The organism is Mixta calida, assembly GCF_002953215.1.
In the GTDB taxonomy this organism is placed as follows: domain Bacteria; phylum Pseudomonadota; class Gammaproteobacteria; order Enterobacterales; family Enterobacteriaceae; genus Mixta; species Mixta calida.
In genome coordinates, this window is sequence record NZ_CP026378.1 from 3,879,067 (window position 1) to 3,936,737 (window position 57,671).

Genomic DNA, 57,671 nt, shown 5'->3' on the forward strand with positions numbered 1-57,671 from the left:
TTTCGCCGCGCGCGGCGCTACACGCCCCGCCGCTGACGGAACTCTTTATGTGGGATGAAGCGAAATTTTTGCGTATCACCGAAGGCTCGGCCATTCGACGCATCGGCCATTTGCGCTGGCTGCGCAACGTGGCGGTGGCGCTGGGCAACGCGCCCTGGGATGAGGAGAATATCGCCGTGCTGAACCGTCGCCTGGGCGAAAACGCCATGCTGGATGAACATATCGAATGGGCGATAGCGCAACAAAAACTGCGCCGGGCGGAAAACGCCATTGAGGTGCAGCGTCCACAGCAAAAACGGCTGGTGCGTGCTGTGGAGAAAGGTTTGCCGCGTGATGCCTGACCTGCTTAGAAAATCACCTGTCGTTACCCTGCTAATTTTTCCACACGCTGTGCATAAAAATAAAAAAGCGTTGTCATTCAAGTGACACACGAAGCGCAAGAGACAAAGATAACAAATTGAAATATCATCATATTTATATATTTCAATAATTTACACCGATAATGTAAGCAAATAATAACTGCTAAGCGCAGCGGGAAAGAATCGCAGCCTGTGGATAAGTCTGTTTAAACTGATTTGGCTTAATGCGTCGTCGGCGCGTCTGGCGGGCGTTGCCGCTGTGGATAATTACGATATGGTAATGAAATTTGGAGCGGGAAACGAGACTCGAACTCGCGACCCCGACCTTGGCAAGGTCGTGCTCTACCAACTGAGCTATTCCCGCAATGACGTAGGCAAATCGAAGAATTTGGAGCGGGAAACGAGACTCGAACTCGCGACCCCGACCTTGGCAAGGTCGTGCTCTACCAACTGAGCTATTCCCGCAGGGGTATTACCGGTTACCGCAAAAATTTGGAGCGGGAAACGAGACTCGAACTCGCGACCCCGACCTTGGCAAGGTCGTGCTCTACCAACTGAGCTATTCCCGCAGGGGCGTTACCGGGTACTGCATAAATTTTGGAGCGGGAAACGAGACTCGAACTCGCGACCCCGACCTTGGCAAGGTCGTGCTCTACCAACTGAGCTATTCCCGCAATCGTAGCCGATTAAAATTCTTCATCGGTACGGGGAGCGCATTATACGAGAAAACTTTTGCCCTGCAAGCCCTTGAGGGCAAAAATTTGCGCTTTCGATGCGTTTGCTGATTTAAGCGGCGGAATGGCGTTTTTTTAGCCGATCCGCCCGTCTGCTACAGCTGCAAAAAATGGGTACGGTAGTAAGCCAGCTCCGCTACCGACTCGCGGATATCATCCAGCGCCTGGTGCGTGCCCGCTTTTTTAAAGCCTGCCAGGATATCCGGCTTCCAGCGACGCGCCAGCTCTTTCAGCGTGCTGACGTCCAGATAGCGATAGTGGAAATAGCTCTCCAGCTCCGGCATATATTTAAACAGGAAGCGGCGGTCCTGGCCGATGCTGTTGCCGCAAATCGGCGACGCGTTAGCGGGCACCCACTGTTTTAAGAATTCCAGCGTCGCCAGCTCGGCGGCGCGATCGTCATACTGACTTGCCTTCACCCGCTCCACCAGGCCGCTGTTGGTATGGGTACGCACGTTCCATTCATCCATCAGCGCCAGCTGTTCAGCGGATTGATGCACCGCCAGCACCGGGCCTTCCGCCAGAATATTCAGGTTAGCGTCCGTTACCAGCGTCGCAATTTCAATAATGCGATCGCGTTCTGGATCGAGGCCGGTCATTTCCAGATCGATCCAGATAAGATTGTTTTCATTTCCCATGTTTTATCCCGCCGTTGGCTCGGTTGTGTTTCCGGCTGAATCGCCAGGACGCGTCGCATAATGCCTGGTTGCGTCGCTCGCCGTAATTCAGCCCAGGGTGTATCATAGACGTTTTGCCCAACGAGGCGAAACCGTCCGAGTGCATGTGAGGAAGAGTGAGTAAAAATAAACTGTCTAAAGGCCAGCAGCGTCGCGTTAACGCTAACCACGAACGCCGTCTCAAACAGCGTGCGGATAAGCCTGAACCGGATGACAGCCTGTTTGGCGAAGCGCAGGACGGCATCGTCATCAGCCGCTTCGGCATGCATGCGGACGTAGAAGACAGCGCAGGTCAGGTTCACCGCTGCAATATTCGCCGCACTATTCGCTCGCTGGTGACCGGCGATCGCGTGCTCTGGCGTCCCGGCGTTGAAGGCGGCGCCACGGTAAAAGGCATCGTCGAAGCGGTGCATGAGCGCCATTCGGTGCTGACGCGCCCCGACTTCTACGACGGCGTGAAGCCGGTCGCGGCGAACATCGACCAGATCATCATCGTCTCCGCCATCGTGCCGGAGCTGTCGTTGAATATTATCGACCGCTATCTGGTCGCGAGCGAAACGCTCGGCATCGAGCCGCTGCTGGTGCTGAATAAAACCGACCTGCTGGATGACGCAGGCCGCGCCTTTGTTGATAAGCAGATGGATATCTATCGCCATATCGGCTATCGCGTGCTGATGGTCTCCAGCTACGAAAAAGCGGGCCTGGCCGATTTGGAAGCGGCATTGACCGGCCGCATCAGCATTTTCGCCGGGCAATCGGGCGTCGGAAAATCGAGCCTGCTCAACGCGCTGCTGGGCCTGGATCTGAGCGATAAAACCATCCTCACCAACGACGTTTCCGACGTCTCCGGGCTGGGCCAGCACACCACCACCGCCGCGCGCCTCTATCACTTCCCGCATGGCGGCGACGTGATAGATTCGCCCGGCGTGCGCGAGTTTGGCCTCTGGCACCTGGAGCCGGAACAAATCACCCGGGGATTTGTCGAATTTCGTGCGTTTTTAGGCGGCTGCAAGTTCCGCGACTGCAAACATGACAACGATCCCGGCTGCGCGATCCGCGAGGCGGTGGAAAATGGGCTTATCGACGAAACGCGCTTCGAAAACTACCACCGCATACTGGAGAGCATGGCGCAGGTAAAAACGCGTAAAAACTTCGGTAATGACGAAGATTAATACAGCAAATATGGCATTATCGGCGCGTTAGCCTAAACAGGCTGTCGCTGCTACAATTCGCCCCCTTTTTCTTCAACGTCGTGTGATTAAGCCAGGAGGCTAACGTGTTGGATTCTATTAAACTCGGCCTGAATCATCTGCTCCCTAAAAAGTGGCTCACCGAGCTGGCTGGCTGGGCCGCCAGCAAACGCGCCGGCTGGCTGACCAAAGCAGTGATCGATATTTTCGTCTGGTTCTATCGCGTCGATATGTCCGAAGCGCAGAAGTCAGACACCGCCAGCTACCGCACCTTTAACGATTTCTTCGTGCGTCCGCTGCGCGACGAAGCGCGTCCGATCGACGCCGATCCGAACCTGCTGGTGCTGCCGGCGGATGGCGCCATCAGCCAGCTGGGCCATATCGAGGGCGACACGATTTTTCAGGCGAAAGGCCACTACTATTCACTGGAAGCGCTGCTGGCGGGCGATCGTCAGATGGCGGCGCAGTTCCGCGACGGCGAATTCGCCACGACCTATCTGGCGCCGCGCGACTATCACCGCGTGCATATGCCGTGCAACGGCATCCTGCGCGAAATGATTTACGTGCCGGGCGATCTCTACTCCGTTAACCCGCTGACCGCGCGCAATATCCCGAACCTGTTTGCCCGTAATGAACGCGTTATCTGCTATTTCGATACCGAATTCGGCCCAATGGCGCAGATCCTGGTGGGCGCGACCATCGTCGGCAGCATCGAAACCGCCTGGTCCGGCACCGTTACGCCGCCGCGCGAAGGGGTCATCAAACGCTGGAGCTTTCCGGGCGCCGACGCCGAAGGCGCCGTGGTGCTGCTGAAAGGTCAGGAGATGGGCCGCTTCAAGCTGGGCTCGACCGTCATTAACCTGTTCGCGCCGGGACGCATTAAGCTGGCGGAAAGCCTGGAAGCGGAAAGCAAAACCCGTCTCGGTCAGCCAATGGCTATGGCGCTGCAACGCACCGATGCGGAAACCGTTTTACACCACGATTAAGATATCACCGTGCGCCTGATCCTCTCTTTTATTCTCGCCTGCGTATTCACCCTGCCCGCCTTCGCCGCCAGCGCGCCTGACGCGGCGCAGGTTCGTCAGGAGCTGGAGCAGGCGAAATCCGCCAAAGCGTCGCCGGCTCAGGCTGAGCTGGTGCAAACGCTGGAATCCGCGCTGGGCTTTATCAACGCCCGCAACGAGTCGCTGGAGCGGGCGAAACAGTATCAGCAGGTGATCGATGATTTTCCTAAGCTGGCGCGCGAGCTGCGCCAGCAGATCGCCAGCCTCAACGACAGCCAGCGGACATTGCGCAGCGGCATGACCAGCGCCGAGCTGGATCAGGAGATCCTGCAGGTCAGCAGTCAGCTGCTGGAAGAGGGACGCCAGGCGCAGCAGGAGCAGGATCGCGCCCGCGAGATCAGCGATTCGCTGGGTCAACTGCCACAGCAGCAGAGCGAGGCGCGTCGCGCGCTGAGCGAAAGCGAACGCACGTTACATGGGCAAGCCGTCGCCTCCGGCGCGCTGACCCATGCGCAGAACTACGCGCGTCAGGCGGAGTCGGCGGCGCTGAAGGCGCGCGTTGACGAGCTGGAACTGGCGCAGCTTTCTGCCAACAACCGTCAGGAACTGGCGCGGATGCGCGCCGAAGTGCATCAGAAAAAAGCGGAGCAGCTGGATGACTATCTGCAGGCGCTGCGCAACCAGCTTAACAGCCTGCGTCAGCGCGAAGCGGAGCAGGCGCTGGCGCGCACCGAGCAGCTGGCGGAAAACAGCGGCGATCTGCCCGCGGCGATCGCCGAACAGTTTCACGTCAACCGGGAGCTGTCCGCCGCGCTGAACCAACAGGCGCAGCGTCTCGATCTTATCGCCTCGCAGCAGCGTCAGGCCACCAATCAAACCATTCAGGTTCGTCAGGCGCTCAGCACCATTCGTGAACAGTCGCAGTGGCTCGGCGCCTCCAATTTGCTGGGCGAGGCGCTGCGTGCGCAGGTGGCGCGCCTGCCGGAAATGCCTAAGTCGCAGCAGCTGGACAGCGAAATGGGCCAGCTGCGCGTGCAGCGTCTGCACTATGAAGATCTGCTTAATCAGCAGCAGCACCTGCGTCAGCTGAAGCAGGAAAACGGCGCGCCGCTGACCAGCGAACAGAACCGCATTCTCGACGCACAGATAAAAACCCAGCGGGAGCTGCTCGGTTCGCTGATTTCCGGCTGCGATACCCTGATTCTGGAGGTCACTAAGCTGAAAGTGGCCAACAGCCAGCTGGAAGACGCGCTGGGCGAAATCAAAGAGGCCACGCACCGCTACCTTTTCTGGACCGCCGACGTCAATCCGCTGAGCCTGAGCTATCCGCTGGAGGTGGCGCGCGATCTGAACCGGCTGCTGTCGCTCGATACGCTGGGCCAGCTCGGCGGCGCGCTGATGATGATGGTCACCAGCCGCGACACGGTGCTGCCGATTCTGGGCGCACTTCTGCTGGTCGGCTTCAGCGTTAGTTCGCGCCGTCACTACAATGCGTTTCTGGCGCGCGCCGCCGGACGCGTCGGTAAGGTGACGCAGGACCATTTCACTCTGACGTTGCGCACCGTTTTCTGGTCGATTCTGGTCGCCCTGCCCTTGCCGGTGTTGTGGGGGGCGCTCGGCTTTGGGTTGCAGCACGCCTGGCCTTACCCGGTCGCGGTGGCGATCGGCGACGGCGTGACCGCCACGCTGCCGCTGCTCTGGGTGTTTATGATCAGCGCCGCCTTCGCCCGACCCAACGGGCTGTTTGTGATTCACTTCCGCTGGCCGCAGCTGCGAGTGGCGCGCGCCATGCGCTACTACTCGCTCTCCATCGGCTTTATCGTGCCGCTGATTATGCTACTCATCACCTTCGCCAACCTGGAGGATCGACAGTTTTCCGCTACCCTGGGACGGCTCTGCTTTATTCTGATCTGCGGCGCGCTGAGCCTGGTGACCGTCAGCCTGAAGCGCGCCGGCATCCCGCTTTATCTCGATAATGAAGGCAGCGGCGACAACGTGATCAACCGCATCCTGTGGAATGTGATGATCTGTATTCCTCTGGCGGCGGCGCTCGCCTCCTGCACCGGCTACCTGGCGACCGCGCAGGCGCTGCTGGCGCGTCTGGAGACCTCGGTCGCCATCTGGTTCCTGCTGCTGGTGATTTATCACATTATTCGCCGCTGGATGCTGATCCAGCGCCGCCGCATCGCCTTCGATCGCGCACGTCAGCGTCGCGCCGATATGCTGGCGCATCGCGCGCGCGGCGAAGAAGAATCGGCCGCGCAGACGGCGGACGGCGTGGATGTCGAGGAGCCGGTGATCGATCTTGACGCCATCAGCGCGCAGTCGCTGCGCCTGGTGCGCTCGATTCTGACGCTGATCGCCCTGCTCTCGGTGATTGTGCTGTGGTCGGAAATTCATTCCGCCTTCGCCTTTCTGGAGAATATCAAGCTGTGGAATGCCAGCAGTACGGTGCAGGGCGTGGAAAGCCTGCATCCGATTACCCTTGGCTCGGTGCTGATCGCTATCCTGATCTTCTTTATCACCACCCAGCTGGTGCGCAATATGCCCGCCCTGCTGGAGCTGGCGCTGTTGCAGCATCTCAGCCTGACGCCCGGCACCGGCTACGCCATTACGACCCTGACCAAATATCTGCTGCTGCTGATTGGCGGCCTGATGGGTTTCTCGATGATCGGCATCGAATGGTCGAAACTGCAATGGCTGGTGGCGGCGCTCGGCGTGGGGCTGGGATTTGGTCTCCAGGAGATTTTCGCCAACTTTATCTCTGGCCTGATCATTCTGTTTGAGAAGCCGATCCGTATCGGCGATACGGTCACCATTCGCGATCTGACCGGCAGCATTACGCGCATCAATACGCGCGCCACCACCATCACCGACTGGGATCGCAAAGAAATCATCGTGCCGAACAAGGCGTTTATCACCGAGCAGTTCGTGAACTGGTCGCTCTCCGACTCCGTGACGCGCGTGGTGCTGACCGTGCCTGCGCCGGCTGGCATCGACAGCGAGCAGGTGACCGCGCTGCTGCGCCACGCCTGCGAACGCTGTAGCTATGTGCTGGATACTCCGCCGCCGGAAGTGTTCCTGGTCGATTTGCAGCAGGGCATTCAGCTGTTCGAGCTGCGCATTCACGCTGCGGAGATGGGTCATCGTATGCCGCTGCGTCACGAGCTGCACCAGCTCATTCTGCAAGGCTTCCGCGAACATAATATTGAAATGCCGTTCCCGCCGTTCCAGGTGCGTATGGAGACCGCGGCGAAACGGACGCCCGCCAGCAACGGCGCGCCGACCACGCGCACCTTTAAGTCAGGCGGACTTTAGGGAGATAAAACGACAACGCGCGCCGACGGCACAGCGCGACGGGGCGCCTCAGACAGAGCGCGGCGATCGCCTGCAAAGGCGATCGCATCGCGTTAGCAGCGATCGACCGGAAAGGCGATTACCTCGCTAAGAGACTCCGCCTTTAACGCCAGCATAATCAGACGATCCACGCCCAGCGCGACGCCGGAGCAGGCAGGCATGCCGTGTTCCAGCGCGGCGAGCAGGTTGGTGTCGATCGGCTGCTGCGGCAGCCCGCGCGCGGCGCGGCGGCGGTTATCCTGCTCAAAGCGCTGACGCTGTTCGCGCGCGTCGGTCAGCTCGCGGAAGCCGTTCGCCAGTTCAATGCCTTTAAAGTAAACTTCAAAGCGCTCCGCCACGCGGTGATCTTCGGTGCTGATCTCAGCCAGCGCCGCCTGCGTCGCCGGGAAGTGGTAAATAAAGGCCGGTTTCTCCTGGCCGATCTTCGGCTCCACGCCCAGCATAAACAGCAGCTGCAACAGCGTATCACGATCTTCTTCCGCGTTGGCCAGATCGCCCACGCCCAGCTTCTCCGCCACGTCGCGCAGCTGCGCTTTGTCAGCGGAAAGCGGGTCCACTTCCAGGTGGCGAATAAACGCCTGCTGATAAGAGAGGGATTCCGCTGGCTGGCACTCCAGTACCTGCTGCAACAGATCGTCCACCTCATTCATCAGGCGATACATATCGTAGTGCGGACGATACCACTCCAGCATGGTGAATTCCGGGTTATGGTGACGCCCCGCCTCTTCATTGCGGAAGCTGCGACCCATCTGATAGATCGGTCCGCTGCCCGCCGCCAGCAGGCGTTTCATATGATATTCCGGGCTGGTCATCAGCCATAAATCCAAACCCTGCGAAGCGCCGGGGCCGACAAAGCGCGTCTGGAAGGTCACCAGATGAACATCGGTTACCGTAGCCTGACTCATCGCCGGGGTTTCCACCTCCAGTACGCCGCGATCGGCGAAGAAACGACGAATCTCCGCCAGAATCTTCGCGCGTTTCAACAGGTTAGAGATGGGTGCGCTCGGCTGCCAGCTTGCCGTTTCGCTCATTGGGTTTACTCCTCAGTCAAACAGGGGGATGCAGTCTACTCGTAACCTCGCCGGCAGACAAATCTCCGCTGATAAAACCGCCGATTTTGCCGTAGCGAGACCCCGGCTTCGCTGATGCCTCCTCTTATCCATCGCAGGTAGCACAGGGATTTTTAATGAATGTTTTATTAAGTTTTCCCGGTCGCTGCCGATGGTGCAAAACGCGTTGCGCGAAAACTGGCCTGGTTTCTCATGCCAGCGAAAGCGGCGTCGTAAGCCGTTCTGTTGCTAAGAAAATAGCATCAGCCGCTAACGAAAAAGTAAAGCCCCGACATTCCCAGGATATTGCGCTGGGATGAATAATATTTATAGACAATTGTATTGTTCTGGTTCAGGCAAAGGGATACGGATAATGTTATCAGTGAAGAATATGAAAGTTGGCTTTCGACTCGGTGCAGCTTTTAGTTTAGTTATACTGCTGCTTATTATTGTGAGCGTCACAGCAGTCATTAAGATAAGTAATATCAACACTGCGGTAGGAAATATCGTTAACGATCGCTACATCAAAGTCAGGCTGGCGTTTGACGTGCGCGACGGCGTTAACGATCAGATTAAATATCTGCGCGGCATGGTGATTGATACGCCTCGTCCCGAAATGAATCAAAAGCGCTTTGGTCAGCTTGAGCAGGCAACGCAGCAAACCAATGAAGCGATTGAAAAAATCGCCCGACTGCAAACGACCGCTGTCGGCCAGAAAAAAATTAAGGCGGTAAAAGCGGCGGCGCAGGATTTTGCCGCAGCCAGCCAGCAGCTGCTTGCGCTGATTCGTGAGGGCAACATCGACGCCGCAGCCGACTATGCGCTGCGCAAAATGACCCCGGCGCAAAACGCCTTCCTGAATATCGTGGAGAAGTTCGCGGATTCCCAATCCCAGCAGCTACAGGGAGAAGGCGCGCATGCGGTGGCGGATGCGACGACGGCCATCAACATCACGCTGATTTTCTCCGCGCTGGCGATTGCCGCTGCGGTAATCCTTGGCTATTTCCTGACCCGTTCGATTGTGCAGCCGCTGCGCGCCGCCGTCAGCATTGCGGAAAACGTGGCATCCGGCGATCTGCGTACGGTTATCAAGGTCAGTTCATCGGATGAAACGGGCCAGCTGATGCAGGCGCTGAAAACGATGAATGACAATCTGCTGAAAATCGTCACCGAAGTGCGCGCCGGCACCGATATGATCGCTCACGCCTCCAGCGAAATCTCCGCCGGCAATATGGATCTCTCCTCGCGTACCGAGCAGCAGGCCAGCTCACTGGAAGAGACCGCCTCTGCGATGGAGCAAATGACCTCTACCGTTAAGCAAAACGCCGATAACGCTCGTCAGGCTAACCAGCTGGCAGAGCTGGCGTCAAAAGTCGCGGTGCAGAGCGGCAATGCGGTGAAACAGGTGGTCAATACGATGGAGACCATCAGCAGCTCGTCGCGCAAAATCGTCGATATTATCAGCGTGATCGACGGCATCGCCTTCCAGACCAATATTCTGGCGTTGAACGCGGCGGTCGAGGCGGCGCGCGCTGGCGAACAGGGACGCGGCTTCGCGGTGGTCGCATCGGAAGTGCGCAGCCTGGCCCAGCGTTCCGCTTCTGCGGCCAAAGAGATCGCGCAGCTGATCGAAGATTCCGTCAATAAAGTCGATGAAGGCGGCAAACAGGTGGCGAACGCAGGCAGCACCATGAATGAAGTGCTGACCAGCGTGAAAAGCGTGACGGAAATCATGGGTGAGATCTCCATCGCCAGTACCGAGCAAAGCACGGGTATTGATGAGATTAACGCCGCCATCACCCAGATGGATCAGGTGACTCAACAGAACGCCGCGCTGGTTAATCAGTCGGCGGCGGCGGCGCAGGCGATGCAGGAGCAGGCCGCTCAGCTGGCACAGGCGATGCGGGTATTTAAAGTCAACGAGGCCGCCTGAGGCATGTTCGCCTTCTGCCCGCTTGTACGGCGGCAGAAGGCGCCTTATCGGTGTCGTTTAATGACATCGCTTTTATCGGTTTAAAACATCGAACATATCAAAATCGGCTGATGCGCCCTGCCCTACACTGGCTAACTCTAAAGAGTTACTTCGCGTTCGCAGGGAGGTTTAAGTGCAAAGCATACAGGCCGATTTAGTGATTGTCGGCGCAGGCGGCGCCGGTCTGCGGGCGGCTATCGCCGCCGCTGAAGCCCATCCAGCGTTATCCATCGCCCTTGTGTCAAAAGTCTATCCCATGCGCAGCCACACCGTAGCTGCCGAAGGCGGTTCCGCCGCCGTTACCCAACAACATGACAGTTTCGACGCTCACTTTCACGACACCGTCGCTGGCGGCGACTGGCTGTGCGAGCAAGATGTGGTGGACTACTTTGTGCGCCACTGCCCGGAAGAAATGATTCAGCTGGAACAGTGGGGCTGCCCGTGGAGTCGTAAGGCGGACGGCAGCATCAACGTGCGCCGCTTCGGCGGCATGAAGATTGAGCGCACCTGGTTCGCCGCTGATAAAACCGGCTTCCATATGCTGCACACGCTGTTTCAAACCTCGTTGAAGTACCCGCAAATACGCCGCTTTGACGAGCATTTTGTACTGGATCTGCTGGTAGACGACGGCCGCGTCGGCGGACTGGTGGCGCTGAATATGATGGAGGGCACGCTGGTGACGCTGCGCGCGGGCGCCGTGGTGCTGGCGACCGGCGGCGCCGGTCGCGTCTACCGCTATAATACCAACGGCAGCATCGTCACCGGCGACGGCATGGGCATGGCGCTGCGCCACGGCGTTCCGCTGCGCGATATGGAATTCGTGCAGTACCACCCGACCGGTCTGCCCGGCTCCGGCATTCTGATGACGGAAGGCTGTCGGGGCGAAGGAGGCATTCTGGTGAATAAGGATGGCTATCGCTATCTGCAAGATTACGGGCTTGGCCCGGAAACGCCGCCCGGATCGCCGAAAAACAAATATATGGAACTGGGCCCGCGCGACAAAGTTTCGCAGGCGTTCTGGCACGAATGGCGCGCCGGACGCACCATCGCCACGCCGCGCGGCGACGTGGTTCATCTCGATTTGCGGCATCTCGGCGCGAAAAAGCTGCATGAACGGCTGCCTTTTATCTGCGAGCTGAGCAAGGCCTATGTCGGCGTCGATCCGGTTACCGATCCCATTCCGGTGCGCCCTACCGCGCACTACACGATGGGCGGCATCGAAACCGACGCGCGCGGCGAAACGCGCATTCAGGGGCTGTTCGCCGCCGGCGAGTGCGCCTCTATCGGTCTGCACGGCGCCAATCGTCTGGGATCGAACTCGCTGGCGGAGCTGGTGGTGTTCGGCCGTCTCGCTGGCGAACAGGCGGCGGAGCGGGCGCTGGCAAGCCGCCCCGGCAACGAGCGCGCGCTGCAGGCGCAGGCGCAGGCGCAGGCGCAGGATATCGAACAACGTCTGCTGGCGCGCATCAACCAACCGGGGGACGAGCGCTGGTCAACGCTGCGTGACGAGATGGGCCGCAGCATGGAAGAAGGCTGCGGGATTTATCGCACCCCGGAACTGATGCAGCAAACCATCGATACGCTGGCGTCGCTGAAGCAACGTTTTCAGCGACTGCACATCAGCGACAGCAGCAGCGTTTTCAATACCGAGCTGCTCTACAGCCTGGAACTGGAACACAGCCTGAACGTGGCCGAATGCATGGCGCACGCCGCCCTGCACCGCAAAGAGTCGCGCGGCGCGCATCAGCGGCTGGATGAAGGCTGTCGACAGCGCGACGATACGCATTATCTTCATCACACCCTGACGTTCTTCACTCCCGACGGCGCGCCGCGCATCGAAACTTCGCCGGTGAAGATCACTCGTCTGCCGCCGGCGCAGCGGCTCTATGGCGCAGAGGCGGAGGCTGCGTCAGCTCAGGAGGCGTTCCATGAATAAATCTTCGACCCTTATCCTTACGCTGCAACGCTATAACCCGGAGAGAGACAGCGCCCCGCATGATGAACTGTTCCCGGTGCCATGGGATGAACAGACGTCGCTGCTGGATGCGCTGGGTTATATCAAAGATAACCTCGCCCACGATCTTGCCTGGCGCTGGTCGTGTCGCATGGCGATTTGCGGCTCCTGCGGCGTGATGGTTAACGGCATCCCCAAACTCGCCTGTAAAACCTTCCTGCGCGATTATCCCGACGGCCTGCGCATCGCGCCGCTGGCGAACTTTCCGGTGGAGCGCGATCTGGTGGTGGATATGAGCCGCTTTATTGAAAGCCTGGAGGCGATCAAGCCTTATATTATCGGCAATCCGCGCGTGCCGGCGCAGGGCGCGAATCCGCAAACCCCGACGCAGATGGCGCGCTATCACCAGTTCGCTGGCTGCATTAACTGCGGCCTCTGCTATGCCGCCTGCCCGCAGTTTGGCCTGAACCCGGCGTTTATCGGTCCGGCCGCCATCGCCCTGGCCCATCGCTACAACCTCGACAGCCGCGATCGCGGCAAAGCGGAACGCATGCCGCTGTTAAACGGCGACAACGGCGTCTGGCCCTGCACCTTCGTCGGCTTCTGTTCAGAGGTCTGCCCGAAGCATGTCGATCCGGCCGCGGCAATCCAACAGGGCAAAGTGGCGAGCGCGAAGGATTACCTTCTCGCCCGGCTGAAACCGCACTAAGGAGCTTTTGATGATAAGTAAACGCAAACCCTGGTCGCCACCGGTTAACGCAGGCTGGTGGCGTCATCTGGCTTTTTACCGCTTTTATATGCTGCGTGAAGGCACGGCGCTGCCGGCGCTGTGGTTCAGCCTGGAGCTGATTTTTGCGCTTTATGCGCTCAAAGGCGGCGCGGATCAGTGGGACGCCTTTATCAGCTTCCTGCGCCATCCGATAGTGCTGTTATTAAACCTGGTCACGCTGGCGGCGGCGCTGCTGCACAGTAAAACCTGGTTTGAACTGGCGCCGAAGGCCGCCATCGTGATGGTGAAAGGGGAAAAGCTGAAGCCGCAGCCCATCATTATCGCTCTGTGGATCGTGATGCTGCTGGCGACGTTCGGTTCGCTGTGGCTGGCGCTACAAGCCTGAGGAGGAAAGAATGCAACAACCACAACGATCGGATGAACCGCTGTTTTGGGGGCTGTTTGGCGCAGGCGGCATGTGGGCGGCGCTGTTTTCGCCGGTGGCGGTGCTGTTGGTCGGCGTGCTGCTGCCGCTGAGCTGGTGGCCCGCCGACGCGTTCAGCTACGAACGTATTCTGGCTTTTGCCTCGACGTTAATCGGGCGTGGGGTGATTTTGCTGACGATTGTTCTGCCGGTGTGGTGCGCGCTGCATCGTCTGCATCATGGCGCGCACGATCTTAAGTTGGCGATTCCCGCCAGCAAATGGTGGTTTTACGGCGCCGCCGTTATTCTGACGGTCATCGCGGCCATAGGCGTCGTCACGCTCTAGCTTAGCCTTTCAGCAAAGAGAGCATCAACTGCGGCTGCTGGTTCGCCTGCACCAGCACCGCATTACTGGCCTGCTGCAGAATCTGCTGCTTCGTCAGGTTAGAGGCTTCCAGCGCATAATCCGCGTCCATAATGCGGCTGCGCGCCGCCGTAGTGGCGACAGTCTGCTGCGACAGCGACGCTTTTGTCGATTCCAGGCTGTTAATGGTGCTGCCATACTCGCCACGGTAGCCGCTGACGGTTTGCAGCGCCTTATCCAGCGCGCCCAGCGCTTTTTCCGCTTCCTCTTTTGGGTTGAGGCGGCTCGCCGCCAGCCCTAATGAGGCGCTGTCGGAAGGCGTCGGCTCAATCGTTTTCACCTGCAGCGTATCGCCAAAGTTAGCGCTGGTTACCACCTGCATCGGGCTACTCGCCTTCGCGTCATCAGGCGTATAGGTTGGCGTTGGCATATTCCCCCAGGTCATACGCGCGCCGAATGAACCATTGCCTACCACGATCACCACCAGATCCTCGGTGACGTTATTGATCGTCACACGCTCCTGCGTATTGGCGCTGGCGACGCTGCCGTCGTTAAACCCGCCGGTGCTGGCGTCTTCATAACGGTCGCCGTCGCCGCTGTAGGTGATGGACATGCCGTTATAGTTTTGCGTCGCGCTGCCGTTCACGTCATAGGTGCTGCCGCCCTGCACCAGCTGCGAATCATCATAGCTGGCGCCCGGCAGAAAGCCGTTCGCCTCGGTCAGGACGCTGCTGTTGGCCTGCGCGGCGCTCGTTATGCCTTTACTTACCCAGGTCGAATCGGGATCGCTGCCCTGCAGCGGCGTGCCGACCAGATGTTTACCGTCACGGGTAAAGATCTGAATATCGTCGTCATAAGAATAGGAATCGATGCGCATGACCACGTTAGTGGCGCCCGCCGGAATATAGGCCATCGAGACAACGCCGGAACTAAAACCGTAATTGTTGCCCGGCACCGGAAATTTGCTGGTGGCCGGCGAGACGTTTCCCAGCTTTACCGGCAGTTCCGGCACGGCAGACGCCAGCGGATATTTACCGAAAATTTCGGTCGTGCCGGCAATCTGATCGATAGTCTCGCTAATCTGCTGGAATTCATCCTGGAGGCTTTGGCGGTCACTGTCCGATAAGGCGTCGTTCACCGAACGGATCGCCAGCTCCTTACCACGGATCAGCAGATTTGAAATGGTATCCAGCCCGCCGTCAGCGGTTTCCGACAGGCTGATGCCGTCATCCAGGCCACGGGCAATCACCGTGTCGGCGCCGATATTAGCGGTCATACGGTTGGAAATCGCCTGACCGGCGGCGTCATCTTTCGCGCTGTTAATGCGCAAACCGGATGAGAGACGTGCAATGGTCTGGCTCAGCGATGGGGCGTCCTTTGCCTGATTTTTCAGCACGTTGGCTGATAACAGATTGGTATAAATGGTCGCCATGATAAGTATTTCTTCATTGACTGGAGTCTGAGTAGGAAGGTTATCGGCGCAGCGCTAACCAGCTTTAGCGCCTTTACAATCACTGACGTCAGGCCCGGCAAGGCTTTGCGCGGCTAAGCAGGTTTCTGCCTCCCGCCAACACAGGCCGGTTTTCTCGTCCTATACTTAAGCTGTTAAAACTTATCAGGAAAGCATTATGTCACTATGGAAAACCTTTATCGCCAGCGTGGGCGCCCTGCTCTCGGTGGCCTGCAGCACGACGCCGCCGAAAAATGTCACGGTGGTGGAAAACTTTGACGCCGATCGCTATCTCGGCCAGTGGTACGAAATTGCCCGACTGAACCACCGCTTTGAGCGCGGTCTCGATCATGTCACCGCAACCTACAGCAAGCGCGATGACGGCGGGCTGAAAGTGGTTAACCGCGGCTACGACGCGCAGAAGCAGCGCTGGAAAGAGAGCATCGGCAAAGCTTACTTTACCGGCTCGCCGCAGCGCGCAGCGCTGAAAGTTTCATTCTTTGGGCCTTTCTACGGCGGCTATAACGTGATCGCGCTCGACAGCGATTATCGCTACGCGCTGATCTGCGGGCCGAACCACGATTACCTTTGGATTCTGTCGCGCACGCCGCAGCTGGATGAATCGGTCAAACAAAAGCTGACGGAACAGGCGCGTCAGGCCGGTTTCCCGGTTAATAAATTGATTTGGGTGAAACAGGACGGCGCAACGCCGCAGCAGGCTGGGAACTAATGCGGAAAGGTAAAAATGTCGGTACGGAACGCAGGTTCCGCACCGTACATATTATTGCGCGCCGCGTTGAATCGCCTGACCGCCCGCTTCAACGTCCTCGCCTACGCCGCGCGTGGTGTTGCAGGCAGACAGCAGAGTAGAAAGAATCAAAGCGGAAAAAATTGCGACAATACTTTTCTTTGACATAGCCATTTCCTTTTTGGTTGCAGTTGAAAGTACAGCAACTAAAGCATAGCCCTAAATTAACAGCTTGCTCGTCGTAACATCAGGAAATGGCGTTCTTTCAGAAAGGAAGATAAATCAGTTTGCTGCGCGGGAGATGGCGCCGCCCAGGTGTGAAACATCTTCACCAAAGCCGCGAAAAGTGTTGCAGGCGCTGAGCGCCATGGTCGTCAGCAACGCGACAGCGATGAATTTTACGATGCGCTTCATTATTTCAATGTTCTCAGTAAAAAAGCGCACCCAGAAGATGCGCCTGATTGCTGCTTATTTTACGCGAGAGACATATTCGCCAGAGCGGGTGTCAACTTTGATCACTTCGCCGATCTGCACGAACAACGGCACTTTAACCACTGCGCCGGTAGACAGCGTCGCCGGTTTGCCGCCGGTGCCCGCCGTATCGCCTTTCAGACCCGGATCGGTATCAACGATTTCCAGCTCAACGAAGTTCGGCGGCGTGACGGCGATCGGGCTGCCGTTCCACAGCGTGACGATGCACTCAGCCTGATCCAGCAGCCATTTCGCGTTGTCGCCAACGGCTTTCGAATCAGCGGCCAGCTGCTCGAAGGTTTCATTATTCATGAAGTGCCAGAACTCACCGTCGTTGTAGAGGTAAGTCAGGTTCATATCCACAACGTCTGCGCCTTCGGCGGAATCGGTGGATTTAAAGGTTTTTTCGATCAGTTTGCCGGTCAGCAGACGACGCATCTTAACGCGTGCGAACGCCTGTCCTTTGCCCGGTTTTACAAACTCGCTGGCTTCGATGGCGTAAGGTTCGCCTTCGAACATGATTTTGAGACCGTTGCGAAAATCGTTGCTAGAATAAGTCGCCATAAAGGCCCTCTACAATTTAATACTGGTACTTAGCCAAAAAAATGGCACACATTGTAACCCTAAATACCCCATCCAGAGAAGATTGGTTGCAACAACTTGCAGACGTCATCACTGAACCCCATGAATTACTGCGGTTTTTAGCGCTGGAACAGCATCCTGAGCTGGCCGCTGGCGAGCCTGCGCGCAAGCTTTTCGCCCTGCGCGTGCCGCGCGCGTTCGCCCAGCGCATGAAAAAAGGCGATCCGCGCGATCCGCTGCTGCTGCAGGTGATCACCGATCGTCAGGAGTTTATCGACGCGCCGGGTTACAGCGCCGATCCGCTGGATGAGCAAAACAGCGTCGTGCCAGGCCTGCTGCATAAATATAAAAACCGCGCGCTGCTGCTGGTCAAAGGCGGCTGTGCGGTCAACTGCCGCTACTGTTTCCGCCGTCATTTCCCCTATCAGGATAACCAGGGCAACAAGCGCAACTGGCAGCGAGCGCTGGACTATATTCGCGAACACCGCGAGCTGGATGAGATCATTTTTTCCGGCGGCGATCCGCTGATGGCGAAAGATCATGAGCTCGACTGGCTGATCGGCGAGCTGGAGGCGATCCCGCACCTGAAGCGCCTGCGTATCCACAGCCGCCTGCCGGTGGTGATCCCGGCGCGCATCACCGAAACGCTCTGCCAGCGCCTCGGCAATTCGCGGTTACAGGTGCTGATGGTGACCCATATCAATCATGCGCAGGAGATCGACCTGGCGCTGCGTCACGGCGTAGCGATGCTGAAGCGCGCAGGCGTCACGATGCTGAACCAGAGCGTGCTGCTGCGCGGCGTGAATGATAATGCGCCTGCGCTGGCCGAGCTCAGCAACGCGCTGTTTGACGCCGGTATTCTCCCCTACTACCTGCACGTGCTGGATAAGGTGCAAGGGGCCGCGCACTTTTACGTCTCCGATGAAGAGGCGCGAGCGATTATGCGCCAGCTGCTGCCGCTGGTTTCCGGTTATCTGGTGCCGAAGCTGGCGCGTGAAATCGGCGGCGAGCCAAGCAAAACGCCGCTCGATTTGCAGCTACGGCAGTCCTGAGGCGCCGTCCGGCAAGGGAAAGCTTGCCGGACGGTTGGCTGACGTTAAATATCCTGTAACGACGTTAACCCCGGCCTGTTACACCGACTCTCTGAGTTGGAGAGGGATGATATTCGGCTTCGACCATTGTCCGCAGTGGTGCATGGATTTCTCTGGGCTGAAACAGTGCCCGCCCTTGTCTCCCGCCGTAGTCAAACAGGTAAAACCTAAGCCGCTAAAACTGAATTCAGCTTTAATGGTTTCGGTTTTACCCGCTAAACCGTTTTCATTTCTTTAAAATAGTAATCAATCTATTACGCATCGCCCATTCATCGACGGAAAATATAGTTAATTTGATGCGTTGTTATTGCGTGAGCACTATTTTCCCAGAGGATAATTAACAAGGTAACGGAAAATTCATAACTATACAGAAAAGAAAATTTAATCTTTTTAGCCGCCCATCTTGTTGAAAATCACGTTACCATTGCCATTAAAATAACTCGCATTCGACCCGGTGTAATAATAATGGATGTTTATGCCCGCTATTCTTATTGTTGACGACCATCCTGCTATTTGTTTCGCGCTTAAATCCTCGCTGGAAGCGGAGGACGATCTTAGCGTAACCACGACCACCGATGGCGGAAAAGTCATGTCGCTTATTCGTGAACATCAGCCGGACTTAATTATTCTTGATATTGCCTTATTAAAACTGGATGGCCTTGATTTGCTGGCGCGCATCAAACATTACTGTCCCACCATCCGGGTATTAATCCTGTCCGGGCTGCCAGCGGAAATTTACGCTTCGCGCAGCCGCAAAGCTGGCGCAGACGGTTTTCTTAGCAAGCAGCATTTGTTAACCGCCATCAGCGCGGTGGTGCGGCTATTACTGGATGGCTACAACTGCTTCCCCGGCGGCAGCTTTATTGACGAAAACGCCCACTCGACGACGGAAATTGACAGCACCCAGCTGTTAGCGCGGATGTCCGATCGGGAAATTACCGTGCTGCGTTATCTGGCGGAAGGGAAATCGAATAAAGAAATTGGCGAGCTGCTGCAACTCAGTAATAAAACCATCAGCACTTATAAAGCGCGGCTGCTGGAAAAGAGCGGCGCCGATTCATTGACGGATCTCCTCAACCAATTTAAAAACATCCCATCATGACGCCATTTTTACGTATTGCCCTCCTGCTGTGGTTAATGGTCTTTACCGCAACCGGCGCGCCAGCGATGGAAAAGCCGGTTCATGCGCTACAGCTGCTGGCGCACAGCCAGGCGATATTATCGGATCTGACCTTAAGCAGCACGCAATGGCGCTGGTTACGTAAACATCATCACCTGACTATCGCAACCTGGACGCCGAACGTGCCGCCCTACTTTATGAACGCCGGGCGTCACGATTACACAGGCATAACCGCTGATTATCTTGGCCTGCTGGCGGCCAATTTAAATATTACGCTGGAAATCCAGCAGTATGCCGATCGGGAAGCGGCTTTTCAGGCGGTAGAAAGCGGCGAAGCCGATCTTATCGCCTGGGCTGGCGACGAAGCGCACCATGCCGGTTTCCTGTTAAGCAAGCCCTACACCATGAATACGCCTGCCGAAGTGGTGAACTTTAGCGCCCATCCAGTTCCTCAGGAGGCGGTGCGCCTGGCGATCGACCCGGCTTACAGCGGGTCGCAGGCGATTATGCGCCGCTGGCCGCAGACGCAGTTGATACCCTTTATTTCCGCGCGTCATGCGCTGGAGGCGCTCGCCTTTCACCAAATTGATATTTTTATTGGCGACGCAACAGCCACGCAATATTTAATTAATGAATCTAACCTGAGCGATTTAAATATCCGGCGGCTGCGTCATAACGAATCGATGGGTTTTTCCTTCGCCGCCCGTCCTGATAATGAGCAGCTTATTGCGATTATTAATCAGGTGCTGGCGGCAATCCCGGCGAATATCAATGAGGATATTATACGCCGCTGGAACGGCGGCTTTATGCCGATACTGCACGATCGCCATCTTTACTTCACCTCGCTTGAGCAGAAATGGATTGAAGATAATCCCGAAATCCGCGTTTCCGTGCTGCGCGACAGCGCGCCGCTGAGCATTTATGACAGTAAAAAAAATTTGCATGGCGTTACGGCGGATATTTTAAAGGCGATCGGTCTGCGCACCGGCCTCAGGTTTGTTATTCAGCCGTATGACAATATTGAGGAGATGGTCGCCGCCGTTAAGAACGGCCACAGCGATATAGTGGCCAGCCTGAATCTGGATAGCGCCAGCCAGGCTAATCTGTTAACCACCCGCAGCTGGCTGTTCAACTCATGGGTTATGGTGGAACGCCATCCTTCTCTTTCGCTGCCCGCCACGCAGCGGGTGATGATGTTAAAGGGCGACAACGTCGATTTCAGCGCCGAGCCCAGTCTGCAAAAAATGCGTCTCCTCTATGCCGATACGTTGCCGGAAGGGCTGGAGGCGGTCGCAAAAGGCAAGGCAGACGTCATGATCCTGCCGTTGATCAACGCGAATTTTTACGTCTCGCGTTTATATGCTGACAAATTGCGCATTATTAAAAGTCTGGAGAGCGATCCAGCGCGTTTTACGCTGGCGGTTTCCGCCAGTAACTATCCGCTGGCCACGATTCTTGATAAAGCCCTGCTGAATATCGCCCCGGAAGATTTGCAGCTAACGGTGCGAAAATGGCACAGCAACACCAATCTGCCTGCCGGCAGCCAGGAGGCGCTTAAAACAACGCCTAACCAAACCGTTTTCTGGTCTGCGATTGCTGCTGCTGGCGCGCTGCTTGTGCTGCTGATGGTGCTGCTGTGGCGTTACCGACAGCGGCGCCTGCCCATTCAGCAGCACCTGTTGGATGCGATTCCCGTCCCGCTGTTTATGACCGATCTCAACGGCCTTCTTACCTGCGCGAACAGCGCCTTTGCCGAGGCGCTGGATATCGATATTAACGCGCATCGTGGCGACGCGGTGCAGGCATTAATGGCGCGCGGCGGGCTGTATGAGGAAGGCGCCCTGAAAGAAGGCGTAACCCTCTGGCAAACCCTGCTGCAAAACAATGCGCTGGGCTATGGCTACGTCGGCGGCTGGCAGGATATGCGAGAACATCAGCAAATTTTAAAGCAGCTGCGGCAGGCCAAGCATTCCGCAGAGAAAGCCAGCCGGGTAAAAACCACGTTTCTCGCGTCGATCAGCCATGAACTGCGTACGCCGCTCAGCGCGATTATCGGCATCCTTGAACTACTGCTGCGGCGTAAACAGCTTAACGCCAGCGATCGTGACTCATTACATATCGCCTATGACACAGCCGAATCCTTGTTGATGCTGGTCGGCGACATTATCGATGTGGCGCGCATCGAGACGGAAAGGCTGGTATTACGGCCTGAACGCGCGTCGATCCGTCCGCTGCTGGAATCGATCGTGACGATGATGGATGGTCTGGCGCGGCAAAAATCGCTGTGTTTTTCCTGTGAAATCGACGCCGACATCAATGGCGATGTGCTGGTCGATCCGGTGCGGTTTAAGCAAATCCTGATCAATATTCTTGGCAATGCGGTCAAATTCACTACGCAGGGCCGTGTGGTTTTTCAGGCGCTGCTGGAGAAAGAGGAAGCGTCCGCGCTAAATCTCCTGCTGATTGTTCAGGACAGCGGACCGGGCATTGATACCGAGACGCAGGCGCGGCTGTTTAAGCCCTTCGAGCAGGGAGAGCATTCGCACATCCAGCAGGGCAGCGGCCTTGGTCTTTATATCTGTCGCACGCTGATCATCATGATGGCTGGCGAGCTGACGCTGGACAGCCAGCCGGGCATGGGCACCGAGGTGACGGTTCGCCTGCGTCTGCCGCGCATGTCGCCTCAGCCGATGCCGACCATGTCGCCTGCGCCGCAGGCGTCGCCCGCCGCCGCGCGACGCATTCTGGTGGTGGACGATCACGGCGCCAGCCGCCATGTGTTGATCCAGCAGCTGCACTATCTGGGTCATGAGGCGATCGGGGCGGCGAACGGTCAACAGGCGCTCTCTCTGCTGGCCGTACAGCAGCCGGATGTGGTCATTACCGACTGCAACATGCCGGGAATGGATGGCTTTACGCTGGCCCGCGCCATCCGACGTGACTATCCAGAACTTATTATTTGGGGAGCGACGGCCAATAAGCAACAGTCGGTACGCGAAGCTTGCTTAAATGCCGGCATGAACGACTGTTTGTTTAAGCCGATGCCCCTGCAAACGCTGGAAAAATTACTTAGCGCCCTGCCGCCGAACAGCGACGCAGCGTGTCGACCAGCATGGAAATTCCCGCCGGGCCTCAATACGTCGCAGAAACGACGCTATTTTCTTGAGCTGCAGCTGGAGATGTTTGACGAAGCGCTGGCTGATATCCGCGAGGGTCAGCAAACCGGGCGCGATTTATCAGATGTCCTGCATAAGTTACGCGGCGGCCTGCTTCTGCTGGGCGCGGATGAATTGATCGATGCCTGTCAGCGGCTGGAAAAGCATCCCGATGCCGGGCAGCTGCAACAGTTTACTCAACAGCTGACGCAGCTTTCCCGCCATCTCGCGTTGGTTTACGCCGGGACTACAGACCTGTCGTCCCATCCTACAACAGGGTGAGGAAGCCTGCGTATTGCTATGAACGGACCAGACCTTTAACCTGACGCCACTTACGGATAAGTCCGCAAGCATTAAAAAATTTTTCTATACAAGGAGTTACCATGAAAAAGTTAACAGTTCTCGCCGCCGTATTAATGACTGGCATGATCAACATGGCTCATGCGCGAGTCGAAGATTGCGCCACCAAACGTGCCGCACTGGAAAAAGAAATCAGCATCGCTCAGCATTACGGCAACACGGCGAAGGTCAACAGTCTGAAGCATGCGCTGGCAGAAGTTAAAGCACACTGCACCGACGCGACCGTATTGGCCAAAGCACAAAAAGAAGTCACCAAGCTGGAGAAAAAACTGGCTGAAAAACAGAGTGATATCCGTGAGGTTCAGGCTGACCTGCGTGAAGCCCAGGCGCGTGGTAAAAAAGACAAAATCGCAAAATATCAGCGTAAGCTGAGCGAGAAAAAGGCTGATTTACAGGAAATTCAGCAGAAGCTGAACCAGGCGCGCGCTGACCTGGCTGCGCTGCAAAAATAACTTTTTCTTTGCAACAAACGGAAGCGAAACGCTTCCGTTTTTTATGGCTTCGTTTTCTGTCCCTGATGAAATTTTGGTTACTGAACTTTTTACTCTTAAGCTTTGCTTGCTGCTATTCCGCCAGCGCTGCTCAACCGCTCTGGGTGATAGTCAATAACAACTATAAAGGGCAGATATCTCTGGAAACAGATAATGACTGGCCCTGTCTGCAACAGGATTTGCTGGAAGAATGGGGCGTCAAATTAAAGGCACTGCCTGTAAACGGTTGGACCGCGCATGGCTGCCTTTCCAGGGCCAGCTTCGAACTGTTGCATATCCAATCCTGGTATCAACCCTCTGCGGCGCTCCTGACCCTTCTTATCCCGAAAGCCCTCATCAATCCACGACAAAGCGGCGTCAGTACCAGCCGCTGGGATGAAGGCATCAATGCATTTTTTACCAACTATCGCGCCAGCTATGCCAACAACCAAAGCGATAGCCCCTATGCGGATACCGGCGATAGCTTTAACCTCGAACTGGATAACGGCATTAACTACGGCCCATGGCGCCTGCGCTATCAGAATACCTTCTGGCGCGACGTGGAAGGCAAACATGGCGTTTACAGCCGTAAAGCCAGCCTCTATCGCAGCATCAATAGCTGGCGATCGCAGTTTCTGGCAGGCGACAGCGATACAACGGATACCTTATTCGACGCCCTTCCGTTCCGCGGCATCACGCTGGTAACGGACGAGTCGATGTTCCCCGATAGCTGGCGACCTTTCTCGCCCTGGATCAACGGCTATGCCAGAAGCCATGCGGAAGTCACCATCAGTCAGAACGGTATGACGGTATATCGACTCCACGTGCCGCCTGGCCCCTTCGTTATCCGGGACTTTTATCCGCCGGACAACAACGGCACCCTACAGTTAACGGTAAAAGAGAGCGACGGAAGCGAATCAAGCCGCTATCTCCCCTGGTCGGCCATGCCCGCACTGGTGCATAAAGACAATTACAGCTATGAGCTGGTCGCCGGACGCTATCGTCCCCAGTACAACGGCGATACGGATAAGCCCGCTTTTTTACAGGCCAGCCTGGCGCAGGGCGTCTCCTCTACCCTGACGCTTTACAGCGGAATGCAGTACGCCGATCGCTATGTCAGCTATATAGCTGGCGCAGGCTTAAACTTTCATGAGCTGGGATCGTTTTCCACCGATGCGACCTGGGCGCGCTATACCTCTTACGCGGAGAATTATCGGGGAAGCGTCTGGCGACTGCGTTACACCCGAACCTTTTTCAGCAGCGGAACTCACTTTAGCGCCCTGTTACGCTATTATCCTCAGGGCCAACATTATCGCTCACTGGAGGAGAAAATCACCCAACCTTCCAGCAACGATGACTGGCTGTTTGATGACAGCAAAAACCGTCTTCTGACCCAGCAGTACTGGCTTAACCACTATATTGCCGAAGATAAAAGCCTGAGCCTGCAGTACACGCAGCAAACCTGGCGACGCCTGTCCGGGCACCGCCGCGATATGTCACTGAGCTATCAGGCCAACGTCGGAGATTGGGATATCAGCCTGTGGCTGGGACGCTCGCGCCAACCGGACAGCCGCAGCGAAACCACGCTGGGCCTCACGCTCAGCCTGGCGCTGCCGAGCATACCCGGCTTCGGCTCGCCCAGTCTGGACTATAGCCATAATCTTGCCAGCCATTCTCCGCCCAGCCAGGAGATCGGCCTGAGCGGCTTCGCGTTATCGGATTACAGCCTGAGTTACGATCTGTCAACGACGCACAATCCCCATGCCGACGAGCAATATAATGCCTCACTTGGCTATCACTATAACGCTGGCGAGAGTACCGTCAGCGTTTATCGGGAAGGCGGTTCACGCGAACGGCGTATTGACGTTCACGGCGCGGTGCTGGTACACAGCAACGGCATTACGCTCGGACAGGAGATGAGCGATACCATGGCATTGATCGTGGTGCCCGATTCGCCCGGTATCGGCAATTATCAACAGTTTGGCGTGACCACCAACGCGAAGGGCGAAGCGCTGGTGGGTTATCTGGTTCCCTGGCGCGTTAACCGTCTGACGTTGGATAGCGGCAATATGCCGGAAGGTTTGACGCTGCCAATGACGGAACGCGGCGTCGTGCCCACGAAAGGCGCCATTGTGAAAGCGATATTCTTGCCTGCGGAGAAAAGCCAGGCGACGGAAAAAGCGGATACAGAGGAAAAGGCACCGGAATAACGTCGTCGATTATTGGACCTATTCCGGGCGCTGCGCGTCAGGGGCACTTATAAACCTGGCCGGTCATCTTGCTGTCGAGCGGCGCGAAGCTTGACCAGATATTCTGCGTCGGGCTGGTGGCGCCGTAAATCACGTTGCCGCCCATTTCTGCCGCACGGTTGCGCAGATCGTTGGCCGCGCCGCGCAGGGAGCTGTTTTCGCCGCCGGCGCCGCTCAGCCAGTTGCTTTGGCTGCCGGTGATCTCGCCCAGTAACTGACACGTCTGAGCCGGTTGCTGATCGGTAAAGGTGACGCGCTGCCCGGCCGCACTCAGATCTTTAGAGGTGCTACACCCCGCCAGCAGCAGCGCTGCCGCAGAAAGCCCCAGCAAGACATTAATCCGCATATTATTCCTCATTTATTATCGTCAGTATCCGGCAGAAGCGTATCAGAAAAGGCTGCGTTTTCTTAAACATCCCTTGCCACAAAACGTTCAGTTTATACCTGCGCGTTTACTTATACCTTTTTCAGCGCCAAAAGAAAAACCCCCCGCCATTTCTGACGAGGGGTTTTCAGACTTAGCAGGTCAGGGGGCGATTACATCATGCCGCCCATACCGCCCATGCCGCCCATACCACCAGCAGCGCCTAAGTCGCCTTTGTCGTCTTTCGGCAGGTCGGTCACCATACATTCGGTGGTGATCATCAGGCCGGCAACGGACGCAGCGTACTGCAGAGCAGAACGGGTCACTTTGGTCGGGTCCAGGATACCGAAGTCGATCATGTTGCCGTACTCTTCGGTCGCCGCGTTGTAACCATAGTTACCGTCGCCCGCTTTCACCATGTTAGCGACAACGGACGGCTCTTCACCGGCGTTAGCCACGATCTGACGCAGCGGCGCTTCCATTGCGCGCAGCGCAACTTTAATACCGACGTTCTGATCTTCGTTCTGGCCTTTCAGCTCGGCGATTTTCGCCGCTACGCGCACCAGCGCCACGCCGCCGCCGGCAACCACGCCTTCTTCCACCGCAGCACGGGTTGCGTGCAGGGCGTCTTCAACGCGCGCTTTTTTCTCTTTCATTTCAACTTCAGTCGCCGCGCCCACTTTCAGAACGGCTACGCCGCCTGCCAGTTTAGCCACGCGCTCCTGCAGTTTTTCTTTGTCGTAGTCGGAAGTCGCTTCTTCGATCTGCTGACGGATCTGAGCAACGCGGCCCTGGATAGCGTTTTCTTCGCCCACGCCATCGATGATGGTGGTGGTGTCTTTGTTGATGACAACGCGTTTTGCCTGACCCAGATCTTCCAGGGTGGCTTTTTCCAGTTCCATACCGATCTCTTCAGAGATCACGGTACCGCCGGTCAGGATAGCGATATCCTGCAGCATGGCTTTACGACGGTCGCCGAAGCCCGGCGCTTTCACCGCAGCCACTTTCACGATGCCGCGCATGGTGTTGACCACCAGGGTCGCCAGCGCTTCGCCTTCCACGTCTTCAGCGACGATCAGCAGCGGCTTGCTCGCTTTCGCGACGGCTTCCAGAACCGGCAGCAGCTCGCGGATGTTGGAGACTTTTTTATCAACCAGCAGGATGAACGGGCTGTCCAGCTCTACTGCGCCGGTTTCCGGCTTGTTGATGAAGTAAGGGGAGAGGTAGCCGCGGTCGAACTGCATACCTTCAACTACGTCCAGTTCGTCCTGCAGGCCAGTGCCTTCTTCAACGGTGATAACGCCTTCTTTGCCCACTTTCTCCATCGCCTGAGCGATCAGGGTGCCAACAGATTCGTCGGAGTTCGCGGAGATGGTGCCGACCTGAGCGATAGCTTTAGAGTCAGAGCACGGTACGGACAGGTTTTTCAGCTCTTCAACGGCGGCGATCACTGCTTTATCGATACCGCGTTTCAGATCCATCGGGTTCATACCGGCGGCAACGGCTTTCAGGCCTTCGTTGACGATAGACTGCGCCAGTACGGTCGCGGTGGTGGTGCCGTCGCCTGCTGCGTCGTTCGCTTTAGAGGCCACTTCTTTCACCATCTGCGCACCCATGTTTTCGAACTTGTCATCCAGTTCGATTTCACGTGCAACGGAGACGCCATCTTTAGTGATGGTCGGCGCACCGAAAGATTTATCCAGAACCACGTTACGACCTTTCGGGCCCAGGGTAACTTTAACTGCGTCTGCCAGGATGTTCACGCCGCGCAGCATTTTTACGCGAGCGTCATTACCGAATTTTACGTCTTTAGCTGCCATTTGAAATTTCCCTTAAATTCGTATGTTCGATGGATTTCGCGTAATCAGGCTTCAACGATTGCCAGAATGTCGCTTTCAGAGATAATCAGAACTTCTTCGTTGTCGATCTTCTCGGTTTTAGCGCCGTAACCTTCGCTGAAAATCACAACGTCGCCCACTTTCACATCCAGCGGCTTCACGCTGCCGTTTTCCAGGATGCGACCATTGCCCACAGCCAACACTTCACCGCGCGTAGATTTACCTGCTGCGGAGCCGGTCAGAACGATGCCGCCAGCAGATTTGGATTCAACTTCTTTACGCTTGACGATAACGCGATCGTGCAATGGACGAATTTTCATTTGATAGCTCTCCTTTGAGAAGTCCAATCAGTCATTTTGGGATGAATGCCGGGCTTATGCGGCTTCCGGCCTCGTGGCTCAAGAGATAGGGACAGCGGCAAGCGCTTTCAAGGGGCAAAAATAAAAAAATTTTTTTGTCCGGGATCGATGGCGCCGATTCGCTTAACAGATTGAAGAAAAAAGGGTGACGGCGCCAGGCCCTCACCCTTAGGTAGAAAAGATTAACGATCGTGGCGATCGTCGTCATGGCCGAGACGATCGTTTTCTTTACGCTCGTACTCGCCTTCCATGGTGTAGCCGCTGTCTGGCCCGGCGCCGGGACCGCGCCAGACGCGCAGGTGCGGCATCAGCTTCAGCGTCAGGTGCTTCTGCACTGGCGGCAACAGCAGCAGCAGGCCAAGCAGGTCGGTAAAGAAGCCCGGCAACAGCAGCAGGAAGCCGGCGATAATCAGCGACACGCTTTTGATCATCTCCGCCGCCGGGCTTTCGCCCTGCGCCAGCTTCTGCTGCATCAGCATAAAGTTCTTCACGCCCTGGTTTTTCACCAGCGACACGCCGATGCAGGAGGTGAAAATCACCAGCACCATCGTCAACAGCACGCCCAGCACGTGCGCCACCTGAATAAACAGCGTGATCTCAATCCAGGCGAGTAAAAACAGTATTAATAACGGTAACCAGCGCACCGTATTCTCCTTTAGTCGGGCCGCCGCGCCTGCTGCGCAGCGGCGGTATGCTGTACGGGATGCTACCCGAACGCGTCCTGGCTCGCGGCGCGTTTTACGCCGCGTAACGCCCGGCGGCGCGGATAAGTTACAGAGATGGGTGCCCGCGCGCTATTTTTCAACCATCGCGGCGGATTTTCCCCCTTTTCGATCCTTTTGGGATTATGATCACATCATGGAGCGAGTAATGCGCCGTTATCTGTCCGAATTGCGATCTTTGGTCAGAAATTTCCACCGCTTCAGCCTATGATCGGGCAGCCGGACTGACGGTAGTCAACATTTCGGCACTGGCTTTATACGACACTATAAACACATCAGCTGTAACGATGTCACCGGTAGCTCTAACAAGAAGGTTCCCATGGTAAATAACATTCGTATCGAAGAAGACCTGTTAGGCATGCGCGAAGTTCCGGCGGATGCTTATTACGGCGTTCATACTCTGCGTGCGATTGAAAATTTCTGTATCAGCAGCCACAAGATCAGCGATATTCCTGAGTTTGTGCGCGGCATGGTAATGGTGAAGAAAGCGGCAGCGTTAGCCAACAAAGAGCTGCAAACGATCCCGCGCAACGTCGCCAACGCCATTATTCAGGCGTGCGACGAGGTGCTGAACAACGGCCGATGCATGGATCAGTTTCCGGTTGACGTCTATCAGGGCGGCGCAGGCACCTCGGTGAATATGAACACCAACGAAGTGCTGGCCAATATCGGCCTTGAGCTGATGGGGCATCAGAAAGGGGAATATCAGTACCTGAACCCCAACGATCATGTCAATAAATGCCAGTCCACCAACGATGCTTATCCCACCGGCTTCCGCATCGCGGTCTACGCCTCGATCCTGAAGCTGCTGGATGCCATCGCACAGCTGGGCGACGGCTTCGAGCGTAAAGCGGTGGAGTTCGGCACTATCCTGAAAATGGGCCGCACCCAGTTGCAGGACGCGGTGCCGATGACGCTCGGCCAGGAGTTCCACGCCTTTAATGTGCTGCTGAGCGAAGAGATTAAAAACATTACCCGCACCGCCGAGCTGCTGCTGGAGGTGAACCTGGGCGCGACGGCGATCGGCACGCGGCTGAATACGCCGGACGGCTATCAGCAACTGGCGGTGCAGAAGCTGGCAGAAGTCAGCAACCTGCCGGTGACGCCAGCGGAAGATCTGATCGAAGCGACCTCCGACTGCGGCGCCTATGTGATGGTGCACTCCGCGCTGAAGCGTCTGGCGGTGAAGCTGTCGAAGATCTGCAACGACCTGCGCCTGCTCTCCTCCGGCCCGCGCGCCGGTCTGAACGAAATCAACCTGCCGGAACTGCAGGCAGGCTCCTCGATTATGCCCGCTAAGGTCAACCCAGTGGTGCCGGAAGTGGTCAATCAGGTCTGCTTTAAAGTGATCGGCAATGACACCACCGTCACGATGGCTTCCGAAGCGGGCCAGCTGCAACTGAACGTGATGGAGCCGGTTATCGGCCAGGCGATGTTCGAATCGATCCAGATTCTGACCAACGCCTGCTATAACCTGCTGGAAAAATGCGTCAACGGCATTACCGCCAATAAAGCGGTGTGCGAAGCCTACGTCTTTAACTCTATCGGCATCGTGACCTATCTTAATCCTTACATCGGGCACCATAACGGCGATATCGTCGGCAAAATCTGCGCGGAGACCGGTAAGAGCGTGCGGGAGGTGGTGCTGGAGCGCGGCCTGCTTACCGAAGCGGAGCTGGATGATATCTTCTCCGTGCCGAACCTGATGCGCCCGGTTTACAAAGCAAAACGTTACACCGATGAAAGCGAAAACTAAGCCAGAGCATTAATTCATTCAAGGCACGTCTGTTCTTCCGAACGACGTGCCTTTTTCATTATGGCGAATTACAAATTATTAACTGCTTTTTAGCATTCTTTTAAGGAGTCAAATTATGGTGGGGATAGAGCTGATTATCGTCCTGCTGGCGATCTATTTGGGCGCCAGACTGGGCGGCATCGGCATCGGCTTTGCGGGCGGACTGGGCGTGCTGGTGCTGACGCTGGTGTGCCAGATGAAACCGGGCGCCATTCCTTTCGACGTGATTGAAATCATTATGGCGGTCATCGCCGCCATCGCCGCGATGCAGGTAGCGGGCGGCATGGATTACCTGGTCAGCCTGGCTGAGCGTCTGCTGCGCAAACATCCCCGCTACGTCACCTTTCTTGCGCCGCTGGTCACCTACTGCATGACTATCTTCGCCGGCACCGGCCATACTGCGTTTTCCACGCTGCCGGTGATTGCGGAAGTGGCGAAAGAGCAAGGCGTCCGTCCGTCGCGCCCGCTCTCCATCGCCGTGGTCGCGTCGCAGATCGCCATCACCGCCTCGCCCATCTCCGCCGCGGTGGTTTTCTTCGCTGGCATTCTGGAGCCGCGCGGCATTAGCTATCTGGCGCTGCTGGCGGTAGCGATCCCGTCCACCATGGCGGCGATTTTCGTCGCGGCGCTGGTCACTAACTTTCTGGGCAAAGAGCTGAAGGATGATCCGGTTTACCAGGCGCGCCTGGCGAAAGGCGAAGTGACGCTACGCGGCTCCAGCGTGTTTGAAGAAAAGCCCGGCGCGAAACGTGCGGTGCTGCTGTTTCTGATCGGCATTGTAGCGGTGATGCTCTACGCGACGGCGATCAGCGATAATGTTGGCCTGATCCAGAACCCGGTGCTGCCGCGCAACGAAGCGATCGTGGTGTTTATGTTGACTATCGCCACGCTGATCTGCCTGACCTGCAAAGTGAATACCGGCGAGATCCTGAGCGCCAGCACCTTTAAATCGGGGATGAGCGCCTGTATCTGCGTGATGGGCGTCGCCTGGCTGGGCGATACCTTTGTGAAAGGGCACATCAACGACATTCAGACGCTGGCTGGCGAGCTGTTGAACCACTATCCGTGGATGCTGGCGCTGGTGCTGTTTTTCGCCTCCACCCTGCTCTATTCGCAGGCGGCGACCGCTAAGGCGCTGTTGCCGGCGGCGCTGATGCTGGGCGTCTCGCCGGTAACCGCCGTCGCCTCGTTCGCAGCGGTCTCCGCGCTGTTCGTGCTGCCAACCTATCCCACCCTGCTGGCGGCGGTGGAGATGGACGACACCGGCTCGACGCGCATCGGCAAATTCGTGTTTAACCACTCCTTTCTGATCCCCGGCACGCTGGCCATTGTGCTGTCGGTGGCGTTTGGCTTCCTGTTCGGCAGTTTAGTGCTGTAACGGAGGCGGCTAACCCGGCTCAAGCCGGGTTACGCCTGCTTACCACCCGTTAAATCCATCTATACCGCCTCGTGCTATGATTGCCCTTTTCAATACAAGGAGCAGGCCATGACTTTATCTACCGCCGTCATCGTTCTTTGCACCGCGCCCGATGAGCAACAGGCTGAACAGCTGGCCGACAAGGCGCTCAGCGCGCGCCTGGCCGCCTGCGTTACCGTGCTGCCCGGCGCCACCTCTTATTATGTCTGGCAGGGCCAGCGCGAAACGGCCAGTGAAGTGCAAATGCTGTTGAAAAGCGACGTTACCCACCAGCAGGCGTTGATCGATCTGCTGAAAGCGGAACACCCTTACGATACGCCCGAACTGCTGGTGCTGCCGGTACAACATGGAGAGAGTGATTACCTGTCATGGCTCAGCGCATCGCTTCGATAATTTTTCTGCTGTTCAGTGCGCTTTTTTGCGCCTCTCCTCAGGCGGGCCTGTTTGACGCCAACCCGCAAGCGCAGTTTGTGCCGGTCGATCAGGCGTTCGCCTTCGATTTCCATCAGCAAGGCAATCAGCTGACGCTGCGCTGGCAGGTCAAGCCGGGCTATTACCTTTATCGTCAGCAAATCAGCCTGACCGCGCAGCAGGCGACTATCGCGCCGCTCCAGCTGCCGACAGGCAAGCCGCACGAGGATGAGTTTTACGGCAAAAGCGAGATCTATTCCCAGGATCTGACGGTGCCGGTCACCATCCAGCAGGCGAGCGGCCAGGCGAATCTGACGCTGCGCTATCAGGGCTGCGCGGCGGCGGGCTTTTGCTATCCGCCGGAAACGCGGGTCATCCCGCTGAGCCCGGTCGCGGCGACAAACGCACCCGCTGCATCGAAGAGTTCTTCCCCTGCGACAGAGCGTGCCGCGGCTGACCCGAAGGGCCCTTCCGCCGCTGAGCCGGAGACGTCGTCCATCGCGGCGAAACCCGCGTCTCCGTCCGCCGCGCCGCTGCCCTTCTCGCCGCTCTGGGCGCTGCTGATCGGCATCGGCGTCGCGTTTACTCCCTGCGTGCTGCCCATGTACCCGCTGATTTCCGGCATTATCCTCGGCGGCAACCGCACGCTGTCGATGGGACGACTGTTGATGCTCTCAATGGTCTACGTACAGGGCATGGCGCTCACCTATACATTGCTGGGCGTGGTGGTGGCCGCAGCAGGTCTGCGCTTTCAGGCGGCGTTGCAGCATCCGTATGTGTTGATCGCGCTTTCCGCCGTCTTTGCGCTGTTGGCGCTATCGATGTTCGGCCTGTTCACCCTGCAATTACCCGCCAGCCTGCAAACGCGCCTGACGCTCTGGAGTAATCGACAACAGGGCGGATCGCTGCCGGGCGTATTTCTGATGGGCGCGCTGGCGGGACTGATCTGCTCGCCCTGCACCACCGCGCCGCTGAGCGCCATTCTGCTCTACATCGCGCAAAGCGGCAATCTGCTGGCGGGCGCCGGCACGCTCTGGCTCTACGCCTTTGGTATGGGACTGCCGCTGATCGCCGTGACGCTGTTCGGTAATAAACTGCTGCCAAAAAGCGGCCCGTGGATGCAGAGCGTTAAAGAGGGCTTCGGCTTTGTGATTCTGGCGCTGCCGGTGTTTCTGCTGGAGCGCGTCGTCGGCGATAGCTGGGGGCTGCGCCTCTGGAGCCTGCTGGCGGTCAGCTTTTTCGCCTGGGCGTTTATCCTCAGCCTGCGTTCGCAGCGTGGCTGGGCGCGCGTGGCGCAGGTGCTGCTGTTGGCGGCGGCGCTGGTGGGCGCGCGCCCCTTACAGGAGTGGGCCTTCGGCGCGGAAACCGTCAGCCCTCTGCATGCCGGGCTAAACTTCACGCAGGTCGAGGATATCGCGCAGTTGGATGCGCAGCTGAAACAGGCGCAGGGCAATATCACCATGCTGGATCTCTATGCCGACTGGTGCGTCGCCTGTAAAGAGTTCAGCAAATATACCTTCAGCGACGCCGGGGTACAGCAGGCGCTGTCTCAGGTCGCGCTGCTACAGGCGGACGTCACGGCGAACAGCCCGCGACAGAGCGCGCTGTTGCAGCATTTACAGGTGCTGGGGCTGCCCACCATTCTGTTTTTCGACGCGCAAGGCAAGGAGATCCCCGGCTCGCGCGTGACCGGCTATCTGGATGCCGCCGCTTTCCGCGCGCATTTGCAGAAACTGGCGCGGTAAACGACACTGGAGTCAGGTTCAATGAACGTGACTCTCGACTTACCGGTAGAGGAACGCTTACAGGAGGAGTCTCACGTGCAACGTGAACAGGTACTCGACCACGCACTTAACGTGCTGGAACATAATGGCCTGGCGGGCACCGTCTCGCTGGAAGAGCTGGCCGCTGAGGTCGCCGTCCCCTATGCGCAGCTGCAACGTTTCTGGCCCACCCGCGACGCCCTGCTTTACGACGCGCTGCGCTATCACGGTCAGCAAATCGATAACTGGCGTCGCCAGCTGCTGCTGGATGATAAGATGAACGCCGAGGAAAAACTGCTGGCGCGCTATCAGGTGCTGGAAGAGTCGGTAGGCAACGGGCGTTTTCCCGGCTGTTTGTTTATCGCCGCCTGCAGTTTTTATCCGCAGCCGGATCATCCGGTGCATCAGCTGGCCGAGCAGCAGAAGCGCGCCTCCTGGCAATATACCCATGAGCTGTTAACGCTGCTGGATACCGATAACCCCACGCTGGTGGCCGATCAGATGGAGCTGATTCTGGAAGGATGCCTGAGCAAGCTGCTGGTAAAACGCAATAAGCAGGACATTGCTACCGCGCGTCGTCTGGCCGAAGATGTGCTGCGTATCGCTCTGTGTCGTCGAAATGGCGCATTAACATAACAAATTTTCATCACCCTGCACGAAAAGCAGGCGGTCAGCCGCAATCTGATAACTTTTTCACAGAAAGCCGTTGACGCCTTGCGGCCTTTACGGTTTAATGCGCCCCGTTGCCCGGATAGCTCAGTCGGTAGAGCAGGGGATTGAAAATCCCCGTGTCCTTGGTTCGATTCCGAGTCCGGGCACCACTTATTCAGAGAACCCGCCCAAAAGGCGGGTTTTTGCTTTTCCGGGGCCGGACTCTCCATCGAACTGCGTTCGATTATTCGCCGCCAGCGGCTCACCCCTTCGGGGCCAGCGCGCCAGGCGCGCTGTTCAACGCCTGCGGCGTGAGTCCGAGTCCGGGCACCACTTATTCAGAGAACCCGCCCAAAAGGCGGGTTTTTGCTTTTTCGGGGCCGGACCCTGGGTTTTCTTACTTATTATGGTCTCTTAGAAAAACGGTCAGCACGTCCTTTGGTGGGGTGCCGCCGCATTCTCCAATCAGCCAGCCTACCGCGCCGCGATGGTATGTCCCATGAAAGAGCATATGATTCAGCATATCCATCGCCGTCATCTCTCCCTCGCCACCGTCTACAAAACTGAATTTAATGGTTTCATCAAGATCGGCGGGCGTCATTGAATTAACATGCTGAATATACCAGTCCGTGCACTCGGCCATGCTGACTTCAAGTTCCTCCACGGATGGCGTTTCTGGCGTATTCAGGGCTGTATAGCTATGTTGCCGACCGATGATGTTAGCGCTGAAAATCACGTCGACGACATGAATGTGATTCATAAGCCTTAGCATCAGGTGACGCTTTTCCGCGTAAGAGGAGGTGTCGATGCGTTTTATTGACTGAAGTGTTTCTGAATCAATCCAGCGTTTATATTTCAGCAGCGTAACGAGTGTGTCCTTGTTCATGATCTGCTCCAGATTTGCCTGTATCCGTATCCTATCAATCAGGCGCTTTTTATTGGAGCGTCATCGCAATATTTATTAAAAATACTTAATGGTAATAAACGGCTTCGCGCTGGACTATCAGGTCCGCCTCTCGCTCGTAGCCGACTGCCTGCCCGTACCGGGTTGCTTTGCAGCGGAAGCGGACGTTTTTGAAATCATTTCTTCTTATTGATCATCGACTTTAAATCAGCGAAGGGATTATAAGTGGCTGCGGCGATATCTTTTTGCGCATCCTCTCCCGCTACAACAGTGGTGCCGTACTGGTCAGCTTCTGTGTACTTAGAATGTTCGTGATCATGGCAATACAGGCATAGTAACTCCCAGTTACTGCCATCTTCGGGGTTATTGGTATGATCGTGATCGATATGGTGGACAGTTAATTCTCGCAGGTTTGAATACACAAACTCGCGGGCGCAGCGCCCACATACCCACGGATAGATTTTTAATGCTTTTTCGCGATAGCCGCTTTCCAGCCGCGCGTAGTTTTTTGGAATCAGAGCCATTATCACTATTACCTGTTATAAAAAGTTCGTTTTACACCGAATTTGAGCAGGCTAGCCTACTTAACAAGGCGCATCAAGTTACACACCACATGCCCTTTTCGCTCCCGGCTGATAATAAAAGGCTATCGCGTTAAACTCAGTCCCGGCAGGCGTTTTAAACTTCTCGTTGCCCTTTTACCACTCGCCTCCTGTCCCGCCGAGGAGCGCCAGCTTTACATTCCCTTTCCGCGTCTGAAATTCCCGTCAGGATTTCAGATCCGCGTCATAAAATAACAATTTCCTCTGGCTGAACGCGAAATTCCCATTGCGCGCCGACACGCGCTGGATGAGGATGAATAGAACGTTCTACTAAAACGTTCTACCTACCATAAAAAAGCATTTTCACTGTAACGCGAATTATTTCATCGGGGGCGCTATGCGGCTGTTTACCGGGCTATTCACTTCTGTATCTAAATTATCAATGATTGGCCGCGCGTTAATGCTGCCGATCTCGCTGTTGCCAGCGGCTGGCCTGCTGCTGGCGTTCGGCGATAAGTTTCACCTGCCGCTGATGATGAACGCTGGTGGGGTAATTTTCGATAACCTGCCGATGCTGTTCGCTATCGGTTCGGCCGTCGGCCTTGCTTCGGAATCGGGGATTGCCGCGCTGTCAGCGGCGGTGTCGGTGTTGATCACTAACGTCACCATCGGCACGGTGATGCATATTACGCCGGAGATGGCGGCCAGCGGCGGCAAATACGCGATGGTGATCGGCATTCCGACGCTGCAGATGGGCGTGTTCGGCGGCCTAATCTGCGGCGTGCTCGCCGCCTGGTGCTTTAACCGTTTTCATACCCTCCAGCTGCCGGAATTCCTTGGCTTTTTCTCCGGCAAACGCTTCGTCGCGATCGTTACCGCCTTTCTCTCATTCCTGCTCGGTCTGGTGCTGCCCTACATCTGGCAACATATTCAGGCAGGCATCGACGCGCTGTCGGTGCTGGTAAACGGCGATAACCAGGCGGCCTCAACGTTTATCTTCGGGCTGGTGGAACGCGCGCTGATCCCGCTTGGCCTCCATCACATCTGGTATCCCTCTTTCTGGTACTCTTTCGGCGATTACACCACTCAGGGCGGCCAGCTGATTCACGGCGATCAAACCATCTGGTTCAAAATGCTGGAAGAGGGCGTGAAATCCTTCAGCAGCGACAGCTACCAGAACGCCGGCAAGTTTATGCAGGGTGAATTCCCGCTAATGCTGTTTGCGCTGCCCGCCGCCTGTCTGGCGATGTACCATGAGGCGAACAGCAAAAATAAGAAAATCGCGTCCGGCATTCTGTTTTCCGCCGCCCTGACCTGCTTCCTGACCGGTATTACCGAGCCGGTAGAGTTCACTTTTATCTTCGTCGCGCCGCTGCTCTATGTTTTTAACGCGGTAATGGCTGGCCTGGCCTATATGTGCATGTATTTACTGCATGCGCATATTGCGAAATCCTTTTCTGCGGGCCTGATCGATTATATCTCCTTTGGCATTCTACCCTCGCTTAACGGCTTCCAGACCCACTATCTTAATGCCGTTATCGTCGGCGTGCCGATGGCGCTGATCTACTACTTCACTTTCCGCTTCGTAATTCGCCGCTTCGACGTTAAAACGCCGGGCCGCACCGACGTTACCGCGAACGTAAGCGATAAAAGCGACGAGGCGCTGGCGCAGGAAATCGTGCAGTTGCTGGGCGGCGAGAAAAATATCACCAGCGTCGGCGCCTGCATTACGCGCCTGCGTCTGGAAGTCGAGCAAAGCCAGCCGGTTGATAAAGATGGCCTGCACAACCTCGGTGCGCGCGGCGTGGTTTTCGTTGGCGAACGCGGAATTCAGATTATCTTCGGCGCGCGAGCACAGTTTATTGCCCAGCAAATGAGTAAGCTAACAGGTCGTTAAACGTTGGCCATCGCCCTTTCCCGGCGCTATGGGAAAGGGCGTAAAACAGGGATCGTCATGAAAAAGGTGAGTATTATTGATGTGGCGAAAGCAGCGGGCGTCTCCGTCTCCACCGTCTCGCTGGTGCTGCGTCAAAAAGGGAAAATTTCTGCGCAAACAATCGAAAAAGTGCAGGCTGCTATCGCCGGACTTGGCTATGTTCACAACGTCGCCGCAGCGAACCTGCGCGCCAGCACCTCTAACCTGATTGGCCTGGTGGTTTGCGATCTCAGCGATACCTTTACCCTTAAGGTAATGACGCGCATTGTGCAGGCGCTGGAGCAACAGGGCTATATGGCGCTGCTCGCCTATCCGCAGGATGAGGAGGCGCGGCTGACGCAGTGTCTGCTGGCATTCAGCCGTCAGGGCGTAGCGGGCGTCATCTTTCTTAACGCCAATCCGCGCCGCCAGAGCCTGCCTGAAGCGATGCGCGACTGCCCGCTGCCGCAGGTGATTGTCTCGCAGACGCCTATAGATAACGCCGACGATCTGGTGGTGCGCGATAACCGTCAGGCGGCGGCGCTGGCGACGCGCTATCTGATCGGCCGTGGACACCGCAACATCGGCTATATCGGCGGCGAAGCCGAATCGCTACTGCGCGCGCAGCGGCTGGAAGGCTATCGTCAGGCGTTGCAGCAGCATGGCCTGCCGTTTCGCGCGGAGTGGGCGCCGGTTTGCCTGGAGGAGACCGAGGCCGCGCGGCTGGCCAGCCGCCGCCTGCTGGAGAGCAATAATAAGATCACCGCCCTGCTCTGCCATTCGGCCCACGCGATTATCGGCTGTCTGAGCGGCATTCAGCAAACCGGGCGCACCGTGGGTAAAGATGTGTTCCTTACCCAGCAGATTTCGCTGGTGGGTTTTGAGGATATGCTACAAATCAATCTCAGCTCCCCCTCCTTCACCTATGTCTCCTCCGCCAGCGATGAGGCGGGGCAGCAGGCGGCGACGATGATGCTGGCGAAAATCCAGCGGCCCGATCTGGCGCCGCAGCGTATCACTCTGTCAGGGGAACTGGTAGTGCGGGAATCAGGCTAGGCACTGGGGCCAGACGGCGCGTTTTGGTCAGCGTATCGCGCCCTTACACGATCGGCCGTAGTAGATTTCATTACTTCCCGCGGGCTGACGCTCCGCCCTAAGCACTGACCGTAATAGAAGGCTGTCCATACCCGCACGATTCGCGGATCACTAACGCAGGCGGCAGGATGATGCGTTTCGGCGGTTCGTCGTTGCCCTGAATGCGGCTGTACAGCAGCTCGCCCGCTTTACGGCCAATCTCTTTCGCCGCAGCCGAGACTGTCGTTAACGCAGGCTGCACCCGCGCCGCTTCAGTAATATCGTCAAAGCCCACCAGCGCAAAATCCCATCCCGGTTCACGCCCTGTTTTGCGCAGCGCCTGCATCACGCCCAGCGCCACAATATCCTGGGCCATAAAAGCAGGCAGAATCAGCCATGCTGTGCCTCCTTCGGCTGAATAGCCCGTTTTTCTCAAACATGGGTGAGGCGGCGTTTTTCGCCGAAAGGCGCGCCAGCTGGCCGTTAAAGAACGACTCATCGGTCTATGCCACCGTAGGTGACTGGATAAAGGAAGGATTCATCTTATTCTCCGGCTCAGGGAGAACAGCTGTTTAACCATAGTAAGTTAATCGATTAGCCTGAATAGCGGTTTTACCGCTTTTGTTGTCCGCCGATGCGGTTAAAATCGTCTTCCTTGTTTATTAACAAGGTACTGGCGAAGCTTTACCAGCCGCCTCGCCAGTTTCACTATTTCCGTCCGCTTGCGGTCCTATTTCTCGCGGAACGCCTCCTGAACCCGAAGCAGCGGCCGCAGCAGATATTGCAGCAGACTCTTCTCGCCGGTACGAATATCCACCGTCGCGGTCATGCCAGGGATCACACGCAGCTGGCGGCTGCCCGCTTTGGTCAGCGTATTGCTCTCCGTCAGCACCATCACGCGGTAGTAAGTTTCATCGGCGCCCTGACGCTTCGGCATCTTTGCCTCCTCATTTTTCAGCGCGCCGGGGCTGATGCTTTGTACATGCCCTTTCAGCCCGCCGTAGATGGAGTAGTCGTAGGCGGAAATTTTCACCACCGCTTCCTGGCCGGGCGCCAGAAACGCCACGTCTGACGGCTTGATCTTGGTTTCCACCAGCAACTGATCGTCCAGCGGCGTAATCTCCATGATCTCCGCGCCCGGCTGGATGACCCCGCCGATGGTATTAATGCGGATGGTGTTGACCACGCCGTGCACCGACGAACGCAGCTCAGTGCGTTCCAGCGTATCCTGCCTGCCGAGCGCCGTTTCTTGCAGGCTCGCCATCTCCACGTCGACTTTAGACAGCTCATCATTGGCTTCTTTACGATAGCGATTCTGACGGTCGATAATCTGCAACTCCGCATCGTTGGCCTGGCGCTCCAGCTTCAGCACCTCGGTATTGGAAAGCAACGACTCCGCGGCGAGCTTTTTCGCCATGACCAGCTCCTTTTCAATCAGATCGCGGGTTCTCACGTAGCCCGCCACCGATTCATCCAGCGCGCGTTTGCGCAGCTGGTAAGCCCCCGTCTCGCGCTGCACCAGCTCCGGCGACTTCTGTACCTCCGGCGGAAAAACGAGTTCCGTGCCCGTCGCCTCCGCCGCCAGCCGCGCCGCCTGCGCCTTCAACGCCAGCAGCCGGTTAGCGCTTTCACGGAACGACGCCTTGGCGCGGGTCGGGTCGATGCGCGCGACCACCTGCCCTTTTTCCACCGTATCGCCTTCATGCACCAGCAACTGCTGCAAAATCCCGCCTTCCAGGCTCTGCAACACCTGTTCGCGTGAGCTGGGAACAATCTGCGCGGAACCGGTGGTTACCTCTTCGATATTGCAGTTTGCCGCCCAGAGAAGCGCCGCACCAAACATGGCGATGATGCCGCCGTTGATATAGAGCCAGCCTTCCCAGCGATCCTCGCTTGCCGCACGCACAATCTCGCTGGCGGTTATATCGTGAAACTGAAAGGCGGTATCGGTGCGGGCGATGCCGGTCACGGCAGCCTGTTTTTTACCAAAAAGCTTACGCATATCTTCCTCCTATGCCGTCACCGGTTTGCCGGCCACGACGTTCGGTTTTGCGGCCGAGCGCAGCACCGAAGCCGCCGGAATTTTGCCTTCGTTCAGCAGTTTTACGATCTCCTCTTTCGGACCGTCGGCGACTTTCATCCCTTCATCCATAACGATAATACGATCGACATATTTCAGCACCGCCGGTCGGTGCGTGACGATGACCACCGTTCGGCCCTCCATCGCCGGCACCAGTGCCTGTAGCACCATGCGCTCCGATCCCATATCCATCCCGGAGGTCGGTTCATCCAGCAGCAGCACATCCGGCTCGGTCAACAGCGCGCGCGCCAGTGCGATCGCCTGCTTCTGTCCGCCCGACAGCGTATCCCCGCGCTCGCCGACCGGCATGCCGAAGCCCATCGGATGACGCGCCACGATATCGCTGACGCCGGTCATCTGCGCCACCCGCATCATCTCTTCATCGCTGGCCCAGGGCGCGCCCATCAGCAGGTTGTCGCGCAGCGTGCCGAACATCAGACGCGGCTCCTGGTTCACCAGCGCGATGCGCGAGCGCAGCTCCCCTTTCTCTATCTGATTAATATCGACGCCGCTGATGTGAATATTGCCGCCGGTGGGCTGGTAAAGCCCGACCAACAGGCGCAACAGCGAAGATTTGCCGCAGCCCATCTTGCCGAGTATGGCGACGCGTTCGCCGTGGTGCAGCGTCAGATCGATGCGGTCGACGGCAGGCGGCAGCTCTTTACGGTAGCTGAAGCTCAGGTTCTGGCAGACGATCTCACTGGGGCTGCCCTGCGGCAGCTGTACATAGACTTTCCCATGCTCGCGCTCAATGGGCGTCTCCATCACCTTATTCAGAATGCTCAGCGAGGTTTTCGCCTGCTGAATGCGCAGACCCAGCGCTGCCAGCGTGGCGATAGGCATGACAGCGCGGCCCATCAGCGTCATGGTGGCGATAATGCCGCCCATGGAAATTTCGCCGTCACCCACCAGGTAAGATCCCCACAGCAGCAGCAGCACCGTGCCGAACTGCTGGGTGGTCTGGATCATGCTGGAGCCCATCGTCGACAAAAAACGCGACTTCATCGAAACGGTAGAGAGTTTTACGCTGGCGATATCGTGCTTGCCGGAGACCAGATTTTCCGCCCGCAGCGCCTTGATCGTTTCCAGGTTATCCAGCGTTTCGATTACCAGCCCGTAGCGGTTGCTGCCGATCTTCATCGACTCTTCGGCATGACGCTTTAGCGGGATCTGCATCAGCAGCACCATGGTGACGATAGCGACGAGGATCAGCACCACGCACCAAACCAGCGGCCCGGCGACCATATGGATCACCAGCAGAAACAGCAGCACGAACGGCAGATCGGCCACTGTCGTCAGCGCGGCGGAGGTGGTCAGCTCGCGCACGGTTTCGAAACTCTGCATCACGTTGCCGAACGCGCCGCTGGACTGGGCGCGGTTTTCCATCTTGCCCTGTAAAACATGACGGAAGATCTGCGCGCCCAGCAGCAGGTCGATTTTTTTACCGGCGCGATCGGTCACCCAGGCGCGGGCAAGCCGCGCGCAGAGTTCAAAAAATAGCGCCAGCGTTACGCCGATCGCCATGGTCCATAAGGTCACGTAGGTCTGGTTCGGCAGCACGCGGTTGTAGACCGTCATGGTGAAAATAGCCATCGCCAGCACCAGAACGTTGATCACCACCGACAGCACCGCCGCCTCGAAGATATAGCGCTTAAAGCGCCAGATGGTGTGCCAGAACCAGTGTTCGCCGGACAACTGCACCAGATCCTCGGCGCGATGATCCATATGCGCTTTTGGCCGCAGCAGCAGCAGCTCGCCCTCATAATGGCGCAGCAGCTCCTGCGTATCGATCGCGACCGGCTGACTGCCCAGCAGCGGCAGAATCAGGCGGCACTGCTGTTCGTCATAATGGGTCAGCACCGCGTAGCTTTCCTGAAAACGGATCACGGCGGGCAGCAGAAAGGATTTCACATCCGTTAACGCCAGGCTGCGCCAGACGGCGGTCATGCTGCGCCGCTGCAATACCTGCGTCGCCCAGCGCTTTTGTTTCTCCGGCTGGCCGCTGTCCGGGCAACGCGGCATGCCATCGCAGATTTCGCTGAGCGTTAAGCGCACGTCAAACAGCCGCAGCGCATTTTGCAACGCCATCGGCAGGCTCTCGTCCGATGTCTCTGGCGCCGCCGCGTTTTCCAGCTCTGGCTCAGGACGCGGCGGAGTAAGGGTTTGCGGTATCTCTGAAATTGTCATCAACTGCTTCTCTGTTTACTGTCCATTCCATGGCCATGCGCGTAGATCCTGCCGCGCCACGTCCGCCTTGCTGTTGCGCAGTCCGCTTTTTTCGCCTGCGGCGTTCGCCACGGGCGCGCTGCCTCCCGCCAGGAGGCCAGGCGCTTCTGCCTTAGGGATAAAAGCGGCGTGACGGCTGCTTTCCGCCGCCGCTTTAAAAGTATCGATCGCCTGATTGTGCGCCTGCGCATCACGTCCGCCTGCTCCGATGGCATGCTGATTAAGCTGGTTAATGGCGCTTTTCGCCTTCAGTTTCTGCGGCATGGCCCAGGCGTCAGCGGCGTGCCGGGCAGAACAGGCACGTTTTTCGCCAGATCGCTCAGCTTTCCGAGCGCGGCGACAATCTGCCACTGGATGGCGGCATATTGCACCTTTTGCTCCTCCAGGCTCGCCAGACTGGCGTAATAGTCGGTGGCGAAAGAGATCAGATCGGTCAGCGGACGCTGGCCGGCGAAGAATTGAATCTCACCCGCTTTCCACGTTTTCAGCGCAGATTCGGACTGCTTTTGCAGCGCGTCGATCTGCTGCTGACGCAGCGGCAGCGAAATCCACAGCTGTTCCAGTTGCTGTCGCAGCGTGCGCAGTGTGGCATCCATATCCTGCTCCGCCGAGGCGAGGCGCTGCGTCTGCCCTTTCATCGCCGCGCTGCCCGAACCGCCGTCCCACAGATTGATGTCGCTGCTTACCTGAAGCATCGCCGCTTTAAACGGCTCCAGTTCGCCGTGGTTGCGCGGGCTGTCGAGGCTGAGCTGCACGCTCCACTGCGGACGATTCCATTTCGACGCCAGCTGCAACGCGGCGCGCGCCTCGTCGCGCTTGTAGCGCGCCACCGTAAAGGAAGGGTTATCCGTCAGCGCCCGCAGCGCGGTATCCAGCGAATCGGGCAGCAGTCCGGCGCGCTTCAGCTCCGGCAGGCTGCTGGTCAGAGTGATGTTGCTATTCAACAGCGTAGAGAGCTGCCGCCACGCCTGCTGTTGGTTGGCGTTGCTCATCTCACGGCTGGCGGTCACCGAACTTAAGCGTGTAGCAACCTGGTTGATCTCTGAGGCGCGCCCGGAATCGATACTGGCAATGGTTTTCACTCGTCGCAGCAGATCGCTCAGGGCGGCGATCTCCTGATCGAGGACCGCAACCACTCTGGCATTGGTAACGGCAGTAGTGAACAGCGACAGCGCCTGCTGATTCAGGGCTTCCTGCGTCACTTTCACCTGCGCGCGCTGCATGGAAAACGCGGCTTCTTTGCCCTGCACGGCGTCGTCGGTACGCCCGTGGTCGTAAAGCACCTTACTGATTCTGATATGCGGCGCGATGGGATTATTTTCATAACCCGGCTGGCCGGAATAGGTTTTTGAGCTCAATCCGGCGCTGAGCTGAAGATTATTTGCCGCCTTTGCCTGTTCAATATCAAAATAGGCGGCGTTGGTGGATAAGAGCGCAGACTGAATAGAAGGATGCTCTGCCGTCATCCTTAAAATATCAATAAACTCGGTCGCATTTGTTTTAAATGCGGGAAGAAGAAACAGGACAGCGGTAACAGATGTCCGACGATTTTTCTGTATGAACTGCGTTATTACGGACCGTTTCATAATTCCCTTACAGTGTAAAATCGCATCAGCTGCGAAAAAAGCATTACATCCCTGAGGCGGTGGCAAACGCCACCGCCTGGGTCCTGCTTTACACGACGTTCAGCCCGTGCTGAATCATCAACTTAACGGTGGCATCATCGTTATGGACATACACGTCATAGGTCACACCGTTCTCTGTTTCACTGGAAGAAGCCGTCCAGACAGATTTATTAATGCTAACCGTATCGCGTGCGCCATTGGTATTTGAGTCACCGTCGTCGCCGGTAATTTTCAGTACGTGTTCACTCTCCCCATTATCTTTTGTCATCTCCAGAATATCGCTGGCACTGATAACCAACGTCTGCGCCGCGTTATTTCCCATATGAATGGTTTCAATACCGGAAATTTTCGACGAGACGCTGCCCAGCTCGAAATTGTTATTCGAGTCCCATACCAGCGTATCGTTGCCGTCGCCGCCGTTAATGCTGCTAAAGGCGGTGCTGTTAATAAAGATGGTGTCATCACCGCCTTTGCCATCTATAGCGATCGCGCCACGTCCATCGAGCGAATCGTTGCCGTCAGTACCGTTGAGGTAGTGCTGCGCGGGCCGATAGTCGATATGGGTTACGCCGGTGCCGTCGTCAGGGAGGCCCAGGGTCTCGACCAGATCGACCAGGCGGCCTTTGATCGCCGAACCGCTACCGTCGCCGACGCCAGAATCAGTCCAGGTGACGTAGAGCTGGCCGCCTTCGGTAAAGGTGGCGTCAACTTCAGTCTGATCGCCGAAGTTAAGCTGGTTGATCTGTATCTGTTGCCCAACCTTATGGCCCGCTGCGTCAAAGTACTGCGCGTAGATGCCGTAGGTGCCCGGACCGGCATCGCCGTCGGTCGCCGAAACAAACAGCGCCACGAAGCTGCCGTCGGCGCGGCTCACTACTTTAGGCAGATGCTGATTGCCAGCCGTGTCGGTATTGATGATGAACTCATTCGACAACGCCTTACCGCTTCCGTCATAGAGACGTCCCCAGACGCTGTAGCCGCTCTGATCCGGCCCGCTGTTGTCATTGGAGTCCCAGGTGACCACAAAGTTACCGTTATCCAACGCCGATACGGTCGCAGAAGCCTGATCGCCGCTGGTCGTCTGGTTCACAATAGAGCTGGAACTCACCACATGCGTTGCAGGATCGTACATCACTACGCTGGTGTCATAGCCTGTTCCCTTCACAGCATAGGTGACCGCAATCTGACCATTGCTGAGCTGCGCAATGGAAGGCAGAGCGCTCCAGCTGTTACTGTTGCCCAGGATGCCCGTGGTTAAACCGGTTGACGCCAGAACGATTTCCCCGGTCGCCGGGGAGTTATCGGCGTCGTACTGACGGGCGAATATCTTATACTCGCCACCGACGAGGGCCTCCCAGACAACGATATAACCGCCGTCATCCAGGCTGGTCACATCTGGGTGCTGCTGGCCGGTTGCCCCTGCGCCAGAACTAATATTAAATTCGCCGCCCACCGGGGTCAGCCCATTAATATTTCCTTCCTTATCATAGGAATAGCTATATTGCTGGCCCTTAATGTAGTTAGCGCCATTCGTTCCCGGACTGGTCCAGACCACTTCGATATTGCCGTTCTCCAGCACCACCGGCGTCAACTGGTTGCCCGTTGTCGTGGAGTTCACGGTAAATTCGCTGCCCACCGGCTGCCCTTTGGCATCCAGCATCTGGCCTTTGATGGCCGTACCGGAACCGTCGCCGCTGGCAGAGACCCAAACTTCAAACAGCCCGCCCGTTGGCAGTGAGACAACCTTAGAAGCGGTTTGGTCACCTGTTGTCGTGGTATTAACCGCAAACTCAGAATAGTAGGCCGCGTCCGGGTTAATCACGATCCCTTCCACCCCGTTGCCGCTGCCATCCACATTATCGGACTGCCAGGTGACGTAGACGTTGCCGTCCGCGGTCAGCGTGGCGTCCAGGATATGCGTTGCGTCGGTCGAGTCGCCGCCGGTACCCTGATTGCCTTTGGTGGTGGTGTTGACGATAAACTCACGGCCCACCTTATGATCGTCTGCGTCATAGCGCTGAGCGTAAACCGCCGAGCCGCTGCCGTCGCCGCCGTCCGAACCCCAGATAATCAGGTAGCCGCCATCCTCCAGCGCCACGCCCACCGGCTTGTACTGCTTGCCCGCCGTGTAGCTGTTGACGATAAAGTCGCCGGTGCCAACCACCGAAACGCTGCCGGTCTCCGCGTCCACCCTGTAATGCACCGCACGGATATCCGAGCCGTTGGCTCCGCTGTCATCGGTGTCCCAGTAAACCACGAAGCTACCGTCCGCGAGGGTGATCACATCCGGGTAGTTCTGACTGGCGTCCATGGTGGTGTTCACCTGGAAGGCGTTGCCCAGCGGCTGGCCGTCCGCCCCGAAGATCTGCCCCACCACGCCGGTGGAGTTGCTGTCTGACGGGCCGCCCGCCGCGCTCCAGACCGTGATGTACATGCCCTGATGCGCCGCATCCGTAAAGGCCGCCATCTCCGGTCCGCCCGATGTGCCTACCGAAGTCCCGGTCAGCACCGCCACTTCGTCTCCCGGCTGGTTATCCGCGTCATAACGGCGCTGATAAATCACCTTGCTTTCGCTTTCCCAGGTGATGATATAGCCGCCGTCCGCCGTCGCCACGGCGCTCGGCATACGCTGACTGCCAACGGTGGTGGCGTTCACCAGAAACTCGTCGGTCATCGCCCCGCCGTCCGCGCCGTAACGCCGTGCGATGACGCCGTCCCCGCTATTATCCAGGCCGCCGCCGTAGGACTCGTAAACGATCAGGAAGCCGCCGTCCGCCAGCGCCACCACCTGTGGACTGTCCTGATTACCGCCGGTGCGCTGGTTGACCAGCTGCTCGGTGCCGATTTTATGCACCCCGTCCGCCTCGTAGAGCTGCATAAAGACATCGGAACCCGAGCCGGCGCCCTGCCAGGTCACCACGATGCGGCCGTCCGCCAGGCGCGTGGTGGAGGGGTTCAACTGATCACCTGCGGTGGTGGTGTTAACCTGCGCGCTTTCATTCAGCAGATCGTAGCTGTCCAGCGCTGAGCCGCTAATCAGGATCGGTACGCTCGTGTTGCCTGCCAGATCCGACACCGAAATATAACCGTTATCCCCTACGTTAAGCGGGTTAGGCTCGATGCTCCATGCCCCCTTATCATCGGCAATCACAGTATGCTCAACGCCTTTGGCATCGGTAACGGTAACCGTGACGCCTGGCTCGGTTTGCCCACCCAGTTTTTCCGCCGTATTGGTGGAAATTCCTACGTTCGGCGGAATGTTGTCCTCGCCGGTCTGGGTCGAGACAGTAGACGGCTGATAGTCGATAAGCGTCGGATCGTCATTCTGCGGCGTCTGTTCCTCCAGTCCCAGCGTTTCCACCAGGTCAACAATACGTCCTTTAATCGCTGAGCCGCTGCCGTCGCCCACGCCCGCATCGGTCCAGGTGACATAAAGCTGCCCGCCTTCCAGGAAGGTGACATCCACTTCCGTCTGATCGCCGTAGGTCAACTGATTGATGCGCATCTGTTGGCCCACTCTGGCGCCGCTGGCATCAAAATACTGGGCATAGATGCCATAAGTACCGGCCCCCGCATCCGCATCTGTCGCCGAGACAAATACGATGACAAAGCTGCCGTCAGGGCGACTGGCTACCTTCGCCAGATGCTGATCGCCTGCAGTCACGGTATTGATGATGAACTCATTCGATACCGCCTTGCCTTCAGCGTCGTAGATACGCCCCCAGACGCTGTAGCCATTCTGATCGGGTCCGCTCTTATCGTTCGAGTCCCAGGTGACCACAAAGTTACCGTTATCCAGCGCGCTCACGCTCGGTGACGCCTGATTGTTGGTCACCGTTTGGTTGGCGATAAACTCTGTCCCCACGGTATGTGTCGTCGGATCATAAATTTTCACCGCCGTGTCATAGCCGTTGCCTTTCTTGGTATAGGTGATGGCAACCTTGCCGTTGCTCAGCGTGGTAACCGACGGCAGGGGCTCCCAGTCAGCCCCCACGCCCAGGATGCCTGAGACGCTAAGCGAGGTTGAGGACAGTATCTGCTGGTCAGCCACCGGCGAACCGTCGGCATCATATTGACGTCCATAGATCTGCCAGACGTTATCTACAGCTGCCTGCCAGACCACCATATAACCGCCGTCGCTCAGCGGCGTGATGACCGGATGGCCCTGGCTCGATGCACCCGTACCGCTGTTGACGTTAAATTCAGCACCAGAGGTAGTAACGCCATTGATCGCTCCGTCGCTGTCATGGCTGTAAGTGAACTTCTGGCCTTTTATATAACCGCCGGACACCCAAACGACTTCAAAGCTGCCGTCGGTGAGTACCGCTACCTGCGGAACAGTTTGATCCCCGGTGGTGGTGGTATTCACGATAAACTCCCTGCCCACCGGCTGCCCTTTGGCATCCAGCATCTGGCCCATTACGCAACTACCTGAGCCGTCGCCGCTGGCGGACTGCCAGACCACCACCGATCCGCCGCCCGGCAGGGACGACACTGACGACACCGTCTGCGCCCCGGTGGTGGTGCTGTTCACCGTGAACTCAGAATAGTAGGCCGCGTCCGGGTTAATCACGATCCCTTCCACCCCGTTGCCGCTGCCATCCACATTATCGGACTGCCAGGTGACGTAGACGTTGCCGTCCGCGGTCAGCGTGGCGTCCAGGATATGCGTTGCGTCGGTCGAGTCGCCGCCGGTACCCTGGTTGCCTTTGGTGGTGGTGTTGACGATAAACTCGCGGCCCACCTTATGATCGTCTGCGTCATAGCGCTGAGCGTAAACCGCCGAGCCGCTGCCGTCGCCGCCGTCCGAACCCCAGATAATCAGGTAGCCGCCATCTTCCAGCGCCACGCCCACCGGCTTGTACTGCTTGCCCGCCGTGTAGCTGTTGACGATAAAGTCGCCGGTGCCAACCACCGAAACGCTGCCGGTCTCCGCGTCCACCCTGTAATGCACCGCACGGATATCCGAGCCGTTGGCTCCGCTGTCATCGGTGTCCCAGTAAACCACGAAGCTGCCGTCCGTGAGGGTGATCACATCCGGGTAGTTCTGACTGGCGTCCATGGTGGTGTTCACCTGGAAGGCGTTGCCCAGCGGCTGGCCGTCCGCCCCGAAGATCTGCCCCACCACGCCGGTGGAGTTGCTGTCTGACGGGCCGCCCGCCGCGCTCCAGACCGTGATGTACATGCCCTGATGCGCCGCATCCGTAAAGGCCGCCATCTCCGGTCCGCCCGATGTGCCTACCGAAGTCCCGGTCAGCACCGCCACTTCGTCTCCCGGCTGGTTATCCGCGTCATAACGGCGCTGATAAATCACCTTGCTTTCGCTTTCCCAGGTGATGATATAGCCGCCGTCCGCCGTCGCCACGGCGCTCGGCATACGCTGACTGCCAACGGTGGTGGCGTTCACCAGAAACTCGTCGGTCATTGCCCCGCCGTCCGCGCCGTAACGCCGTGCGATGACGCCGTCCCCGCTATTATCCAGGCCGCCGCCGTAGGACTCGTAAACGATCAGGAAGCCGCCGTCCGCCAGCGCCACCACCTGTGGACTGTCCTGATTACCGCCGGTGCGCTGGTTGACCAGCTGCTCGGTGCCGATTTTATGCACCCCGTCCGCCTCGTAGAGCTGCATAAAGACATCGGAACCCGAGCCGGCGCCCTGCCAGGTCACCACGATGCGGCCGTCCGCCAGGCGCGTGGTGGAGGGGTTCAACTGATCACCTGCGGTGGTGGTGTTGACCTGCTCGCTTTCATTCAGCAGATCGTAGCTGGCCAGCGCCGATCCCTGAAAACTCAGCGGATCGCCCACGTTGCCCGCCGGATCGGTGGCGTAGATCTTGCCCGACTCGCCTGCGGCAACCGGGTTCGGCGTCATGATCCAGCGGCCATTTTGATCCGCCACGGCAGTGAATTTCTCGCCGTTGGCGGTTTCAACGGTAATTAACACGCCCGGTTCTGACTGACCGCTCAGCGACTCCGTCGAGTTGCCGGAGATGCCGACGTTCGGCGCGGTAATATCCAGAACGAAATTCCAGCTGGCCGAAGGCGCGCTGACGTTGCCCGCAGCATCGGTCGCCGTCGCGGTAATGCTGTGCGTGCCTTCCGTCAGGTTGGTAGTCGGCGTATAGCTCCAGCATCCTTCAGCGTTCGCCGTTACGACGCCAAGCACGTTACTGCCGTCATACAGCGTCACTATCGCACCAGCTTCCGCCGTGCCGGTTAAGGTCGGCGCCGGATCGTCCGTGACGTTGCCCTGCACGTTAGAGGTGAACTGTACCGTGCCGACATCATCTTCCAGTGAAGTAATGACCGGCGGCGCGGGCGGCGTGCTGTCGATCGTCAACGTAATGGTCGCCTGCGCGGTATTTTGCGCCGCGTTGGTAGTTTCCGCAGTCCAGGTATGGACGCCATCGGGCACGTTTTCCAGCTGGAAGCGCCATACACCCATGGCGTCGGCCTCGACTGTGCCCAGCACTGAGCCATCTTCATCTTTAATGGTGACCGTCGCACCCGGCGTGGCGCTGCCCTGCAGCTCCGGCGAGCTGTCGTCGGTGAGGCCGTTATTCAACACCGCGCCGGTAATGCTGCCCACATCATCGTTCGCCTGATCGATAGTCAACGCCACGGCGCTGCTGTCCACCGTGAAGGTGACCGCCTCACCGCGCGTCTCGTTGCCAGCCGCATCGGTGATTTTGGTCTGATAGCTGTGTTCGCCATCCGTCAGCGTGCCCAGCGGCAGCGTCCAGTTTCCTTGCGCGTTGACCACGACGCTGCCGACCGGCGCGTCAGCGCCGTCCAGATAGACGCTGACCGTGGCGCCCGCTTCGCCGGTGCCGGTTAAGACAGGCGAGCGATCGTCGGTGACGCCGCCTGGGGAGATAGCGCCCTGCTTATCGCCTTCGTCATCCATCAGCGTGGCGACCGCCGCGTCCGGCGCGGCCGTATCGAGAACAATCGGGAAGCCGCCCGTTTCCGCCGAGGAAACGCCCGCCGCGTTGACGGCGGTCGCCGTCAGGGTGTAGCTGCCGTCGGCGCCCAACTCGCTGATGGTGATGCTCCAGCGGCCATCTTTATCCACTTTACCTTCGCCAACCTGCACACGGTTATTGCTGCTGTCGGTTGCCCAGACCTGCACCGTCATGCCGGGTCCGGCGGTGCCGTTAACCGTCAGCGTGGCGTCGTTGGTGACCTGCCCTTTTTGCAGATAACCGGTATCGTCATCTTCGCCCTGGGTAAAGTCATCTCTGATGTTTTCAATGGACGGCTGTGCTGGTGCGCTGGTCAACAAGGTGAAGTCCCAGGCTTCGTCCTCCGTGCCACTGATCTGCGGGCCAACGTTGCCCGCTGCGTCTACGGCGGCCACGGTCAGGCTATGATCGCCGCTCGCCAGCGATTTGCCCGGCGTGAAGCTCCAGGTACCGGTTTCCTGATCTACCGGCACGTTGCCGATCAGTTCACCGTGGTCATAGATATTGACGCTGGCCACCCCTTCCGCTAACGCGTCTGCGGTAATGCGTCCGGCGTAGGTAGGCTGAGCGTCATCCGTGGTGTCGCCATCGTTGATGTTGCCCTGCACCGGCCCGACATTGTCCGTCAGGGTGACAGAGTCGTTTTCAAAGGCTTCAGCGTCTGGCGCGGTGATATCGACAGTGAAATCCCAGCTGTCATCTGCGCCGCCGGTCTGCGGACCTTCGTTGCCTGCCTTATCCACCGCTGCGGCGGTAAAGGCGTGATCCCCTTCCGCCAGATCGGTTTCCGGCGTAAAGCTCCAGTTGCCATTCTCATCCACCGGCGCACTGCCGATCAGCGTACCCTTGTCGTAGATATTCACATGATCGATATCACTGGTCGCTTTACCGGAGAAGGTCGGGCGCGCATCGTCAGTGATGCCGCCGTCCGTGATCGGACCGGTCACCGCGCCCACGTCGTCGGTCAGACTCAGCGAGCCGTCGACGATGCCGGAGGTGTTGTTGTCAGGTGCAGAGGTATCGACGGTAAAATCCCAGTTCCCGTCATCGGTACCGCTGACCGGGGCACCCTCGTTGCCCGCCTTGTCCACCGCCGCTGCGGACAGAGAATGTTCGCCCTCCGCCAGATCGGTTTCCGGCGTAAAGCTCCAGTTGCCATTCTCATCCACCGGCGCGCTGCCGATCAGTTCGCCGTTGTCGTAGATATTGACGTGATCGATATCATCGGTCGCTTTACCGGAGAAGGTCGGGCGCGCATCGTCAGTGAAGCCGCCGTCCAGGATCGGGCCGGTCACCGGTCCGACGTCGTCGGTCAGGCTCAGCGAGCCGTCAACGATACCGGAGGTGCTGTTGTCCGGCGCGGTCACGTCGAGCGTAAAGTCCCAGCTCTCGTCATCGGTACCGCTGACCCTGGCGCCCTCGTTGCCTGCCTTGTCCACCGCTGCTGCGGACAAAGAATGTTCGCCTTCCGCCAGATCGGTTCCCGGCGTAAAGCTCCAGTTGCCATTCTCATCCACCGGCGCGCTGCCGATCAGCGTCCCCTTGTCGTAGATATTGACGTGATCGATATCGCTGGTCGCCTTGCCGCTGAAGGTCGGGCGCGCATCGTCGGTGACGCCGCCGTCCGGGATCGGGCCGGTCACCGGTCCGACGTCGTCGGTCAGGCTCAGTGAGTCGTCGACGATGCCGGAGGTGCTGTTGTCCGGTACGGTCACGTCGAGCGTAAAGTCCCAGCTCTCGTCATTGGTACCGCTGATCTGGGCGCCCACATTGCCCGCCCGATCAACCGCCGCCACGGTAAAGGCGTGATTGCCCTCCGTAAGATCGGTTTCCGGCGTGAAGCTCCATGCACCGCTGGTTTGATCCACCGCCGCATTGCCAATCAGCGTTCCTTTATCGTAGATATTCACGCTGACCACGCCACCGGCGAGGCCTTCCGCAGTGATGGTACCCGCGTAAGTCGGACGCGCGTCATTGGTGCTGCTGCCGTCGGTGATAACGCCGGTGACCGGCACCACATCGTCCGTCAGGCTGATGCTGCCGCCTGCGAATACCCCGGTATCCGGCGCGGTGATGTTAAGGGTAAAGTCCCAGCTCTCGTCATCGGTGCCGCTGACCGGGGCGCCCTCGTTGCCTGCCTTGTCCACCGCCGCTGCGGTCAGAGAATGTTCGCCCTCTGCCAGATCGGTTTCCGGCGTAAAGCTCCAGTTGCCATTCTCATCCACCGGCGCGCTGCCGATCAGCGTCCCCTTGTCGTAGATATTGACGTGATCGATATCGCTGGTCGCCTTGCCGCTGAAGGTCGGGCGCGCATCGTCGGTGACGCCGCTATCCGTGATCGGACCGGTCACCGCGCCCACGTCGTCGGTCAGGCTCAGCGAACCGTCAACGATACCGGAGGTGCTGTTGTCCGGCGCGGTCACGTCGAGCGTAAAGTCCCAGCTCTCGTCATCGGTGCCGCTGACCGGGGCGCCCTCGTTGCCCGCCTTGTCCACCGCTGCGGCGGTAAAGGCGTGCTCCCCTTCCGCCAGATCGGTTTCCGGCGTAAAGCTCCAGTTGCCATCCTTATCCACCGGCGCACTGCCGATCAGCGTCCCCTTGTCGTAGATATTGACGTGATCGATATCGCTGGTCGCTTTACCGGAGAAGGTCGGGCGCGCATCGTCAGTGATGCCGCCGTCCGTGATCGGACCGGTCACCGGTCCGACGTCGTCGGTCAGGCTCAGCGAGCCGCTGACGATGCCGGAGGTGTTGTTGTCAGGTGCAGAGGTATCGACGGTAAAGTCCCAGCTTCCGTCATCGGTGCCGCTGACCGGGGCGCCCTCGTTGCCTGCCTTGTCCACCGCCGCTGCGGACAGAGAATGGTCGCCTTCCGCCAGATCGGTTTCCGGCGTAAAGCTCCAGTTGCCATTCTCATCCACCGGCGCACTGCCGATCAGCGTACCCTTGTCGTAGATATTCACACGATCGATATCGTCGGTCGCTTTACCGGAGAAGGTCGGGCGCGCGTCATCGGTGATGCCGCCGTCCGTGATCGGGCCGGTCACCGGTCCGACGTCGTCGGTCAGGCTCAGCGAACCGTCAACGATACCGGAGGTGCTGTTGTCCGGCGCGGTCACGTCGAGCGTAAAGTCCCAGCTCTCGTCATTGGTGCCGCTGATCTGGGCGCCCTCGTTGCCTGCCTTGTCCACCGCCGCCACGGTAAAGGCGTGATCGCCCGCCGCCAGATCGGTTTCCGGCGTAAAGCTCCAACCGTTGTCTTGGCCCACCGACGCGCTGCCGATCAGCGTACCCCTGTCGTAGATATTGACGTGATCGATATCGCTGGTCGCTTTACCGGCATAGGTCGGACGCGCGTCGTTGGTGCTGCCGCCGTCGACGATAACGCCGGTGACCGGCGCCACATCGTCCGTCAGGCTCAGCGAGCCGCTGACGATACCGGAGGTGTTGTTGTCAGGTGCAGAGGTATCGACGGTAAAGTCCCAGCTCTCGTCATCGGTGCCGCTGACCGGGGCGCCCTCGTTGCCTGCCTTATCCACCGCCGCTGCGGACAGAGAATGTTCGCCTTCCGCCAGATCGGTTTCCGGCGTAAAGCTCCAGTTGCCATCCTTATCCACCGGCGCGCTGCCGATCAGTTCGCCGTTGTCGTAGATATTGACGTGATCGATATCGCTGGTCGCTTTACCGGAGAAGGTCGGGCGCGCATCGTCGATGTTGCCGCCGTCCGGGATCGGACCGGTCACCGGTCCGACGTCGTCAGTCAGGCTCAGCGAACCGTCAACGATGCCGGAGGTAGTGTTATCGGGTGCAGAGGTATCAACGGTAAAGTCCCAGCCAGCATCGGCGCCGCCGGTCTGCGGGCCTTCGTTGCCTGCTTTGTCCACCGCTGATGCGGACAGAGAATGGTCGCCTTCCGCCAGATCGGTTTCCGGCGTAAAGCTCCAGTTGCCATTCTCATCCACCGGCGCGCTGCCGATCAGTTCGCCATTATCATAGATATTGACGTGATCGATATCATCGGTGGCTTTGCCAGAGAAGGTCGGGCGGGTATCGTCGGTGACGCCGCCGTCCAGGATCGGGCCGGTCACCGGTCCGACGTCGTCAGTCAGGCTCAGCGAGCCGTCAACGATGCCGGAGGTGTTGTTATCGGGCGCTATGCTGTCAATGGTAAATGACCAGCCGTCATCCGCGGTGCCGCTGATGTGCGCGCCTTCTTTACCGGCCGCCTCCACCGCCGCCACGGTATAATTATGCGATGACCCTTCCGCCAGGCTTTTTGCCGGCGTAAAGCGCCAGTTGCCATCCTTATCCACCGGCGCGCTGCCAATCAGTTCGCCGTTGTCATAAATATTAACGTGATCGGTGCCCGGCGTCGCTTTACCGGAATAGGTCGGTCGGGTATCGTTCGTCACGCCGCCGTCAGCAATCACGCCGGTAACAGGCGCGACATCATCCGTCAGCGAAATAGAGCCGGAGACGATATCCGCTACCGGTCTGTTGACTATAAGCGGGGGCGAAACGTTACCGGCAGGATCTTCCGCCACAACCGTTGCAGTATTATCCCCTTTGTTAATCGGGTTGGGCTGGATGCTCCAGTCGCCGTTTTCATCCGCCGTGACGGTGGTTGTCTCGCCACTATCCTTGTCGGTAATGGTGACCTTTGCGCCCGGCTCCGCCTTACCCGCCAGCCCGTTATCATCGTTCTGCGTTATGCTCGGCGTTTCGGGTGCGGTTTCATCCCGGTAGTCGATGTTCGCGGTGCCGGTGTTGCCGCTGGAATCGGTCACCGTAACGGTGATCGCGCCGTTGGGCTGAGAAGCAGGCGCTTCGATGGCCCAGTTGCCGTCTTTATCGGTCTTCGTGGTCAGCGTGCTGCCGTCGGGTAAGGTAATAGTGACGTCGGCATTCGGGCTGGATGACGTGCCGGACAGCTCCGGGCGGCCATCTTTATCCTCGTCAGTAGGTGGATTAATGGTGACGTTCAGTTTCGGGCTGGCCGAGTGTGATCCACCATTATGATTATTCGACGCCGCCCAGGCGACGCCAGCGACGCCGGCGGTAGCCGCGCCGAGCAGTAAAAAAGGCAGCCAGGCAAAGTTATCGCCGTCCGCCACCGGGTCGGCAATCGTTGAACCTTCGCCGCCTAAAACGACCTGGCTATTCTGCCCATCCAGCATGGCTGGCGGATAATCCGCCACCTCGCCTGAGGTGGGAATATATTCATAATATTGTCCGTTTTCCGCCTGACCAATTAGATGGACGCTGTCGTTATCATAATAATCTTCGAGAATAACGTCCGGGGCGTCTGCATCTCCGCCCTCAAATGCCAGGACAAGGTTATTTCCAACGCGCTTAGTGGTCACAAGCTGCGGCGCGTGTCCGGTAGTTTCATCAATCAGTTCAATATTATATTTGCCGCGATGCGGCACCGCTATTACGACAGGAGCATCTTTTCCTGCCGCGACTTCATGAGACGAAACGATCCCTTTAGTCCCACGTAAATTTATTTTTACCATGGCAGCCATTTTTTT

The 57,671-nt window shown here is 58.0% G+C and carries 39 protein-coding genes, 5 tRNA genes and 1 pseudogene (1 of these 45 running past the window's edge); 23 read left to right on the forward strand and 22 right to left on the reverse strand.

Annotated elements, in window-relative coordinates:
* Positions 1 to 341: pseudogene (gene queG, locus C2E16_RS18530) on the forward strand (tRNA epoxyqueuosine(34) reductase QueG) (it extends 798 nt beyond the left edge of the window).
* Positions 342 to 647: 306 nt separating this feature from the next.
* Here queG and C2E16_RS18535 read toward each other — a convergent pair.
* From C2E16_RS18535 to orn, 5 genes are all read right to left on the reverse strand, one after another.
* A tRNA-Gly gene (locus tag C2E16_RS18535) sits at positions 648 to 723 on the reverse strand.
* 25 nt (positions 724 to 748) lie between these two features.
* Positions 749 to 824: transfer RNA gene (locus tag C2E16_RS18540), tRNA-Gly, on the reverse strand.
* 28 nt (positions 825 to 852) lie between these two features.
* Positions 853 to 928: transfer RNA gene (locus C2E16_RS18545), tRNA-Gly, on the reverse strand.
* A 29-nt stretch (positions 929 to 957) separates the two neighbouring features.
* A tRNA-Gly gene (locus C2E16_RS18550) sits at positions 958 to 1,033 on the reverse strand.
* Positions 1,034 to 1,188: 155 nt separating this feature from the next.
* Positions 1,189 to 1,731: an oligoribonuclease gene (gene orn, locus C2E16_RS18555; protein ID WP_038623873.1), complete on the reverse strand. Its 543-nt coding sequence runs from the start codon at positions 1,729 to 1,731 to the stop codon at positions 1,189 to 1,191.
* A gap of 155 nt (positions 1,732 to 1,886) precedes the next feature.
* Between orn and rsgA the strand changes: the two genes are divergently transcribed.
* The 3 genes from rsgA (at position 1,887) to mscM (ending at position 7,282) form a co-directional block, all read left to right on the forward strand.
* Complete coding sequence (gene rsgA, locus C2E16_RS18560; protein ID WP_038623871.1) at positions 1,887 to 2,942, forward strand: small ribosomal subunit biogenesis GTPase RsgA; 1,056 nt, start codon at positions 1,887 to 1,889, stop codon at positions 2,940 to 2,942.
* Between the two features lie 104 nt (positions 2,943 to 3,046).
* Complete coding sequence (asd, locus tag C2E16_RS18565) at positions 3,047 to 3,946, forward strand: archaetidylserine decarboxylase (RefSeq protein ID WP_038623869.1); 900 nt, start codon at positions 3,047 to 3,049, stop codon at positions 3,944 to 3,946.
* A 9-nt stretch (positions 3,947 to 3,955) separates the two neighbouring features.
* Complete coding sequence (mscM, locus tag C2E16_RS18570; RefSeq protein ID WP_084971373.1) at positions 3,956 to 7,282, forward strand: miniconductance mechanosensitive channel MscM; 3,327 nt, start codon at positions 3,956 to 3,958, stop codon at positions 7,280 to 7,282.
* Between the two features lie 92 nt (positions 7,283 to 7,374).
* Here mscM and epmA read toward each other — a convergent pair whose 3' ends face one another.
* On the reverse strand, positions 7,375 to 8,352 hold the full coding sequence (gene epmA, locus C2E16_RS18575) for an elongation factor P--(R)-beta-lysine ligase (protein WP_038623865.1): 978 nt from the start codon (positions 8,350 to 8,352) through the stop codon (positions 7,375 to 7,377).
* Between the two features lie 391 nt (positions 8,353 to 8,743).
* On the opposite strand from epmA, the gene C2E16_RS18580 reads away from it, so the two are divergent.
* From C2E16_RS18580 to frdD, 5 genes are all read left to right on the forward strand, one after another.
* Positions 8,744 to 10,303 (forward strand): methyl-accepting chemotaxis protein, encoded by a 1,560-nt coding sequence (locus tag C2E16_RS18580; protein WP_038623863.1) that lies wholly within the window; start codon positions 8,744 to 8,746, stop codon positions 10,301 to 10,303.
* 172 nt (positions 10,304 to 10,475) lie between these two features.
* Positions 10,476 to 12,278 carry a fumarate reductase (quinol) flavoprotein subunit gene (gene frdA / locus C2E16_RS18585; protein ID WP_104951600.1) on the forward strand — a complete coding sequence of 601 codons (1,803 nt, stop codon included), beginning with the start codon at positions 10,476 to 10,478 and terminating at the stop codon, positions 12,276 to 12,278.
* On the forward strand, positions 12,271 to 13,005 hold the full coding sequence (locus tag C2E16_RS18590) for a succinate dehydrogenase/fumarate reductase iron-sulfur subunit (RefSeq protein WP_038623859.1): 735 nt from the start codon (positions 12,271 to 12,273) through the stop codon (positions 13,003 to 13,005). Before frdA ends, C2E16_RS18590 begins: the two co-directional genes overlap by 8 nt.
* A gap of 10 nt (positions 13,006 to 13,015) precedes the next feature.
* Complete coding sequence (gene frdC / locus C2E16_RS18595; RefSeq protein WP_038623857.1) at positions 13,016 to 13,411, forward strand: fumarate reductase subunit FrdC; 396 nt, start codon at positions 13,016 to 13,018, stop codon at positions 13,409 to 13,411.
* A 10-nt stretch (positions 13,412 to 13,421) separates the two neighbouring features.
* A complete protein-coding gene (gene frdD, locus C2E16_RS18600; protein ID WP_038623855.1) occupies positions 13,422 to 13,775 on the forward strand; it encodes a fumarate reductase subunit FrdD in 354 nt (117 codons plus the stop codon).
* A 1-nt stretch (position 13,776) separates the two neighbouring features.
* On the opposite strand, the gene C2E16_RS18605 is transcribed toward frdD, so the two are convergent.
* Entirely contained in the window at positions 13,777 to 15,225 is a 1,449-nt protein-coding gene (locus C2E16_RS18605; protein WP_038623853.1) for a flagellin N-terminal helical domain-containing protein, read from the reverse strand.
* Between the two features lie 196 nt (positions 15,226 to 15,421).
* Between C2E16_RS18605 and C2E16_RS18610 the strand changes: the two genes are divergently transcribed.
* Positions 15,422 to 15,973, forward strand: a complete 552-nt coding sequence (locus C2E16_RS18610) for a lipocalin family protein (RefSeq protein WP_084971410.1) — start codon at positions 15,422 to 15,424, stop codon at positions 15,971 to 15,973.
* Between the two features lie 51 nt (positions 15,974 to 16,024).
* Here C2E16_RS18610 and C2E16_RS18615 read toward each other — a convergent pair whose 3' ends face one another.
* From C2E16_RS18615 to efp, 3 genes are all read right to left on the reverse strand, one after another.
* Positions 16,025 to 16,159: an entericidin A/B family lipoprotein gene (locus tag C2E16_RS18615; RefSeq protein ID WP_038623848.1), complete on the reverse strand. Its 135-nt coding sequence runs from the start codon at positions 16,157 to 16,159 to the stop codon at positions 16,025 to 16,027.
* A gap of 114 nt (positions 16,160 to 16,273) precedes the next feature.
* Complete coding sequence (locus tag C2E16_RS18620; protein ID WP_071883735.1) at positions 16,274 to 16,405, reverse strand: entericidin A/B family lipoprotein; 132 nt, start codon at positions 16,403 to 16,405, stop codon at positions 16,274 to 16,276.
* A 54-nt stretch (positions 16,406 to 16,459) separates the two neighbouring features.
* Complete coding sequence (gene efp / locus C2E16_RS18625) at positions 16,460 to 17,026, reverse strand: elongation factor P (protein WP_038623847.1); 567 nt, start codon at positions 17,024 to 17,026, stop codon at positions 16,460 to 16,462.
* Positions 17,027 to 17,067: 41 nt separating this feature from the next.
* Between efp and epmB the strand changes: the two genes are divergently transcribed.
* The 5 genes from epmB (at position 17,068) to C2E16_RS18650 (ending at position 25,450) form a co-directional block, all read left to right on the forward strand.
* Positions 17,068 to 18,096, forward strand: coding sequence for an EF-P beta-lysylation protein EpmB (gene epmB, locus C2E16_RS18630; protein ID WP_084971412.1), 1,029 nt, complete (start codon positions 17,068 to 17,070; stop codon positions 18,094 to 18,096).
* A 514-nt stretch (positions 18,097 to 18,610) separates the two neighbouring features.
* Positions 18,611 to 19,237 (forward strand): response regulator transcription factor, encoded by a 627-nt coding sequence (locus C2E16_RS18635; RefSeq protein ID WP_038623843.1) that lies wholly within the window; start codon positions 18,611 to 18,613, stop codon positions 19,235 to 19,237.
* A complete protein-coding gene (locus tag C2E16_RS18640) occupies positions 19,234 to 22,692 on the forward strand; it encodes a response regulator (RefSeq protein ID WP_104951601.1) in 3,459 nt (1,152 codons plus the stop codon). The genes C2E16_RS18635 and C2E16_RS18640 overlap by 4 nt, the downstream gene beginning before the upstream one ends.
* A 101-nt stretch (positions 22,693 to 22,793) precedes the next feature.
* Positions 22,794 to 23,222, forward strand: coding sequence for a DUF1090 domain-containing protein (locus C2E16_RS18645; protein ID WP_038623839.1), 429 nt, complete (start codon positions 22,794 to 22,796; stop codon positions 23,220 to 23,222).
* Positions 23,223 to 23,287: 65 nt separating this feature from the next.
* Complete coding sequence (locus tag C2E16_RS18650; protein WP_071883734.1) at positions 23,288 to 25,450, forward strand: fimbria/pilus outer membrane usher protein; 2,163 nt, start codon at positions 23,288 to 23,290, stop codon at positions 25,448 to 25,450.
* Between the two features lie 37 nt (positions 25,451 to 25,487).
* On the opposite strand, the gene C2E16_RS18655 is transcribed toward C2E16_RS18650, so the two are convergent.
* The 4 genes from C2E16_RS18655 to C2E16_RS18670 all read right to left on the reverse strand — a co-directional run bounded on the left by C2E16_RS18655 (position 25,488) and on the right by C2E16_RS18670 (position 28,694).
* Positions 25,488 to 25,835, reverse strand: a complete 348-nt coding sequence (locus C2E16_RS18655) for a DUF4156 domain-containing protein (protein ID WP_038623837.1) — start codon at positions 25,833 to 25,835, stop codon at positions 25,488 to 25,490.
* A 191-nt stretch (positions 25,836 to 26,026) separates the two neighbouring features.
* A complete protein-coding gene (groL, locus tag C2E16_RS18660) occupies positions 26,027 to 27,673 on the reverse strand; it encodes a chaperonin GroEL (RefSeq protein ID WP_038623835.1) in 1,647 nt (548 codons plus the stop codon).
* A gap of 44 nt (positions 27,674 to 27,717) precedes the next feature.
* Positions 27,718 to 28,011 (reverse strand): co-chaperone GroES, encoded by a 294-nt coding sequence (locus C2E16_RS18665; RefSeq protein ID WP_038623833.1) that lies wholly within the window; start codon positions 28,009 to 28,011, stop codon positions 27,718 to 27,720.
* Positions 28,012 to 28,232: 221 nt separating this feature from the next.
* Entirely contained in the window at positions 28,233 to 28,694 is a 462-nt protein-coding gene (locus C2E16_RS18670; RefSeq protein ID WP_038623831.1) for an FxsA family protein, read from the reverse strand.
* Between the two features lie 397 nt (positions 28,695 to 29,091).
* Here C2E16_RS18670 and aspA point away from each other — a divergent pair, with 397 nt between their 5' ends.
* The 6 genes from aspA (at position 29,092) to C2E16_RS18700 (ending at position 34,979) form a co-directional block, all read left to right on the forward strand.
* Positions 29,092 to 30,528: an aspartate ammonia-lyase gene (aspA, locus tag C2E16_RS18675; protein ID WP_084970678.1), complete on the forward strand. Its 1,437-nt coding sequence runs from the start codon at positions 29,092 to 29,094 to the stop codon at positions 30,526 to 30,528.
* 115 nt (positions 30,529 to 30,643) lie between these two features.
* On the forward strand, positions 30,644 to 31,945 hold the full coding sequence (locus C2E16_RS18680; RefSeq protein ID WP_084970679.1) for an anaerobic C4-dicarboxylate transporter: 1,302 nt from the start codon (positions 30,644 to 30,646) through the stop codon (positions 31,943 to 31,945).
* 108 nt (positions 31,946 to 32,053) lie between these two features.
* Complete coding sequence (cutA, locus tag C2E16_RS18685) at positions 32,054 to 32,377, forward strand: divalent cation tolerance protein CutA (RefSeq protein ID WP_038623825.1); 324 nt, start codon at positions 32,054 to 32,056, stop codon at positions 32,375 to 32,377.
* Positions 32,353 to 34,140, forward strand: coding sequence for a protein-disulfide reductase DsbD (locus C2E16_RS18690; RefSeq protein ID WP_084970680.1), 1,788 nt, complete (start codon positions 32,353 to 32,355; stop codon positions 34,138 to 34,140). The genes cutA and C2E16_RS18690 overlap by 25 nt, the downstream gene beginning before the upstream one ends.
* Positions 34,141 to 34,215: 75 nt before the next feature.
* The gene (gene dicD / locus C2E16_RS18695) at positions 34,216 to 34,794 is read left to right on the forward strand and encodes a division control transcriptional repressor DicD (RefSeq protein WP_038623821.1); all 579 of its coding nucleotides are present in this window, start codon (positions 34,216 to 34,218) and stop codon (positions 34,792 to 34,794) included.
* A gap of 109 nt (positions 34,795 to 34,903) precedes the next feature.
* Positions 34,904 to 34,979 (forward strand) — tRNA-Phe (locus tag C2E16_RS18700).
* 227 nt (positions 34,980 to 35,206) lie between these two features.
* Here the strand turns inward: C2E16_RS18700 and C2E16_RS18710 are convergent.
* A complete protein-coding gene (locus C2E16_RS18710) occupies positions 35,207 to 35,695 on the reverse strand; it encodes a DinB family protein (protein ID WP_038623819.1) in 489 nt (162 codons plus the stop codon).
* Between the two features lie 194 nt (positions 35,696 to 35,889).
* Positions 35,890 to 36,237 carry an HNH nuclease YajD gene (yajD, locus tag C2E16_RS18715; RefSeq protein WP_038623817.1) on the reverse strand — a complete coding sequence of 116 codons (348 nt, stop codon included), beginning with the start codon at positions 36,235 to 36,237 and terminating at the stop codon, positions 35,890 to 35,892.
* Between the two features lie 415 nt (positions 36,238 to 36,652).
* On the opposite strand from yajD, the gene C2E16_RS18720 reads away from it, so the two are divergent.
* A complete protein-coding gene (locus C2E16_RS18720; protein ID WP_084970681.1) occupies positions 36,653 to 38,152 on the forward strand; it encodes a PTS transporter subunit EIIC in 1,500 nt (499 codons plus the stop codon).
* Positions 38,153 to 38,209: 57 nt separating this feature from the next.
* Positions 38,210 to 39,226: a Mal regulon transcriptional regulator MalI gene (gene malI, locus C2E16_RS18725; protein WP_084970682.1), complete on the forward strand. Its 1,017-nt coding sequence runs from the start codon at positions 38,210 to 38,212 to the stop codon at positions 39,224 to 39,226.
* A 97-nt stretch (positions 39,227 to 39,323) separates the two neighbouring features.
* On the opposite strand, the gene C2E16_RS18730 is transcribed toward malI, so the two are convergent.
* The 6 genes from C2E16_RS18730 to C2E16_RS18760 form a co-directional block, all read right to left on the reverse strand.
* Positions 39,324 to 39,743, reverse strand: a complete 420-nt coding sequence (locus tag C2E16_RS18730) for a substrate-binding domain-containing protein (protein WP_257152236.1) — start codon at positions 39,741 to 39,743, stop codon at positions 39,324 to 39,326.
* A 231-nt stretch (positions 39,744 to 39,974) separates the two neighbouring features.
* Positions 39,975 to 41,246 carry an HlyD family type I secretion periplasmic adaptor subunit gene (locus tag C2E16_RS18740; protein WP_084970684.1) on the reverse strand — a complete coding sequence of 424 codons (1,272 nt, stop codon included), beginning with the start codon at positions 41,244 to 41,246 and terminating at the stop codon, positions 39,975 to 39,977.
* Positions 41,247 to 41,255: 9 nt separating this feature from the next.
* Positions 41,256 to 43,511 (reverse strand): type I secretion system permease/ATPase, encoded by a 2,256-nt coding sequence (locus C2E16_RS18745; RefSeq protein WP_084970685.1) that lies wholly within the window; start codon positions 43,509 to 43,511, stop codon positions 41,256 to 41,258.
* Between the two features lie 15 nt (positions 43,512 to 43,526).
* The gene (locus tag C2E16_RS18750; RefSeq protein WP_104951602.1) at positions 43,527 to 43,814 is read right to left on the reverse strand and encodes a hypothetical protein; all 288 of its coding nucleotides are present in this window, start codon (positions 43,812 to 43,814) and stop codon (positions 43,527 to 43,529) included.
* Positions 43,799 to 45,016: a TolC family protein gene (locus C2E16_RS18755; RefSeq protein WP_167401680.1), complete on the reverse strand. Its 1,218-nt coding sequence runs from the start codon at positions 45,014 to 45,016 to the stop codon at positions 43,799 to 43,801. Before C2E16_RS18755 ends, C2E16_RS18750 begins: the two co-directional genes overlap by 16 nt.
* Before the next feature lie 208 nt (positions 45,017 to 45,224).
* The gene (locus tag C2E16_RS18760) at positions 45,225 to 57,665 is read right to left on the reverse strand and encodes an Ig-like domain-containing protein (RefSeq protein ID WP_104951604.1); all 12,441 of its coding nucleotides are present in this window, start codon (positions 57,663 to 57,665) and stop codon (positions 45,225 to 45,227) included.
* Positions 57,666 to 57,671 lie beyond the last annotated feature (6 nt).

Excerpts from the sequence above, each read along its gene's own strand:
- orn (WP_038623873.1), bottom strand. The coding sequence starts at position 1,731 with ATGGGAAATGAAAACAATCTTATCTGGATCGATCTGGAAATGACCGGC.
- epmA (WP_038623865.1), bottom strand. The coding sequence starts at position 8,352 with ATGAGCGAAACGGCAAGCTGGCAGCCGAGCGCACCCATCTCTAACCTG.
- C2E16_RS18580 (WP_038623863.1), top strand. The coding sequence starts at position 8,744 with ATGTTATCAGTGAAGAATATGAAAGTTGGCTTTCGACTCGGTGCAGCT.
- C2E16_RS18590 (WP_038623859.1), top strand. The coding sequence starts at position 12,271 with ATGAATAAATCTTCGACCCTTATCCTTACGCTGCAACGCTATAACCCG.
- frdC (WP_038623857.1), top strand. The coding sequence starts at position 13,016 with ATGATAAGTAAACGCAAACCCTGGTCGCCACCGGTTAACGCAGGCTGG.
- frdD (WP_038623855.1), top strand. The coding sequence starts at position 13,422 with ATGCAACAACCACAACGATCGGATGAACCGCTGTTTTGGGGGCTGTTT.
- C2E16_RS18605 (WP_038623853.1), bottom strand. The coding sequence starts at position 15,225 with ATGGCGACCATTTATACCAATCTGTTATCAGCCAACGTGCTGAAAAAT.
- C2E16_RS18610 (WP_084971410.1), top strand. The coding sequence starts at position 15,422 with ATGTCACTATGGAAAACCTTTATCGCCAGCGTGGGCGCCCTGCTCTCG.
- C2E16_RS18615 (WP_038623848.1), bottom strand. The coding sequence starts at position 16,159 with ATGTCAAAGAAAAGTATTGTCGCAATTTTTTCCGCTTTGATTCTTTCT.
- C2E16_RS18620 (WP_071883735.1), bottom strand. The coding sequence starts at position 16,405 with ATGAAGCGCATCGTAAAATTCATCGCTGTCGCGTTGCTGACGACCATG.
- efp (WP_038623847.1), bottom strand. The coding sequence starts at position 17,026 with ATGGCGACTTATTCTAGCAACGATTTTCGCAACGGTCTCAAAATCATG.
- epmB (WP_084971412.1), top strand. The coding sequence starts at position 17,068 with ATGGCACACATTGTAACCCTAAATACCCCATCCAGAGAAGATTGGTTG.
- C2E16_RS18635 (WP_038623843.1), top strand. The coding sequence starts at position 18,611 with ATGCCCGCTATTCTTATTGTTGACGACCATCCTGCTATTTGTTTCGCG.
- C2E16_RS18640 (WP_104951601.1), top strand. The coding sequence starts at position 19,234 with ATGACGCCATTTTTACGTATTGCCCTCCTGCTGTGGTTAATGGTCTTT.
- C2E16_RS18645 (WP_038623839.1), top strand. The coding sequence starts at position 22,794 with ATGAAAAAGTTAACAGTTCTCGCCGCCGTATTAATGACTGGCATGATC.
- C2E16_RS18650 (WP_071883734.1), top strand. The coding sequence starts at position 23,288 with ATGAAATTTTGGTTACTGAACTTTTTACTCTTAAGCTTTGCTTGCTGC.
- C2E16_RS18655 (WP_038623837.1), bottom strand. The coding sequence starts at position 25,835 with ATGCGGATTAATGTCTTGCTGGGGCTTTCTGCGGCAGCGCTGCTGCTG.
- groL (WP_038623835.1), bottom strand. The coding sequence starts at position 27,673 with ATGGCAGCTAAAGACGTAAAATTCGGTAATGACGCTCGCGTAAAAATG.
- C2E16_RS18665 (WP_038623833.1), bottom strand. The coding sequence starts at position 28,011 with ATGAAAATTCGTCCATTGCACGATCGCGTTATCGTCAAGCGTAAAGAA.
- aspA (WP_084970678.1), top strand. The coding sequence starts at position 29,092 with ATGGTAAATAACATTCGTATCGAAGAAGACCTGTTAGGCATGCGCGAA.
- C2E16_RS18680 (WP_084970679.1), top strand. The coding sequence starts at position 30,644 with ATGGTGGGGATAGAGCTGATTATCGTCCTGCTGGCGATCTATTTGGGC.
- cutA (WP_038623825.1), top strand. The coding sequence starts at position 32,054 with ATGACTTTATCTACCGCCGTCATCGTTCTTTGCACCGCGCCCGATGAG.
- C2E16_RS18690 (WP_084970680.1), top strand. The coding sequence starts at position 32,353 with ATGGCTCAGCGCATCGCTTCGATAATTTTTCTGCTGTTCAGTGCGCTT.
- C2E16_RS18710 (WP_038623819.1), bottom strand. The coding sequence starts at position 35,695 with ATGAACAAGGACACACTCGTTACGCTGCTGAAATATAAACGCTGGATT.
- yajD (WP_038623817.1), bottom strand. The coding sequence starts at position 36,237 with ATGGCTCTGATTCCAAAAAACTACGCGCGGCTGGAAAGCGGCTATCGC.
- C2E16_RS18720 (WP_084970681.1), top strand. The coding sequence starts at position 36,653 with ATGCGGCTGTTTACCGGGCTATTCACTTCTGTATCTAAATTATCAATG.
- malI (WP_084970682.1), top strand. The coding sequence starts at position 38,210 with ATGAAAAAGGTGAGTATTATTGATGTGGCGAAAGCAGCGGGCGTCTCC.
- C2E16_RS18730 (WP_257152236.1), bottom strand. The coding sequence starts at position 39,743 with ATGAGTCGTTCTTTAACGGCCAGCTGGCGCGCCTTTCGGCGAAAAACG.
- C2E16_RS18740 (WP_084970684.1), bottom strand. The coding sequence starts at position 41,246 with ATGCGTAAGCTTTTTGGTAAAAAACAGGCTGCCGTGACCGGCATCGCC.
- C2E16_RS18745 (WP_084970685.1), bottom strand. The coding sequence starts at position 43,511 with ATGACAATTTCAGAGATACCGCAAACCCTTACTCCGCCGCGTCCTGAG.
- C2E16_RS18750 (WP_104951602.1), bottom strand. The coding sequence starts at position 43,814 with ATGCCGCAGAAACTGAAGGCGAAAAGCGCCATTAACCAGCTTAATCAG.
- C2E16_RS18755 (WP_167401680.1), bottom strand. The coding sequence starts at position 45,016 with ATGACGGCAGAGCATCCTTCTATTCAGTCTGCGCTCTTATCCACCAAC.
- C2E16_RS18760 (WP_104951604.1), bottom strand. The coding sequence starts at position 57,665 with ATGGCTGCCATGGTAAAAATAAATTTACGTGGGACTAAAGGGATCGTT.